This window comes from Oricola nitratireducens (genome assembly GCF_014904745.1).
GTDB lineage: Bacteria > Pseudomonadota > Alphaproteobacteria > Rhizobiales > Rhizobiaceae > Oricola > Oricola nitratireducens.
In genome coordinates, this window is record NZ_JACZCS010000024.1 from 56,866 (window position 1) to 99,790 (window position 42,925).

Sequence of the window (42,925 nt, forward strand, 5' to 3'; positions counted from 1 at the left end):
CGCAGCCGAACTACGCCTCGTCGTCCGCCGACATGATCACCAAGGACGGTAGACAGGTCGGCATGTCGATGTTCAACGGCTACTCCTTCAACGAGCGCCGCTTCCTGTCGCTCGGCGTGGTGGATGCATCCATCCAGGAAGAAGAAGTCCTGACGCTGGTCTGGGGCGAACCGGAAGAGACGCAGAAGACGTCGACCGAAAAGCACAAACAGACGGAAATCCGCGTTCGCGTGGCGCCGACGCCCTATGCGGCCGAAGCCCGCGAAAACTACGCCGAAAGCTGGCGCAACAAGAAGTCGGCCTGATCAAGGCGCATTACAGCGAAACTTCAAGCCGGGGACATCGTTCCCGGCTTCTCTTCATGTCCTGAAACCGTCAGGCGTCCCAGCCGCGGGCGCGGATCGCGTCCGAATGCTCGCCGAGCTTCGGGGAGGGGCGTTCGGAGACGGGCGCGGGTGTGCCGGCGAAACGGATCGGCGTGCGCAGGCCCGGAACGCCGTCCGGATCGATGCGCATGCCGCGGTGGACGATCTGTGGATCGGCGAGAACGTCGGCGACGGTGTTGATCGGCCCGGCCGGGACGACGGCCTCCTCGAGGGCGGCAAGAAGATCGTCGCGGCTCCAGCTTTTCGTCTTCTCCGCAATGCGCCGCGCAAGTTCCGCGCGGTTCTCGATGCGCACGGCATTGGTGGAGAATTTCGGATCGGCGGCGAGTCCGTCGAGGCCAAGAACGTCCCCCAGTCGCGCGAATTGCCGGTCATTGCCGACCGCGATGATGATGTAGCCGTCGGCGACCTCGAATGTCTGGTAGGGCGTGATGTTGGGATGGGCGTTGCCGAGGCGATGCGGAGCGACGCCCGAGGCGAGGTAGTTCATCGCCTGGTTGGCGAGCACGCCGGTCATGCAGTCGAGCAGGGCCATGTCGACATGCTTGCCGCTGCCGGTCCGCTCGCGTTCGGCCAGCGCCGCCTGGATGGCGATGACGCCGTAGACGCCGGTGAAAATGTCGGCGAAGGCGACGCCGATCTTCTGCGGCTCGCCCGCCGGATCGCCGGTCAGGTCCATGATGCCGCTCATGCCCTGGATCAGGAAATCGTAGCCGGCGCGCGGAGCGTAGGGGCCGTCCTGGCCGAAGCCGGTGACCGAGCAGTAGACGATGCGCGGATTGCCGGCCGACAGGGTCGTGTAATCGAGGCCGAATTTCTCGAGCCCGCCGACCTTGAAGTTTTCCACCACGACATCGGCGTCGGCCGCCAGCCGGCGGACCAGGGCGAGATCGTTCGCGTCGCGGAAATCGGCGGTGACGGAGCGCTTCCCCCGGTTGCAGGCGTGGAAGTAGGCGGCGGAGCGGTCGCCGTCGCGCTCGATGAAGGGCGGGCCCCACTGGCGGGTGTCGTCGCCTTCGGGGCTTTCCACCTTGATGACGTCGGCGCCGAGATCGGCGAGCGTCTGGCCGATCCACGGACCGGCGAGGATACGCGCCAGTTCCAGCACGCGCAGACCTTTCAGTGGCGCTTCCATCAGCTTGCCGTCCAGAGGTTTCGCGCGTGATGCATGATGCGATAGTCTCCCGTATGCGATTGCCGCCCTGCATGTCGCCCGCCGGACGATTTTTGTCCAGCGCGTGAAGCGGTCAAATCCACAAATCCGTTGATGCACATCAATCCACCGCCCACCGGCAGCGCTAGCGTGCATGCGAGAGGTCGCGAAAGATAAATTCCGCTTTTATTGTCGCAGAAGCTTGAAGCTTGGCTGTTATAGGTGTGAACTGCGGGTCGCACCGTAATCGATTTAATTGACGCGCAAACGGGGTCGACGAACATGCCGGCGAGCACAGGGTCAAGTTTCATCCTCGATGATCCTGCGCCTCTCGTGGAAGCTCTGCTTGCCGATGGCTGGCGGGTAATCGGGCCGAAGCTCGGCGACGGCGCCATAGTCTATGACGAGATCGAAAGCGCATCCGACATGCCGCGGGGCCTGACCGACGAGCAGGAGGGCGGCCGCTACCGGTTGCGCGAGGGCGATCCGAATCGCTGGTTCGATTATGTCGTCGGGCCGCAGAGCTGGAAGAAATATCTCTTTCCCGCCCGCCAGAAACTGTGGTCTGCCGAAAAGGGCGACAACGGTTTCGCAATCGAACCGCATGAGGACGACTTCCCGAAGACGGCGCTGTTCGGCGCACGGGCCTGCGAGATCGCGGCGATCGAGGTGCAGGACCGGGTGTTCGACAATGGCGACTTCACCGATAGCGGCTACAAGCGCCGGCGCGAGGCGACGCTGATTGTCGCGGTGCAGTGCGCGCGTTCCGCTGCGACCTGTTTCTGCGCCTCGATGAATACCGGCCCGAGCGCCGATTCCGGTTTCGATATCGCGCTGACCGAACTGGACGACGGCGGTTTCTTCGTCGAATGCGGCAGCGACAGGGGCGCGGCGATCCTCGACCGGATCGGTCCCGCGGAAGCGGGAACGGCCGAGCTGGAAGCGGCAAATGCGGTGACGCTGAAGGCGGCGGGGATGCAGACGCGGTCGATGCCGGACAACATCCCGGCGCTGCTGCGCGAAAATCTCGACCATCCACGCTGGGCCGAGGTGGCCGAACGGTGCCTTTCCTGCGCCAATTGCACGATGGCGTGCCCGACCTGCTTCTGCTCCGACGTCGAGGACGTCAACGATCTGTCCGGCGACCATGCCGAACGCTGGCGGGTGTGGGATTCCTGCTTCACGCTCGACTTCAGTTACATCCATGGCGGCTCGGTGCGGCGGTCGACGCTGTCGCGCTACCGCCAGTGGATGACGCACAAGCTGTCGAGTTGGCACGACCAGTTTGACACGTCCGGCTGCGTCGGCTGCGGGCGCTGCATCGCGTGGTGCCCGGTCGGCATCGACATCACCGAAGAAGCGGCCGCCTTCGCGGCGGAGCCGCTCGCACAGGAGGGCTGAGCGCATGGAAATTCACGGACTTGGAGAGACCTTGGCCGCGCATCCGGTCTTCAAGCATTTCGACAAGGAAACGCTCGATCTGCTCGCCGGCTGCGCGCGCAACGAGCATTTCCGCGCCGGCCAGGCGATCTATTCGGAAGGCGACGCGGCCGACAAGGTCTTCCTGATCCGCGAGGGTGATATCGCCGTCGAGATTTCGGCCCCGCAGCACGAGCCGATCATCGTCGAGACGCTGCGCGCCGGCGACATTCTCGGCTGGTCGTGGATGGTGCCGCCCTACAAGCACATGTCGGATGCCCGCGCGCTCAACGATGTGCGCGCCATCAGCCTCGACGCCACCTGCATGCGCAACAAGGCGGAACAGACCCCGGCGCTCGGCTACCAGATGTTCAAGCATTTCGTGCCGCACATGGCGGTGCGTTTCCGGGCGCTCAGGATGCAGTTGCTCGACGTCTACGGAACCAACAAGGGGTAGGACGTGCAGGCTCAGATGGCACAGGACCCGATGCTGCCCCGGCGCTACCGCGTGAAGCGTGCGTGGAGCGAGCTGTCCGACGTTTCCACGATGGAACTCGAGCCGATCGACGGCGAGGCCGTGCCGTTCGCGCCCGGCCAGTTCAACATGCTTTACGCATTCGGCGTCGGCGAGGTGGCGATCTCGATTTCCGGCGATGCCGCCGACACGGACAAGCTGGTGCACACGATCCGCAATGTCGGGGCGATCTCGGGCGCGCTGGCCGGCGTTTCCGACGGCGATGTGATCGGCGTACGCGGGCCGTTCGGTTCGGCCTGGCCGGTTGCCCAGGAGACAGGGCGGCACATCGTATTTGTCGCGGGCGGTCTCGGCCTCGCGCCGCTCAGGCCGGCGATCTACCACGTACTCAACAACCGCGAGCAATATTCGGGCATGACGCTGGTCTATGGCGCGCGTTCGCCCGACGACCTGCTTTACGCCGACGAGATCAAGGCGTGGAAATCGCGCTTCGACACCGAGGTCGAGATCACTGTGGACCATGCCGCGCCGGGCTGGACCGGGCAGGTCGGCGTCGTGACCGTACCGCTCGACCGCACGCTCTCCGGCAGCAACGGGGCGGAGGTTTCCGCCTTCGTTTGCGGGCCGGAGATCATGATGCGGTTCTCGGTGATGAGCCTGATGGCCGCCGGCGTGCCGGAAGACAAGGTCTGGATCTCGATGGAGCGCAACATGAAATGTGCCATCGGCTTTTGCGGCCATTGCCAGTTCGGCGGCGATTTCATCTGCCGCGACGGGCCGGTGTTCCGACACGACCAGGTGTCGCGGCTGATCGCGAAGAAGGAGATCTGAGCATGGCGAAACCCAAGCTTGCGGTCTGGAAGTTCTCCTCCTGCGACGGATGCCAGTTGAGCCTGCTCGATTGCGAGGACGAGCTGCTGGACATCGCCGGGCAGATCGACATTGCGCATTTCCTCGAGGCGACGAGCGAGATCAAGAACGGACCCTACGACATCTCGCTGGTGGAGGGCTCGATCACCACGCCGCACGATGTCGAGCGCATCAGGAAGGTTCGCGAGAACTCGAAGGTGCTGATCACCATCGGCGCTTGTGCTACGGCGGGCGGCATCCAGTCGCTGCGCAATTTCGCCGACGTCAAGGAATTCACCAACATCGTTTACGCGCACCCGGAATATATCTCGACGCTGGAGAAATCCGACGCGATCGCCGATCACGTCAAGGTCGATTTCGAACTGCGCGGCTGCCCCGTCTCCAAGCACCAGCTGCTGGAACTGATCACGGCGACGCTGGCCGGCCGCAAGCCCTATGTGCCGAACGCGTCGCAATGCATGGAATGCAAGCGGGCGGGCACTGTCTGCGTGATGGTCGCCAAGGGCACGCCGTGCCTTGGCCCGGTGACGCAGGCCGGCTGCGGCAATCTCTGCCCGTCGCACGGGCGCGGCTGCTACGGCTGTTTCGGTCCGAAGGAAAACCCGAACCCGCCGGCGCTTTCGGCGCATCTTTCCGAGTTGGGCATGGCGTCGCGCGAGGTGCGCGACTTCTATCGTTCGTTCAACGCCGGCGCGCCGGAATTCGCCAAGGAGAGCACGTCGCATGAGTGAACGCATTCTCCAGGTCGATGCGCTGGCCCGCGTGGAAGGCGAGGGCGCGCTTTACGTCCGGCTGAAGGGTGACGAGATCGAAAAGGTCGAGTTCCGCATCTTCGAGCCGCCGCGCTTCTTCGAGGCGTTCCTGCAGGGGCGCGACGCGCACGAGACGCCGGATATCACCTCGCGCATCTGCGGCATCTGCCCGATCGCCTATATCATGGGCGCGAGCCAGGCGGTGGAACAGGCGCTCGGCGTCTCGGTGACGCCGGAAATCCACGAACTCAGGCGGCTGATCTATTGCGGCGAATGGATCCAGAGCCACGTGCTGCACGCGGCGATGCTGCACGCGCCGGATTTCCTCAACCTGCATGACGCGATCAAGATCGCCGAGGTCAATCCGGAGCTGGTCAAGACGGCACTCAGGTTGAAGAAGATCGGCAACAGTCTGATGGAGGTCGTCGGCGGACGTGCGGTGCATCCGGTCAACACGCGGGTCGGCGGCTTCTATTCGGCGCCGGACAAGGCCAAGGTGAAGGCGCTGCTGCCGGAACTGGAATGGGGTATCGCCGCGGCGCGCGACGTGGCCGTCGCCTTCTCGAAGTTCGATTTCCCCGACGACGAATACGACTACACATTCGTGTCGCTGAAGCACCCGGAGACGTATGCCATCGCAGAAGGGCGGCTTGTCTCGAACCGTGGCCTCGACATCGGCGTGCCCGAATTCAACGACCATTTCTTCGAGGAGCATGTGGCGCGTTCCAACGCGCTGCACGGACACATGAAGGACGGCTCGGCCTATCTAGTCGGGCCGCTGGCGCGCTATGCAAACAATTACGCGCAGCTGACCGATGCCGTGAAGGAGACCGCGGCGCTGTGCGGCCTCGGCGAGGTGGTGCGCAATCCGTTCAAGTCGATCCTGGTGCGGATGATCGAGGTGCAATACGCGCTGGAAGAGGCGGCGCGGATCGTGCGCGTCTACGAACCGCCGAAGCAGCCGTTCATCGACACCCCGCCGAGGGCGGGCGAGGGGCATGGCTGCACCGAGGCACCGCGCGGGATCTGCTACCACACCTACAAGCTCGACGCCGAAGGTCTGGTCACCCATGCGCAGATCGTGCCGCCGACCTCGCAGAACCAGCCGCAGATCGAGGCCGACCTGACGCGTGTCGTCGCCGCCAACATGGACATGGCGGACGCCGACCTGCAGTGGCGCTGCGAACAGACGATCCGCAATTACGATCCCTGCATTTCGTGCGCGACGCATTTCCTGAAACTGACGGTCGAGCGTGTCTGAGCAAATGCTGATCGTCGGTATCGGCAACGCGTTCCGCTCCGACGATGGCGTTGGGCCTTTCGTCGCCGAGGGACTGGCCGCGAAGGGCTTTTCCGCGACCGTACATGCCGGCGACGGGACCGGGTTGATGGACCTGTTCGACAAGCATGACCGGATCGTGCTCGTCGACGCGACGCGCAGCAATGCGGAGCCGGGCACGCTGATCGCGCTCGACGCGGCAGCAGCGAAACTTCCCGCCGACCTGTTCCACTATTCGACGCATCGCTTCGGACTGGCCGAGGCCGTGGAGACGGCGCGGGCGCTCGGGACACTGCCACAAAGCGTCTTGGTCTACGGCATCGAGGGCGAGGACTTCGGCGCAGGAACGGCGCTGTCACCAGTCGTCGAAAGCGCGGCGGTGGCGCTGATTTCGCAATTGGTTGAATCGCTTGGGGACGTTTTCTGACGGATGCGATGCGGGGATACGGAGGAGAACCGATGAACCTGACAGTGGCGGACGATTTCCTGGCCGAGAGCGAAGTGCTTCATGCCTGCGTCAAGGATTTGCGGGACGCCGATTTCGAGCGCGCGACGCAGTTCAAGGGCTGGACGATCAATGACGTGCTGGTGCATCTGCATTTCTGGAACGGAGCTGCCGATCTGGCGGCGCGCGACGAGGCGGACTTCCGGCGCCTCGCCGCCGAGGTCTCAGACGTGGTGCGCGAGGGACGCCTTCGCCCGTTCGAGAATGCGGCGATCGCTGAACGGGGCCATGCGCTCCGGGACATCTGGATCGACCGTGCCCGCGACATGGCGGCGCGCTGGCGCGACTTCGATCCGAAAAGGCGGCTTCCGTGGATCGGACCGTCCATGTCGGCGCGCTCGTCGATGACGGCGCGGCAGATGGAAGGCTGGGCGCACGGTTTCGAGGTCTTCGACCTGCTCGGCAAAAAGCGCGAGGAAAGCGACCGCATCCGCAACATCGTCGTGCTGGGGATCAACACCTTCGGCTGGTCGCACACTGTGCAGGGGCTGCCCGTTCCGGACACGATACCGGCGCTTGTCCTGACGGCGCCGTCCGGCGCGGTGTGGGAATTCGGCGATCGGGCGGCGAACGAGATCAGGGGCGAGGCCGTCGATTTCGCGGCGGTCGTCACGCAAACGCGCGCGCTTGCCGATACCGGTCTGGCGGTCGACGGCGCGGTCGCGCGACGCTGGATGCAGCATGCGCAGTGCTTTGCCGGTCCGCCGGAAACGCCGCCGTCGAAAGGCAGCCGCCTCCGCTTCTCCTGATCCCGGGGACGGAAGAAAAGCAAGGCAATGCGGGTGGAAGCGCGCTTTCCATTTCGGCTGGAAAGCTTTCAGCCATGTCCCGTTTCCGGTTCGGCCCGATTGGTCGTAAAAATACCCAACACACTGAAAGACAAGGAAAAAGCCTGACTGGCATAGCGGTTGCTACAGCCTTGGCGGAAGCGTGCGAAACCCGTCGCGCGCTTTCGGGGACCCAAGAGGAGGAGAAGCCCGCATGACAGAAACCTTTTACGAGGTCATGCGCCGTCAGGGGATCACACGGCGCAGTTTCCTGAAATTCTGCAGTCTCACGGCGGCCTCGCTCGGGCTCGGCCCGACATTCGCGCCGCAGATCGCGCATGCGATGGAGACCAAGCCGCGCATTCCCGTGCTGTGGCTGCATGGGCTGGAATGCACCTGCTGCTCGGAGAGCTTCATCCGCTCGGCGCATCCGCTGGCGAAAGACGTCATCCTGTCGATGATCTCGCTCGACTATGACGACACGATCATGGCGGCGGCCGGCCATCAGGCCGAGGCGATCATCGACGAGACGATCGAGAAATATGACGGCAACTACATCCTCGCCTGCGAGGGCAATCCGCCGCTGAACCAGGAAGGCATGTCCTGCATCATCGCCGGCAAGCCCTATCTGGAACAGCTCAAGCACGCCGCCGACCATTGCAAGGCGATCATCTCGTGGGGGTCGTGCGCCTCGTGGGGATGCGTGCAGGCGGCGCGGCCGAATCCGACCCAGGCGACGCCGATCCACAAGGTGCCGGGTCTGGCGCCGAAGCCGATCATCAAGGTGCCCGGCTGCCCGCCGATCGCCGAGGTGATGACGGCGGTGATCACCTATATCCTGACCTTCGAGCGGTTCCCGGAACTCGACCGGCAGGGCCGGCCGAAAATGTTCTATTCGCAGCGTATCCACGACAAGTGCTACCGCCGGCCGCATTTCGACGCCGGCCAGTTCGTGGAAGCCTTCGACGACGAGGGCGCGCGCAAGGGCTACTGCCTCTACAAGATGGGCTGCAAGGGGCCGACCACCTACAACGCCTGCTCGACGGTGCGCTGGAACGGCGGCCTGTCCTTCCCGATCCAGTCAGGCCATCCATGCTTCGGCTGCTCCGAGGACGGCTTCTGGGACAAGGGCTCGTTCTATGACCGGCTGACCGACATCCACGGCTTCGGCATCGAGGCCGACGCAGACAAGATCGGCGGCACGGCCGCAGCCGTCGTCGGCGTTGCCGCCGCGGCGCATGCCGGGCTCAGCGCCGTCAAGCGCGCCCGCCAGAAGGGAGGGGAAAGCTGATGACCACGATGCAGACACCGAACGGTTTCAACCTCGACACATCCGGCCAGCGCGTCGTCGTCGATCCGGTCACCCGGATCGAGGGCCACATGCGTTGCGAGGTCAATGTCGACGAGAACAACATCATCCGCAACGCGGTCTCCACCGGCACGATGTGGCGGGGACTGGAGGTCATCCTGAAGGGGCGCGATCCGCGAGACGCCTGGGCGTTCACCCAGCGCATCTGCGGCGTCTGCACGGGCACGCATGCGCTGACCTCGGTGCGCGCGGTGGAAGACGCGCTCGGGATCGACATTCCCGAGAACGCCAACTCGATCCGCAACATCATGCAGTTGTCGCTGCAGGTGCACGACCATCTGGTGCATTTCTACCACCTGCACGCGCTCGACTGGGTGAATCCGGTCAATGCCCTGAAGGCCGATCCGAAAGCGACGTCGGAACTGCAGCAGTCGGTCTCGCCGCATCATCCGAAGTCGTCGCCGGGCTATTTCCGCGATGTGCAGAACCGGCTGAAGAAATTCGTGGAATCCGGCCAGCTTGGCCCGTTCAAGAACGGCTACTGGACCAACCCGGCCTATCTCCTGCCGCCGGAAGCCGACCTGATGGCGGTGACGCATTATCTCGAGGCGCTCGATTTCCAGAAGGAGATCATGACGACGCGCACCATCTTCGGCGGCAAGGACATCCATCCAAACTGGCTGGTCGGCGGCGTGCCCTGCGCAATCAATATCGACGGCCCGCTGGCCGCCGGCGCGCCGGTCAACATGGACCGGCTCAACTACGTCTCCGGCGTCATCGACCGGACGCTGGAATTCGTCAAGAACGTCTATATCCCGGATCTTTTCGCGATCGCGCAGTTCTACAAGGGCTGGCTCTATGGCGGCGGGCTGTCGGGGCAGAGCGTGCTTGCCTATGGCGACATCCCGGACCGGGCGAACGACTATTCGGCCGGTAACCTGCTGATGCCGCGCGGCGCGATCATCAACGGCAACCTAAAGGAGGTGCACGAGGTCGATCATCGCGATCCCGAGCAGATCCAGGAGTTCGTGCCGCACAGCTGGTACGCCTATCCAGACGAGGCCAAGGGCCTGCATCCATGGGACGGGATCACCGAGCCGAACTACGCGCTTGGGCCGAACCTCGTCGGAACCAGCACCAACATCCAGCAGATCGACGAATCCGCGAAATATTCCTGGATCAAGGCGCCGCGCTGGCGCGGTCACGCGATGGAGGTCGGGCCGCTGGCGCGTTACGTCGTCGGCTATGCGCAGGGGCACGAATATTTCACCGAGCAGATCAACCGGACCCTGAAGACGCTCGACGTGCCGGTGGACGCGCTGTTCTCGACGCTCGGCCGCACGGCGGCGCGCGCGCTGGAATGCGAGTGGGCGGCCGAGATGCAGCGGTATTTCATGGACAAGCTGATTGCCAACATCAAGGCGGGCGACACGGCGACGGCCAATGTCGAGAAGTTCGATCCGAAGACCTGGCCAAGCGAGGTCAAGGGCGTCGGCTTCACCGAGGCTCCGCGCGGCGCGCTGGCGCACTGGATCAGGATCAAGGACACCAAGATCGACAATTACCAGTGCGTCGTGCCGACCACGTGGAACGGTTCCCCGCGCGACAACGAAGGCAATATCGGGGCGTTCGAGGCATCGCTCATGAACACGAAGATGGAGCGGCCGGAGGAGCCGGTGGAAATCCTGCGCACGCTGCATTCGTTCGATCCGTGCCTTGCCTGTTCGACCCATGTGATGGGGCCGGACGGCGAGGAAATGGCCGAAATCAAGGTCCGCTAGAGGAGGATGGGATCATGACTTTCGCATTGAAAAGAACGCTCGCCGTAGCGGGCCTGACACTGGCGGCAACGCCGGCGTTCGCCCATACCGGCGGCACGGTGGCCGGTTTCGCGTCCGGCTTCGCCCACCCGATCCTGGGGCTCGATCATCTGATGGCGATGGTGGCGGTCGGCGTCTGGTCCGCCGCCCAGCCGGCGCGGCTCGCGTGGCGCGGGCCGGCGGTCTTCGTCGCCATGCTGGGCGTCGGCGCGCTGCTCGGCATGAACGGCATTTCTATGCCCTTCGTCGAGCCGGGCATTCTGGCGTCGGTCGTCATTCTCGGGCTGATGATCGCGGCGGCGCGCATGCTGCCGGCGGCGCTCGGCCTCGTGGCGATCGGCGGATTCGCGCTGTTGCACGGCCATGCGCACGGGACCGAGGCGGCCGGTGCGCTTGCCGGCTACATGACCGGCTTCCTGTTGGCGAGCGCGCTCCTGCACGGCGCGGGCTATGGCGCGGGGCGGATCGCCGCGATGATGCGTTTCGGCCTGATCGCCTCGGGCCTCGCGATCGCCGCTGGCGGTCTCGTGCTGGCCGGCGGGTGAGGAGGGGATCGTGAGCACAGACATCACAACGACACCGCATTCCGAAGAGGCCGTTTATGTCTATCAGGCGCCGGTTCGCCTGTGGCACTGGGTGAACGCGTCCTCGATCCTCGTGCTCGGCATTACCGGCTACCTGATCGGCTCGCCGCCGCCGTCCGTCGGCGGCGAGGCGAGCGCATCCTTCCTGTTCGGCTGGATCCGCTATCTGCATTTCGCCGCCGCCTATATCCTGATCGCCGGCTTTCTGTTCCGGGTCTACTGGGCCTTTGTCGGCAATTCGCATGCGCGGCAGATATTCCTGCCGCCGGTCTGGCGCGGCTCGTTCTGGAAGGAACTGTTCCACGAGGTGGCCTGGTACGCGATGATCGCCAAGCAGCCGCTGAAATATTCCGGCCACAACCCGCTGGCGACGCTTACCATGCATCTGATGTTCGTCTGGGGCATCGTCTTCATGATGGTGACCGGGCTCGCGCTTTACGGCGAGGGCGCGGGCATGGGGTCGTGGCAGTACGACTTCTTTTCGTCCTGGGTGATCCCGCTGTTCGGCCAGAGCCAGGACGTGCACACATGGCACCATCTCGGCCTGTGGCTGATCGTCAGCTTCGTCATCGTGCATGTCTATGCCGCGGTCCGCGAGGATATCATGTCGCGGCAATCGATCATGTCGTCGATGTTTTCCGGCTGGCGCACCTTCCGGGACGGGAAGCCTGGCGACGATATTCACTGATCCGCCTCCTCCATTTCAGCGGTTACTTTGCGGGGCTTTCGGGCCCCGCTTTTTTGTGCCGCCGGATGGATAGCGCGCGTTTTCACGTTGAGCGCCGTCTTTCCACTCCGAAACGCGCACCCCGGACGGCTATGGAAGTTATCTTTCCAATATCCGATAGAAGTGGAAATATACCTTTCAACCGAGATTTGCCGGCAGCGCGGATTTGACCGGGAAACCCATGGTTACCGGCGGTTTCGCGAACTGGCACACGGCTTGCGAAAGCATTGCCATCAGGGAGGGTCCCGCAAGGGACATAAAGACATCCTGGGGACGTCTTGGGAGGAGGTTCTCGTGACAGACACGGCACCGAACGTGCTGATCCTCGGCATCGGCAATCTGTTGTGGGCGGATGAAGGCTTCGGCGTGCGCGCTGTCGAGGAACTGCACCGCGCCTATGCCTTTGGCGACAATGTCCGGATCATGGACGGCGGCACGCAGGGCATCTATCTCGTCCAGCACATTCGCGAGGCCGATATCCTGATCGTGTTCGACGCGGTCGATTACGGCCTGCCACCCGGCACGCTGAAACGCGTCGAGGGCGACGAAGTGCCGAAATTTCTCGGCATCAAGAAGATTTCGCTGCACCAGACCGGTTTCCAGGAGGTGCTCGCGATGGCGGAGATGATGGGCGATTATCCCGATCAACTGATGCTGGTCGGCGTCCAGCCGGTCGAACTGGAGGATTACGGCGGCAGCCTGCGGCCGCAGGTCAAGGCGCAGATCGACCCGGCCATCGACGCGGCTCTAGCGTTCCTTGCCGAGCGCGGCGTCACGGCGGAACGCCGGAGCGTGCCGCTTGGCGAGGACGACACGATCGCCTCGCTCGAGATGACACTTCAGCGCTACGAGGCGGAACGGCCGGGAGAGGCCGATGCCCTCCGGCACGGCGACGCCCGCGTGCTCGCCGGCGAAGCCTGGCGCGGTCCGGACGATTTCGACGCCGAGATGGAACGCCTCGTCAAAGGGCAGGCCGGCTAATGTGCATCGGCATTCCCATGCAGGTGATCGAGGCGGGCGCGGGAGGCGCGCTTTGCCGGGCGCGCGATGGCGAGCATCGCATCGACACGAGCCTCGTCGGGGCCGTCGAGCCAGGAAACTGGGTGATGGTGTTCCTCGGCGCGGCGCGCGAGGTGATCTCGGAAGAGGCGGCTCGGCAATCCGCCGACGCCATCGCCGCGCTGGAAATGGTCATGCGCGGCGAGGGCGGCTTCGAGCATCTCTTCGCCGATCTGATCGATCGCGAACCCGAATTGCCGGACTTCCTGCGCCCGAAGACGCAGGACAACGCCTGATGAAAGGACGCCTCATGTTTTCACCATTGCTGCAATCGATCGTCGAACGCGAGGGTTATCGTGTCGTCACCGACGACGATCTCTCCGCGGCGGCCGAGCCCGTTCTCTTCACGATGCTGTTCGTGGCGGGCGACGCCGAGCGCATCGCCGAAAGCAACGACGTCGCCGTCGTCGTGCCGGAACTCGACAAGGCCTTCGAAGGCGCGGTGACGGTGCTGGTCGCGGATCGCGACAGCGAGCGCGACATCCAGCGGCGCTATCGCTTCAACGCCTTTCCGGCACTGATCTTCTTGCGTCATGGCGAATATCTCGGCTGCATCCAGCGGGTCCAGGATTGGACCGACTATCTGCGCGCGATCCCGGACATTCTCGCGCGCGAGCCGAGCAACCCGCCGCCCTTCAAGTTTCCCGACGGATGCGGCGCGCCGCAGCCGAACCTGCAGCACTGATCCAACCCGAGCGAGGACCTGAGCCATGAACGATCCGATTTCACCGCTTGTCGGCCCCGGCAGCCAGCCCGGCGAGGAAGACGGCGCGGCGCTTGACTATCTGCAGATGCCGTCGGGCATGATGACCTTCTCGACGCCAAACCTGCCGGAATCCGAGGAGGCGGAAGGCCTCGAAGCCGGAATGGCGGCGCTGGAAAACGTGCTGGCGATCACGCGGGACACCGGCATTGGCAGCGTCGATCTGACCGGCCTCGACGAAAGCAACCGCGCCTTCGTCAACCAGGTGCTCGGCGAGGGCGAGGTCTCGGTGATCGCCGGCAGCGCGGCGCAGGCGCAGGAAGCCGTTCTGGCCGGTGTCTGGCGCGTGCGCGAAACCGGGCATGACGGCGACGTGTCGCGCGACTATGTCGAGGTCGGGGCGTTTCCGGCCCGCATCCTCGCCGCGGCGTTTGACGGCGCGCAGCAACAGGTGCCGATCGCGACGTCTTTCGGCCCGAACATTTTCAACGCGCCGCCGCTGCTGCCGGAGATCAACGAATATATTCCGCGCGTCAACGGCGCCGCCGCGGCGCATGTCATCAACCTGTCGCTGCTGCCGCACACCGAGGAGGACCTGACATATCTCAATGACGTGCTGGGGCGCGGCGTGCTTACCATCCTGTCGCGCGGTTACGGCAACTGCCGCATCACCGCGACGGCAACGGGCAATGTGTGGTGGGTGCAGTTTTACAATTCTCAGGATACGATGATCCTGAACACGATCGAGATCACGGCGGTGCCGGAAGTCGCCTGTGCCTCGCCGGAGGACATCGCGGATTCCGCCGGGCGGCTCGACGAGATCCTGGAGATCTATCGATGAACGAGCATTTCTTCGGCGGATCCTATGGCGGCGACGCGTCGAAGATCGGGCCGCTGACGCGGCTCGAATGCAAGATCTGCTGGCATGTCTACGATCCGGCGCTGGGCGACGCCTATTGGCAAATTCCGCCCGGAACGCCGTTTTCGGACCTGCCGGATCACTGGACCTGCCCGGAATGCGACAGCGCCAGGGCCGGGTTCATGGTCATCGAGGAGACCTGAATGAGCGACCGCGCCGACATCGGCCAGCTGACGGAAGCCTGTTTCGAGGAGATCAGGACGACCCGCATGGCGGGCATCCCGATCCTCAACGAGGCGCTGTCGGTGAAGGTCGTCGGCGCGCGGGAATGGAACGGAGACTGGCTGGCGGTTCTGGTGACGCCCTGGTTCATGAACCTGATGCTGGTACGCGCGGACGAGGAAACCGAGACGCTCGCGCAGGGCGCCAAGCGCCATTTCGCTTTCCCCGCCGGGCAATTCGAATTCATTCACGGACGGGAGGATGCGATCGGGTCCTACTGGATGTGCTCGCTGTTTTCGCCGGTGTTCGAATTTTCCGACCCGGAATCCGCCGAGGCGGCGGCCGCCGCCGCGCTCGATGCGCTGTTCGAGGACGGTGGTGAGACGGACAAGTCCGAAGATGCCATGGCGCAGATGTGGCGCGGCGAAACGCCCGAGCGGGCCGAGCCGGAAGTGGTCGATCCGGAGGAGGAGAAAGCCGATGTTCCCGACGCGCGGCCGGCAAGACCCGAGGTTAGTCGGCGCGCGTTCCTGACCGGCGGACGGCGGGAGGAACGGCCATGAATTTCGAGGGCCGGGTGGAGATCGCATTGCCGATGGAAAAGGGCGCGGCGGCCTCGGTGCGCTATGCGCCCCCGGTCAATGTGTCGCCGCTGCTCAAGGGAAAACGGCCGCAGGAGGTGATGCCGGTCATCTCGACCATCTACGGCATCTGCGCCAATGCGCAGGCGCATGCGGCGGTGCTGTCGCTGGAAGCCGCGCTCGGCCGGAAAACCGATCGCGACATGGCGGCGGCGCGCGCGCTGGTGACGTCGATGGAAACGCTGCGCGAAAACGTGCTGCGCATCGCGCTCGACTGGCCGCGCATGATCGGCGGAGAACCCGACGGCGCATCTGTGCGCGCGGCGATGGATTACGTCCCGCGGATGCGCGCCGCGCTTTTCGGCGAAGCCGACCCGTTCGCGCTCGATGCGCAAACCAGGCCCGATGCCGCCGCAGTGCGCATGGTCATTGCCGATGCCGAGGCGCTTCTGGCGGGGACGATCTTCGGCGAACCGCTCGACATCTGGCTGAAGCGACGCGGTTATGTCGGGCTTCTTGCCTGGGCCGTCGGCTCGCAGACGCCGGCCGCCGACCTGATCGGGCATCTGGCCGAACAGGGATGGGTCGAGACGGCGGGCATGGATGGCGGGGATGTAGGCTTCCTCGACGTGGCGATGCTGGCCGCCCATGCAGGCGGCGATCGCCCGGCGGCGGCGAACGACGTGCCCGAGACGACGCTGTTCTCGCGCCGCGCGCAGGCCGGGCTTGTCGCGAGCCTGAACAGTTCCGGCCTCGGCGCGCGTTTCGTGGCGCGCCTCGCCGAACTTGCGTGCCTTCCCGGCGAAATGCGGCTATTGCTGGAGGGCAATGGCGATCCGAACACCCTTTCGAGAACCGCCGGCGGCGCCGGCATCGGGATCGTGGAGGCGGCGCGCGGCCTGCTCGTCCATACGGCGCGGCTCGCCGACGGTCGCGTGGACGACTACCGCATTGTTTCGCCGACCGACTGGAATTTCGACAAGAGAGGCGTCGCGGCGCGCTGCCTTGCGACGCTGGAAGGCCATGAGGACGCGGAGGAAAAGGTCAGGCTCGCGCATCTGGTCGTCAATGCCATCGACCCCTGCGTCGCCTACGAGGTGAGGGCCTGCTGATGCACGAGATGTCGATCTGCGAAAGCATCCTCAACGTGCTCAAGGATCAGGCTCGGGAGCAGAATTTCGACAGCGTGAAACGGGTCTGCCTCGAGATCGGCCCGCTGTCGGGAGTCGAGATCGAGGCGCTGCGATTCGGATTCGACGTCGTGATGCGGGATTCCATTGCCGACGGCGCCACACTCGATATCATCGAGACGGAAGCGGCGGCGTTTTGCTTTGCCTGCGGCAAGCCGGTCATCATTACGGCGCGCTACGAACCCTGCCCGAAATGCGGGTCGCACCAGCTGCAGGTGACGGGCGGCGAAGAATTGCGGATCAAGGAACTGGAGGTGAACTGATGTGCACGGTTTGCGGTTGCGGAGAAGGCGAAGTTCAGATCGAGGGCAAAGGCAAGGCGCATGGTCATCACCACCATGGCGACGGCCATCATCACCACGATCACGGGCACGACCATGATCATGGCCACCATCATCATCACGGCGATGACGGGGCGCTCGACTATGGCGCGGGCGAGGCCGGCGCGGCGGTGCCGGGAATGAGCCAGAGCCGGATGATCCAGCTCGAGCACGACATCCTGTCGAAGAACAACGCCTATGCGGCTGAAAACCGGGCGTTTTTCGCCGATCACGGCATTCTTGCGCTGAACCTCGTTTCCAGTCCCGGATCGGGCAAGACGTCGCTGCTGGTCAAGACGATCGAGATGCTGGGCGAGCGGTTGAAGAGTTATGTCGTCGAGGGCGACCAGCAGACCTCGGCCGACGCCGAGCGCATCCGCGCGACCGGCGCGCCGGCGATCCAGATCAACACCGGCAAGGGCTGTCATCTCGACGGCCACATGGTCGGCCATGCGGTCGAGCATCTGGCGCCTCAGGACGGCGCGGTGGTGTTCATCGAGAATGTCGGCAATCTCGTCTGCCCGGCGGCCTTCGATCTCGGCGAGGCGCACAAGGTGGCGATCCTGTCGGTGACCGAGGGCGAGGACAAGCCGATCAAGTATCCCGACATGTTCGCGGCTTCCGATCTGGTGCTGGTCAACAAGACCGACCTGCTGCCGTATCTCGACTTCGACGTCGACGAGGCGATCGCCAATGCCCGCAAGGTCAATCCTGCGATCAAGGTGCTGAAGGTGTCGGCGCGTACCGGCGAGGGGATGGATGCTTGGATCGTCTGGATCATGGCGGCACGGGGCATGGCGCTGGCGGGCCATCCGCTCGGTACGGCGGCGGAATAGGAGAACAGCGACATGTGCCTGGCAATCCCTGCGAAGGTGACGGCGCTCGAAGCGGGCGATATGGCGGTGGTGGCGCTGGAAGGCGTCAAGAAACGCATCTCGGTCGCGCTGCTCGATGACGTGTCGGTCGGCGACTACGTGCTGATCCATGTCGGTTATGCGCTGCACAAGGTCAGCGCCGAGGAGGCCGCGCGCACGCTGGCGCTGATGGCTGAAGCGGGAATCCTCAAGGAAGAGCTCGAGGAAATCACGGGAGGCGCGGCATGAAATATGTCGACGAATTCCGCGCCCGCGATCTCGCCGAAAAACTGGCGGTGCAAATCGCCGCGGAAGCAAAACCGGACCGCACCTACCACCTGATGGAATTCTGCGGCGGGCATACGCATGCCATCTTCCGCTACGGCGTGCAGGACCTGATGCCGGAGAACGTGAAATTCGTGCATGGGCCGGGTTGCCCGGTCTGCGTCCTGCCGGTGCGCCGGCTCGACGACGCGGTGGAACTGGCCGAGAAACACGGCGTGATCCTGTGTTCCTATGGCGACATGATGCGGGTGCCGGGCACCAAGCAGCGCTCGTTGATCAAGGCGAAGGCTGACGGCGCCGACATACGGATGATCTATTCGACGCAGGACGCGCTGAAGATCGCGCGCGAGAACCCGGACCGGCAGGTTGTCTTCTTCGCCATCGGTTTCGAGACGACGACGCCGCCGACGGCGGTGGCGATCAAGCAGGCCGAGGCCGAGGGGCTCGAAAACTTCTCCGTCTTCTGCAACCACGTGCTGACGCCGTCGGCGATCGGGCACATCCTGGACTCGCCAGAGGTGCGCGATCTCGGCACGGTGAAGATCGACGGTTTCCTCGGGCCGTCGCATGTCTCCTCGGTGATCGGATCGGAGCCCTACGAGTTCTTCGCCGAGGAATTCGCCAAGCCGGTGGTCATCGCCGGTTTCGAGCCGCTCGACGTGATGCAGTCGGTGCTGATGCTGATCCGCCAGGTCAATGAGGGCCGGGCCGAGGTCGAGAACGAATATACGCGGGTCGTAACGCGCGAGGGCAATCTGAAGGCGCAGGCGCTGGTCTCCGAGGTGTTCGAACTGCGCCAGAGCTTCGAATGGCGCGGCCTTGGCGAAGTGCCATACAGCGCGCTGCGCATCCGCGACGCCTATGCCGCTTTCGACGCCGAAAAGCGCTTCACGGTGACCGAGAAGCAATCGCGCGAGGTGAAGTCCTGCGAATGCCCGGCGATCCTGCGCGGGGTGAAGAAGCCGACCGACTGCAAACTGTTCGGCACGGTCTGCACGCCGGACAATCCGATGGGTTCCTGCATGGTGTCCTCGGAAGGCGCGTGCGCCGCCTACTGGACTTATGGGCGCTTCCGGGAGCCGGCGAAGCAAAAGGCGGAGGCGATCGCATGAACATGGTCGACAAGAACGTCTCTTACCGGAGCGGCAATGTGGACATGACGCATGGCGGCGGCGGGCGCGCGATGGCGGACCTGATCCGCGACCTGTTCCATCGCCACCTGCGCAATCCGATTCTCGACCAGGGCAACGACGCGGCGCTCATCGAGGTGCCGGAAGGTCGGCTGGTGATGTCGACCGACGGACACGTGATCTCGCCGCTGTTCTTTCCCGGCGGCGATATCGGCTCGCTTGCCGTTCACGGCACGCTGAACGATGTCGCGATGACCGGTGCGCGGCCGCTCTATCTCACCGCGGGCTTCATTCTCGAGGAAGGGTTTCCGCTCGCCGATCTGGAGCGCATCGTCATGTCGATGGCACAAGCCGCGAACGATGCCGGCGTTCCGGTCATCACCGGCGACACCAAGGTGGTCGAAAAGGGCAAGGGCGACGGGGTGTTCATCACCACGACCGGGCTCGGCGTGGTGCCCGACGGCGTCCGCGTCTCGGCGGACCGGGCGAAGCCGGGGCAGGCGATCCTGCTGTCGGGCACGATCGGCGATCATGGCGTGGCGATCCTGTCGAAGCGCGAGAACCTCGAATTCGAGACCGAGATTCTGTCGGATTCGGCGGCGCTGCACGGACTGGTGGCCGAGATGGTCGCCGCCGTGCCGGACATCGCCGTCCTGCGTGATCCGACGCGTGGCGGGCTGGCTGCGACGCTGAACGAGATCGCGCGGGCGGCTAATGTCGGCATGATGCTGGACGAGGCGGCGATCCCGCTGAAACCGGATGTCTCGGCGGCCTGTGAATTACTCGGCCTCGATCCGCTCTATGTCGCCAATGAGGGCAAGCTCGTCTGTCTCTGCGAGGAGGCGGATGCCGACAAGCTCCTCGCTGTCATGAAAGCCCATCCGCATGGCGGGAATGCCGCGATCATCGGCCATGTGACGGATGATGCGGCGAACCTGATCCAGATGAAGACCGGCTTCGGCGGCACCCGCGTCGTCGACTGGCTTGCCGGAGAGCAACTGCCGAGGATCTGCTGACCAATGAAGATCCTGTTCCTCTGCCACAGCTTCAATTCGCTCAGCCAAAGGCTGTTCACGGAATTGGCCGCGCAGGGGCACGAGGTCTCGGTCGAATTCGATATCAACGACGCGGTGGCGCTGGAGGCGGTCGACCTGTTCGAGCCGGACATCGTGGTGGCGCCGTTCCTGAAACGGGCGATCCCGCGGGCTATCTGGGAAAGCCGGATTTGTCTTGTCGTCCATCCGGGACCCGTCGGCGACGGCGGACCGTCGGCGCTCGATTGGGCGCTCCTGAACGGCGAGGCGGAATGGGGCGTGACGGTGCTCCAGGCGGACAGCGCTCTCGACGCCGGACCGGTCTGGGCGGAGCGGCGCTTCGCGATGCGGGACGCGACAAAGTCGAGCCTCTATCGCCACGAGGTGAGCGAAGCGGCGGCCGAGGCGGTGCTGGAAGCGATCGCGAAGATCGGGGCGGGCCGGACGCCGCAGACGCTGGATACGCTGCGCGTGACACCGGTCTGGCGCAACGGCGCGAAGCAGACCGACCGCGCGATCGACTGGCACAATGACGATACCGATACCGTGTTGCGCAAGATTGCGTCCGCCGACGGCATGCCGGGCGTGAAGGACGTGCTGTTCGGCGAAAACGTCTACCTGTTCGACACGCATCGCGCCGACGGGTTTGCCGGGGACCCGGGCGACGTGATCGCCCGTAGCGGTTCCGCGTTCGCGCGGGCGACGCGCGATGGGGCGGTGTGGATCGGCCATGTGCGCAAGGGGCGGGACAAGGCGCTCAAGTTGCCGGCGACGACGGTGTTTCGCGCCGAGGCGGAGAGCTTGCCGGAGTTTCCCGGCTACGCGGATATCCGTTACGAGGAAGAGGGTTACGCCGGTTTCCTGCATTTCGGATTCTACAATGGCGCGATGGGAACCGAGGCCTGCCAGCGTCTGCTCGGCGCGTGGCAGGAGGCGCTGAAACGACCGACGAAAGCGATTGTTCTGATGGGCGGGCCGGACCACTGGTCGAACGGCCTGAACCTCAACCTGATCGAGGCGGCGGAAAGCCCGGCGGACGAATCCTGGGCCAATATCAACGCGATGGACGATCTTGCCGAAGCCATCATCCGCACGACTGACCGGTTCGTCGTCTCGGCCGTCGGCGGCAATGCCGGCGCCGGCGGGGTGTTCCTGGCGCGGGCCGCGGACGCGGTCTGGCTGCGCCGGGGCGCGGTGCTCAATCCGTATTACAAGGACATGGGCAATCTCTACGGTTCGGAATTCTGGACCTATCTACTGCCGCGCCATGCCGGGGCGGAAAACGCCGAGCGCATCGCCGCCGCGCGGCTGCCGATGGGCGCGGAGGAGGCGCTGTCGCTCGGGCTCGCCGACGAGATCATACATGCCGGCCGCGAAGGTTTCGGGGAGACCGTGCGCGACATGGCGTTGCGGCTCGCGGAAAGCACGGATCTTGACGAACGCCTGCGCGAGAAGGCCAGGCGCCGCGCGCAGGACGAGGCGGAAAAGCCGCTGGCGCGATACCGCGACGAGGAGTTGCAACGCATGCGGCGCAATTTCTACGGCTTCGATCCGAGCTATCATGTCGCGCGCTACAATTTCGTCCACAAGGTGCCGAAGTCGCGCACGCCGATCACCATCGCGCGGCACCGGGAAAACACTGCGCGGACGCGGTCTCGGAGGAGGGCTGCATCATGACGGAGGCTACAACACCCCTGCCGACGATCCTGGTGATAGACGACGAGATCCGGTCGCTGGAGTCGCTGGCGCGAATCCTCAACGAGGATTTCGACGTCAGGACCGCCGCGACCATCGGCGAAGCGAGTTCGGTGCTCGAAAACGAATGGGTGCAGGTCGTGTTGTGCGACCAGCGCATGCCGGAACAGACCGGTGTCGAGTTTCTGAAATCGGTGCGCACACGCTGGCCGGACGTCATTCGCATGATCGTCTCGGGCTACACCGACGCGCATGACATCATCGACGGGATCAACGAGGCGGGGATATTCCAGTACATTACCAAGCCGTGGCATCCCGAAAACCTGATCCTGACGCTGAAGACCGCCTGCCGGCTTTACGCGTTGCAGCGCGAAAACGAGCTCCTGGCGATCGAACTGAAGATGTCGCCGTCGGGCGCGCGCCAGAAGGTTTCCGACCGGCGCGACAAGCTGCGCAAGGACTACGATTTCGACGACGGCATCGTGCGCGGCAAGGACAGCCCGATGAACGCGGTCTGCGACACGCTGAAACAGGTCGCGCCCTATGACGTGCCCGTGCTGCTTTCGGGCGCGTCGGGCACCGGCAAGGAGCTTGCCGCGCGGGCGCTTCATTACGGGTCGCTGCGCTGGAACAAGCCCTTCGTCGTGGAAAACTGCGGCGCGTTACCGGACGAATTGCTGGAAAGCGAGTTGTTCGGCCACAAGCGCGGCGCGTTCACCGGCGCGGTCGAGGACCATATGGGCCTGTTCGAGCGGGCCAATGGCGGCTCGGTGTTTCTCGACGAGATCGGCGAGGTGTCGCCGGCCTTCCAGGTGAAGCTGCTGCGGGTGCTGCAGGAGGGCGAGATCCGCCCGATTGGCAGCACCAGGACGCGCAAGGTCGATGTCCGTGTGATCGCGGCAACCAATCGCGATCTCGAAGAGGAAGTCCGGGCGGGGCGTTTCCGCGCCGATCTCTACTACCGGCTCGCCGGCATGGTGATCCGCATTCCGGATCTGAAGGACCGGCGCTCCGACATTCCGGTGCTGGCGCGCGCGCTGCTGACGCGGGCTGTCGGCCAACTCGGCAAGCAGGTGACCGGTTTCTCGCAGGAAGCGCTCGACTGCATGAAGAGCTATGGCTGGCCGGGCAATGTGCGCGAGATGCAGAACGAGATCCAGCAGATGCTGGTGCTGGGGCCGGAGGGACGCGAACTCGGCGCGGATCTGTTGTCGCGGCATATCCTGAGGGCCGATCCGGCCGATCTCGACGGGCAGGACGACGAGGCGATCGCCGGGGTCGAGGGAACGCTGAAGGATCGCATCGAGATGCTGGAATCGCGGATCATCCGCGAAACGCTGATCCGCAACCGCTGGAACAAGTCGCGCGCGGCCCGCGAACTCGGCCTGTCGCGCGTCGGCCTGCGCTCGAAGCTCGAGCGCTACGGGCTCGAAAACGTCAAGCCGCTGCCGGCCACGCGCCGGACTGCGGGCGTGCCGGGATAGGCCGCATCATGCTGACCACCGAAAATCACAAGCAACTGACGATCAAGACACCAACGAACAGGGCGCTGCCGCTCGGGGAGGGCGGGGAGGACGTCTGGATCGACGTCATCCAGAAGATGGACGAGGTTTATTCCGAACTCGTCGATTCCCAGACCGAACTGGAGGAAAAGAACGCCCGGCTCGAGGAGGCGCATGCCTTTATCGGCTCGGTTGTCGCGGCGATGACCGACGTGCTGATCGTCTGCGACACGAACGGGCTGATCCAGCAGGTCAATCCGGCGCTGGAAACGGCCGTCGGACGGCGCGAGCGCGACCTTCTCGCCATGCCGCTGACCGATCTTTTCGATGACGCCAGCCGGAAGACGGTAGCCGGGTTCCTGCCGGAACTGAAGAATGGCGGCGTCGTGGCGCAGCGCGACGTGTCGCTTTCCGCGCCCGACAGCCGCAACGCGCTGATCTCGGTCAACTGCACGCCGCGCTGCGACCATCGCGGCCGTCTCGTCGGCATGGTTCTGGTCGGCCGGCCGATCGGCGAATTGCAGCGCGCCTACCGCGAACTCGATACTGCGCACCAGAAACTGACGCAGACGCAGCAACGCATGCTGGTGTCGGAAAAGATGGCGGCGCTCGGCCGGCTCGTCGCCGGCGTCGCGCATGAGCTGAACAATCCGATCAGCTTCGTCTTCGGCAACATGTACGCGCTGAAGCGCTATGGCGAGGCGATCACGAAATATCTCTCCGCCTGCAATGGCAAGAGCGGGCCCGCCGAGATGGAGACGTTGCGCAAGGACCTGAAGATCGACCAGGTGCTGCGCGACATCGGCCCGCTGGTCGACGGCACGCTGGAGGGCGCGGAGCGGGTGCGCGACATTGTTCAGGACCTGCGCCGCTTTTCCTCCAACCAGGAGGAAACGCTGGAAGCCTTCAACGTGACAAGGCTGGTGCGCACCGCCGCTGACTGGGTGATCAAGACGCAGCGCGTCAAACCGTCGGTGCGGCTCGACGTGCCGGACACGCTTGAAATCCGCGGCCGCAAGGGGCAGCTGCACCAGATCATCGTCAATCTGGTGCAGAACGCCGCCGATGTGCTGGAGGGCGATCCCAACGGCGAGATCGTCATTTCCGGCGAGAAGACCGACGGCGAGGTGATCATCCGTGTCGCCGACAACGGGCCGGGCATCCCGCCCGAACGGATCGACAAGATCTTCGAGCCGTTTTTCACGACCAAGCCGATCGGGGCTGGAACCGGCCTCGGTCTCTATGTCTCCTACAACATGGCGGTGAAGCAGGGCGGCGACCTGACGGCGGCCAACCGGCCGGAAGGCGGCGCCGAATTCACGGTGAGGGTCCCCGCGGATGAACATGCATCAGCCTGAAAAACGGCGTCCGCTTCGGCTGTTCTGGATGCAGTCGGGCGGATGTGGCGGCTGTACCCTGTCGCTGATCGGCGCGGAAGGCCCAGACCTGCTGGCGACCTTCGAGGCGGCGAATATCGAAGTGCTGTGGCATCCGTCGCTGAGCGAGGAAAGCGGCAGCGCCGTCATCGAGATCATGCGGCGGATCATCGATGGCGAGGAGACGCTCGATATCCTGTGCCTCGAAGGCTCCGTCATGCGCGGGCCGAACGGGACGGGGAAGTTCCACATGATGGCGGGCACGGGCCGACCGGTGATGGACTGGATCGCCGATCTGGCGGCGAAGGCCGGCCATGTGGTGGCGGTCGGAAGCTGCGCCGCCTATGGCGGGGTCACGGCGGCGGGCGCGAACGAGGTCGAGGCCTGCGGCCTTTCCTATGATGGGCAGAAGGAAGGCGGGCTGCTCGGCGCGGAATTCCGATCCAGGTCGGGCTTGCCGGTGATCAATGTCGCCGGTTGTCCGATCCATCCGGGCTGGCTGACGGAGACGCTGCACACGATCGCGGCGGGGCGCTTCGGCGCGAACGATATCGACGAGTGGGAACGGCCGCTCTCCTACACGATGCATCTCGTCCATCACGGCTGTGCGCGCAACGAATTCTACGAGTTCAAGGCGAGCGCCGAGAAGCTGTGCGACCTGGGCTGCATGATGGAAAATCTCGGATGCAAGGGCACGCAGGCGCGCGCCGACTGCAACATGCGGGCCTGGAACGGCGCGGGCTCCTGCCTCGATGGCGGCTATCCCTGCATCAACTGCACGGCGCCGGGCTTCGAGGAGCCGGGCCATGCCTTCACGCTGACGCCGAAAATCTCCGGCATCCCCGTCGGCCTGCCGACGGACATGCCGAAGGCGTGGTTCGTGGCGCTGGCTTCTCTCTCGAAGGCGGCGACGCCGGCGCGACTGAAGGAAAACGCCGTCGCCGACCACCTGACGCGTCCGCCCGTCGACCGGCAGAAGAAGACGCGATGACGAAGCTCGTCGTCGGCCCTTTCAACCGCGTAGAAGGCGATCTCGAGGTGAAGCTCGACATCGCCGATGGCCGCGTGAAGCAGGCGCATGTGAATTCGCCGCTCTATCGCGGCTTCGAGCGCATTCTCGCAGGCAAGCCGCCGGCCGACGCGCTGGTCTATGCGCCCCGCATCTGCGGCATCTGCTCGGTGTCGCAATCGGTCGCCGCGGCACAAGCGTTGGCCGAGGTGCAAGGCTTGGTCATGCCGCCGAATGGCGAATTGGCGGTCAATCTCGTGCATGCGACCGAGAACGTTGCCGATCATCTGACGCATTTCTACCTGTTCTTCATGCCGGACTTCGCGCGCGAAGTGTATGCGGGCGAAGCGTGGCACGCGGCGGCGCGGGAGCGCTTCGCTGCGATCAAGGGGATAGCGGCGCAGGACGTGCTGCCGGCGCGGGCGCAGTTCATGCACCTGATGGGACTGCTCGCCGGCAAGTGGCCGCACACGCTGTCGATCCAGCCGGGCGGCTCGACGCGGGCGGTGACATCGGGCGAGATCGCGCGGCTGGCGGCGATCCTGTCGTCTTTCCGGCGGTTCCTCGAGCGGACGCTTTTCGGCGACAGGCTGGAGCGGATCGCGGCGCTTTCGAGTGCTTCGGAACTGGAATCGTGGGCGGCGGAAAAAGCGCCTGAAAGCAGTGATTTCCGCCATTTCCTTTCGCTTTCGATTCCGCTTGGCCTGAACCGGCTCGGTCCGTCGGCCGGGCGCTTCATGAGCTTCGGCGCTTATGGGTCCGGCGGGACGCCCTTGTTCGCGCGCGGTGTGTTCGAGAACGGCGTGCGCGCTCTTGATGCGCTCGCGATCGCGGAGGATGTCAGCCACGCCTGGTACAAGGCGCATGCCGGCGCGATGCCGCCGCTAACCGGCGAGACATTGCCCGATGCGGATCGGACGGACGCCTATAGCTGGTGCAAGGCGCCGCGCCTCGATGGCGGTATCGCGGAGACCGGCGCGCTGGCGCGCCAGCTCGTCGACGGGCATCCGCTGATCCGGGATCTGGTCGCGAGGGATGGCGGCAATGTGCATGCGCGTGTCGTGGCGCGGCTGGTCGAAATCGCGCTGGTGGTGATCGCGATGGAAGGCTGGGTCAACGCGCTGCAACCGGGCGAGCGGTTCATCGCGCACGCGAAGATGCCGGAGAGCGGCGAGGGGACCGGGCTGACCGAGGCGGCGCGCGGCTCGCTCGGCCACTGGCTGAAAATCGAGAAGGGGCGGATCGCCAATTACCAGATCATCGCGCCGACAACCTGGAATTTTTCGCCGCGCGACGCGGAAGGCACGCCGGGGCCGCTCGAACAGGCGCTTGTAGGCGCGCCGGTGCGGCCGGGCGAAACGGAGCCCGTCGCCGTGCAGCACATCGTGCGTTCCTTCGATCCCTGCCTCGTCTGCACGGTGCATTGATGACCGCCGCCGATGTCATGTCCGGGCGCAGGATCCGGGTTCGCGGGCTGGTGCAGGGCGTCGGTTTCCGGCCGCATGTCTGGCGGCTGGCGCGCGAAACGGGATTGACCGGCCATGTTCTCAATGACGGTTCCGGCGTCGAGATCGAAGCCTGGGGCGGGGACAATACGCTGGACACGTTTCTCGAACGGCTGGAAACGGAGGCGCCGCCGCTGGCGCGCATCGATTCCGTCCGCTGGGAAGCGATAGACGGCGCGCTGGCTGCTGCCGAATTCATGATCGCCGAAAGTGCCGGCGGCGCGATCTCGACCGGTGTCGTGCCGGACGCTGCGACCTGCCCGGAATGCCTTGCCGAGGTGATGGACCCGTTCGATCGCAGGCACGGCTATGCCTTTACCAACTGCACCCATTGCGGACCGCGCCTCTCCATCGTGCGCTCGATACCCTACGACCGGGCGCGCACCTCGATGAGCGCATTTCCCATGTGCGAGGACTGCGCGCGCGAATATGAGGATCCGGCCAACCGGCGCTTCCATGCGCAGCCGAATGCCTGCCCGGTTTGCGGGCCGCAGCTGTGGCTGGAGGACGGGGAAGGGCGTGTTGACTGTGAAGACCCGATCGCGGAGGTCGCGCGGCTGTTGAAGGACGAGGCGATTGTCGCGATCAAGGGGATCGGCGGGTTTCATCTCGCCTGCGACGCGACGAGCGAGACGGCGGTCGCGGAACTTCGGCGGCGCAAGCGCCGGGCCGCCAAGCCGCTTGCTGTGATGGCGAAAAACGCGAGTCAAATCCGCCGCTTCTGCGCCGTCTCTGCGGCGGAGGAAGAACTGCTTGAAGCGCGGTCCGCGCCGATCGTCCTACTGCGCAATGCGGACGAGAGCCTCGCCCCGGGCATTGCGCCCGGCCATGCGCAAACCGGCTTCATGCTGCCCTATACGCCGATGCACCACCTGCTGATGGACGCGCTCGATGGACCGATCGTGCTGACCTCGGGCAATCTCTCCGACGAGCCGCAGGCGACCGGCAATGACGACGCGCGGGACCGTCTCGCGGGGATCGCCGACTGCTGGCTGATGCATGACCGCGACATCGTCAACCGGCTCGACGATTCCGTCATGCGTGTCGATGCGCCGGGACCGCAGATCCTGCGCCGGGCGCGTGGACTGGCACCGGAGCCGCTGCCGCTTGCGGAAGGTTTCGCGGATGCGCCGACAGTGCTCGCCATGGGCGGCGAACTGAAATCGACCTTCTGCCTCGCGAAGGACGGGCAGGCGATCCCGTCGCAGCACTTGGGCGATCTCGAGGAGGCGGTGACACATGCCGACTATCGCAAGGCCATAGCGCTCTATCGCGACATCTTCCGGTTCGACCCGGAGGTGATCGCCGTCGATCTGCATCCCGATTACCTGTCGACGCAATGGGGTGAAGACCTTGCCGCGCAGACCGGCGCGAAGCTGGTGCGAGTCCAGCACCATCACGCGCATCTGGCGAGCTGTCTTGCCGAGCACGGCGTCGAACCCGGTGACGATCTCTCGGTCGGCATCGTCATGGACGGGCTCGGCCTCGGCACCGACGGAACGATCTGGGGCGGGGAATTCCTTGTCGGCGGTTATGGCGGCTTCGAACGGGCAGCGCATTTTTCGCCGGTCGCGCTGCCGGGCGGGGCGCAGGCGATGCGTGAGCCGTGGCGCAACACGGTGGCGCATCTGAAGGCCGCGTTCGGCGATGGCTGGCGCGACCGCATATTGGGAACCGCGCTTGGCGCGATGCTGGAAGCAAAACAGTCGGGCATGATCGAACGGATGATCGAAAAAGGACTGAACGCGCCGCTGTCGTCCTCGGCGGGACGGCTGTTCGACGCGGTCGCGGCAGCGCTCGGCATTGCCGCCGACCGGCAGCATTACGAAGGGCAGGCGGCGATGGAGATGGAGGCGCTGGCCGCGCCGCATCGCGAAGGGGCGGGCGCCTATCCGGTTGCGGTGTCGGATGAGCGGGGCACGAGAATCCTTTCGTGGGCCCCTCTGTGGGGCGCTTTGACGGACGACCTGAGGAAGGGTGTCGAACCGCCGGTCATTGCGGCGCGGTTTCACCTCGGCCTCGCTGCGGCGCTCGCCGGGACCGCCGCGGCGGTCGCGGAGCGGGCGGGCACGCGGCGGATCGCGCTGTCGGGCGGCGTGATGCAGAACCGCATCCTGCTCGAAACGCTGCATAGTTGCCTTATGCGTGACGGGTTCACGGTGCTGGTGCAGTCGCGCGTCCCGGCCAATGACGGGGGACTTTCGCTTGGCCAGGCGGCAATTGCCTCTTTCCCGGGCAGGCAATAGCGTTTTCCGCTTGGCGAGCTCGCGCCGGTCCACTAAGCACATCCGGCCATGCAATCGACTCCGCCAACCTCGCTCGTGAAAGCCGCCCTGTGGATGAGCGGGTCTGTCGTTTCGATGGCGGCCATGGCGATTGCCGGCCGCTCGGTGCAGGCGGAACTCAACACGTTCGAGCTGATGGCCTATCGCTCGGTGATCGGCTTCGTGATTGTCAGTGCGGTGATCTTCTTTTCGCGCGACGGTTTCGGGCAGGTGAAGACGCGGAAAGCCGGACTGCATGCGGCGCGCAATATCTTCCATTTCACTGGCCAGAACCTTTGGTTTTTCGCCATAACGGTCATCCCGCTCGCGCAAGTGGTCGCGCTGGAATTCACCAATCCGATCTGGGTTGCGCTTCTGGCGCCGCTGATGCTTGGCGAGAGCATGACGCGGACGCGGCTGATCGGCGCGATCATCGGGTTTATTGGCGTGCTGGTTGTCGCGCGGCCGGGAATCGCACCCCTTGATGTCGGCCATTTCGCCGCGCTTGGCGCGGCGATCGGTTTCGCGATGAACACGATCTTCACCAAGAAACTGATGCGTACCGATACGACACTATGCGTGTTGTTCTGGATGACGCTGAGCCAGGGTCTTATGGGTTTCGCGCTGGCCGCGCCTGGCGGCGTCACGATGTTCTCGCTGCATCTGACGCCCTGGGTGGTCATGGTCGGTATTTCCGGCCTGTCGATGCATTACTGCCTGACCTCGGCGCTGCGCCATGCGCCGGCCTCGATCGTCGCGCCGATGGAATTCGTCCGGCTGCCGGTTATCGCGGTTCTCGGCATGCTGATCTATGGCGAGCCGCTGGAGATATTCGTCTTTGTCGGCGGTGCGATCATTCTCGCCGGCAATCTCGTCAACATTACCGGCGAACGCCGGGCGCGCCGGCTGGCTTCAGCCACCGTCTGAGGCCGGCGCGCCGACCAGAATGACCGGGCAGCGTGCGGCGTCGAGAAGGTCGTTGATCTCGCCGGGCGTCCGGAACGGGCCGGAGGCGGTGTCGATGACGATCGCCGACGCGCTGGTGCGGCCGACAAGGGCAAGCGTCTCGGCGAGCGAGCCGGCGGTCATCGGGGCAGCGATCGCAATATCGACGATCGGTGCGCCGAGATCGGCGGCAAGTCCCGCAGCAATATCCGGGCGGCCGGTGGCGCCGAGACGGATCACCGGGCCGCGCATTCTGAGCAAAGGACGGTGGCCGAGCAGCAGGATGTCGTGTGCCTGCAGCAATTCGCCGATGCTGGCAAGCAGGCGACCGCGCAGCGTGCGGAACGACCAGTGGCGCGCGTGTTCGAGCGCGATGCGGGCGATCTCTCGCTCGAAGGCGAGCGCATCCCTTTTCAGTGCGGCCCGCAATTCCTCCGGTGACGGAGCGGCCACTTGCTCACCGCCTGGTGTGACGAGGCGGGCCGCCGGGTTGTGAAACAGGCCGGCCTGTTCTTCTTCCTCAACGAATACGCCCTCGACATCGGCTTCGATACGCGATGACAGCAGCGCGGCCAGGCGGACGCCGGAGGACGCATCGGCAAAGCAGGACGCGGCAACGACGATCCTGGTTTTCGGATGCGTACCGGACGTGCGGGCGGGGATCATTTCTTCTTGTCCTTGCCGGCCATCTCGGGCGGGATGGCGAATTTCCGGCGCAGCGCCGCGAATTCGTGCAGCCGCGCCTCGACGCGGGCATTGACGGTGCCGTCCGGAAAGGCTCCGTCGGCGCCGCGCGCACCGGCGGATTTGCCAGTGAGGATTTCCAGTCCCTGATCGATGGTCTCGACCGGAATGACACGGAACTTGCCGGCCTTCACGGCCTCGACCACTTCGGAGCGCAGCATCAGGTTCTTGACGTTCGATTGCGGGATGAGGACGCCCTGGCTGCCGGTCAGACCGCGCCCGGCGCAGAGCTCGAAAAAGCCCTCGATCTTCTCGTTTACGCCGCCGATCGCCTGCACGCGCCCGGCCTGGTTGACCGAACCGGTCACGGCGAGATCCTGGCGCAACGGCACGTCCGAGAGGGCCGACAGCAGCGCATAGAGTTCAGCGGAAGAGGCGCTGTCGCCATCGACACCGCCATAGCTCTGTTCGAAAACGAGGCTCGCCTTGAGCGACATCGGCACGTCGAGCGCATAGTGCGAGGAGAGGTAGCCGGACAGGATCAGGACGCCCTTGGAATGGAGCGGTCCGCCAAGTTCCACCTCGCGTTCGATGTCGACGACCTCGCCGGAACCGACACGCACTCGCGCTGTGATGCGCGAGGGATGGCCGAAGCGGTAATTACCGAGATCGATCACCGACAGGCCGTTGATCTGGCCTGTGGCGGCGCCGTCGGTATCGATCAGGATGGTGCCGCGCTCGACCATCGACTGCAGGCGTTCGCGCAGGCGCGATGCGCGGCGTTCGGCTTCGGCGACAGCGCGTTCGATATCGGCCGCCGCGACGGTTTCGCGACCGGCCTCTCCGGCGCGAAAATCGGCCTCGCGCAGGATGTCGTCAAGCGCGCCGATCTTCAGCGAAATACGTTCGGCGTCGTCGGCGTGCCGGATCGCCTCGTCGAGGAGGCGGGCGACGGCGGGAGCATCGAGCGGTTTGAGCTTTTCGCGCCGGACCGATGCCGCGATCAGTTGCGCGAACAGTGCCATCGCCTCCGGCGTGCGCTCGACTTCCTCGGAGAAATCGGCTTGCACCTTGAACAACTCGCCGAAATCGGGGTCGAACATCACAAGCAGCGCGTGGATCAGCCGGTCGCCGATCAGAACGACACGGATATCGAGATCGATCGGATCTGGTTCGAGCGATGTCGTCGAGACGAGGCTGAGGCGCTCGGCAATGGAAATGATGGAGATCGCGCGCTGTTCGAGGCAGCGCTTCAGCGCGTCCCATGCGTAGGGTTCGCTGAGGAGCCGGCGGGCATCCAGCACGAGATAGCCGCCATTGGCGCGATGCAATGCGCCCGGCTTGATCAGGGTGAAATTGGTGACGAGCGCGCCCATCTGCGATTCGTGCTCGATGCGGCCGGTCAGGTTTCCGAGTGTCGGCAGCGCCTCCATTTCCAGCGGCGCGCCGGCCTCGGGGCCGCCATCGTGCGAGACCATGACATTGACCGCGTAGCGCGCGAAGGGCGGCAGCTTGTGGACCTTGGCGACAACTTCGGGAAACGGGCCGGCTTCGGCGTTCTGGCGTGCGGCGAGGAAGAGTTCGGCATTGGCGATCATGTCCTCGCGGACATCGGCGACGAAACCCGCGATGGCGTCGATACCGGGGAAGGCATCGAGGACTTCCTGGATCTGCACCGATACGGCGCGCTCGGCCATTTCGGCGTGCAACTGTTCGACGCGGCGGCGGTGCTCGCGCTCGAGCGCCGGGATGGAGCGCAGCACGTCGGCAAGCTCCTCCTGCAATTTGGCGATCTTGGCGTCGATCTCTTCGCGTTCCTCCTTGCCAAGTCTGTCGTAAACCTCCGGCTTGATGACCTCGCCGTTGCGCAAGGCCGCCAGTCCGAAGCCCATCGGCGTTCGCATGATGGCGACATTCTGCGCCTTGGCGCGCTCGGCGAATTCGGAAAACGCGGTCTCGTGCTTGCCGCCGAACTCCTGCTCGATGGTGCGGCGCTGTGCCTGGTAGTCCTCGGATTCGAACATCGCCGGGATGTCGGTGGCGAGATCGTCGACGAGCGTCTCCATTGCCAGTTTGAGGCGCTGGGCAGTGCCGGAAGGAAGGCGAAGCGCGCGCGGACGGTGCGGCGTCTCGAAATTGTTCACATAGACCCAATCGGGCGGAACCGGACGCAGTGCCGCCTGTTCGGCGAGCAGGTTTTCGACCGCCGCGCGCCGGCCGGTGCCGGGCGGGCCGAGGACGAAGAGATTGAAATCGCGATGCGCGATGCGGGCCGACAGGCGGATTGCGTCGATGGCCCGCTCCTGGCCGATCAATTGGCCGCCGTCGGGCAGATCGCGCGTGGTCTGGAAGGCGAAGGCGGCCGGATCGCAGGTCCGTCGCAGATCCTCCGCCTTGAGGCCGACTGTTGCCGGCGGATTGTCAGCCATGGGTTATCAGCCGTTGCTTTCGAGTTCTTTCGCTAGTCCAGTTCGCCGGATTCGCGCATCTTTTCCCAGCCTTCCTCGATCTGGTCGGGCACGAGCGGATGGGAGAGGAGATATTCGGCGGTGGAGCCTTCGTGGCGCTGGCGTGCCAAGGCAATGGTGTTTTCCCATTCCTGTGGCTCGGCATCACCGCGTCCGATCCAGTATAGAGCGACAAGCGCGTCCTGCTGATCGTCGTTGAGCCCCTCGATTTCCTGCACGAGTTCGGCACGCGTCAGGTCGCCCGATAGTTCCTGCAGGGCAGCGGGGACTTCGTCGTCGCTCGGATTACCGCCGGGATCGGACACGTCGGTCTCCTCGCGCGCCATCAGCGCCCGCATCCGCAGGATCACACCTTCCAGTTCATCGCTGTCGATCGCGATATCCGCCATGGCAACCTCCACTTCATCGCTTGTGCCGAAACGACCTTAGACCTTGCCGGGCCGTTTCCCTTGATTTCCGTCAACAGCTCTAGCCGAAAGCCACGTCGAGGAACATCATTAGGATAAAGCCCGTGCTGAGCCCGATGGTTGCCGCCTTGTGGTGGCCGTGCCGATGGGTTTCCGGAATGATCTCGTGACTGATGACGCATATCATGGCGCCGGCGGCGAAGGTCATGCCCCAGGGCAGCAGGGCTTCGGACAGGCTGACGGCGATTGCGCCCGCTAGGCCCGCCGCCGGTTCGACCATGCCGGTCAGGCTGGCGACGGCGAAGGCGTAGAGCCGCGAATAGCCGAGCGACATCAGCGCGACGGCGACGGCAAGTCCCTCGGGGGCGTTCTGCAGGCCGATACCGACCGCGAGCTTCGATCCCGCGATCACGTCGCCGCCGCCGAAACCGACGCCGACGGCAAGCCCCTCGGGAATGTTGTGGATCGTGATTGCCAGTACGAACAGCCAGATCTTCTGCATGGCGACCGCGTCCGGGCCTTCACGGCCCTTGACGAAGTGCTCGTGCGGGATGCGCTCGTCCAGAACAAAGAGAAGCACCACGCCGAGAAAGACACCGGTTGCCGCGATCAGCGCGGGTACAAGTCCCGCGCCGTAACGTTCCGTCGAAATCTCGATGGCGGGAAGGATCAGCGAAAAGAACGAAGCGGCCAGCATGACGCCTGCCGCGAAGCCGAGCATGATGTCCGTCGCCCGGCGGGACACCGTGCGCCCGGCGAGCACCGGAAGCGCGCCGACAGCCGTCATCATGCCCGCCGCGAGACTGCCCAGAAAACCGATTGCGACAATGTTCATGAGCGGGCGTGTCCGGCGGGGCTACCCTAAGCGGGCTCCAGTCCGGCGGTTTCCGGCAACGGCTCGATGTGGAAATGGAAGTTTTCGTCGATGGAATAGACGACGCCCTCGGCAAAGGGCTGCCAGTTCTCGCCGCTGATCGGCTCGGAAGCGATCTCGATGGCGCGGTAATTGTCGCCGACATCGTGCCGGACATGCTTGCGCCCGCAGATGCCGCAGGTGACGATCTCGTTTCTGACCAGATGCCAGAGGGTGCGGCCGCGGCGCGAGCCGACAAGCCGCTCGCCGTCCGTCAGGACGATGTTGAGGGCGGCCGGCTCGGACGGGTCGACCTGATCCGACCACTGCATGACCCGGCGCAGGCCGCGTCCGACCGTCTCGTTCAGCGGGCGGTCGGGATGGCGCAAATGCAAGGTCAGCAGGTAATAGAAAATGTGCTCACTGTCGGTCTCGCCCTTGATGTCGTTGCGAAGCACCGGGTCGATATGCTCGATCATCAGGTCGCGGACCTGCGGGAAATTCTGGATCGATCCGTTATGGGCAAAGATCCAGCGGCCGTGATTGAAGGGATGCGTGTTCTCGATCGCCTGCGCGCCGACGGTCGCGTGGCGGACATGGGCGACCACGGTGTGCGCGTAGACCCGCGCGGCCGTCTTGCGGAAATGTTCGCCGTGATAGGCCGCCCAGGTCTGTTTTTCGACCAGCGGTACGGTATCGCGGTAATCGGCGACACCCCAGCCATGACCATGCACGATACCTTCGGCATCCATCTGGCTTTGTTGCATCAGCGCATTCTGGGCAAGAACCAGACTGCACTCGACGCGGGTCGGTTCATTGGCGCGCATGGCGTAAAGGCGGCACACCGTTTTTCTCCGTTCCAGTTTCGGCCCTTGATGCGATACTGATCTCATACGCGCCTTGAGCGATGTCAACCACCATGGAGGGCCGGTGCCGGCGGCGCGCGGGCATATGGATTGACCCCGGTCAATGACGCCGGCGCATGCCGGCGGGACAAATGACATCATCGGGAAAAAGGAGGAACATGCACATGCAACGTCCAGCCAGCATTACATTCCGCAACATGGACAAGTCCGCCGTGCTCGAAACGCATGTTCACAAGCGTATCGGGGAACTGGAAAAGGCGCATCCGCATATCGTCGGCTGCGATGTCGTCATCGAAGCGCCGCAGAAGAAAAAAGTAACCGGCACGGAATTCGCGGTTCGCCTGACGATCTCGGTTCCGGGACCGGACATTCACGTCGAACGCCATGTGGGCCGAAGCGGCGCTGCCGAAGACGCCAACCTTGCCATCCACGAGGCATTCGACGCGGCGCGGCGGATCCTGAAGGAACAGAAACGCAAGATGGGCAGCGTCGAGGTCAAGCACCATGACCCCGTGATGCACGGCACGATCGACCGGCTGTTCGAGGGCGAGGGCTACGGCTTCATCACCTCCGATGACGGAAACGAGGTCTATTTCGAGCGCGACAGCATGACCAACGGCGACTGGGACAGCCTGCGCGTCGGGACGAAACTGCGGTTTCGCGAGATGGCGGGCGAAAAAGGCCCCTTCGCAGCCAATGTCGCGGTCGCCGACTGAAGTGCAGGCGGCGCGGCGCGGAGAAAAAACGCAGTGCAAGGGTGGCGTTCGCGACGCAGTTAGACCTTGCCTTTGAGGCCCTGATCGGCATGGTAACGGTGTTACAGGGGACACCGTCTTGCTTGATTTCGCCATTGCCTGGGACTGGCTGACTTTCGCCGCGCGCTGGCTTCACGTCGTGACCGCGATCGCGTGGATCGGCTCGTCATTCTATTTCATCGCGCTCGATCTCGGGCTGACGCAAAGGCCGGGCCTGCCGGAAGGCGTGCATGGCGAGGAATGGCAGGTGCATGGCGGCGGCTTCTACCATATCCAGAAATATCTGGTCGCGCCGGCGGCGATGCCGGAGCACCTGACCTGGTTCAAATGGGAATCCTACGTCACATGGATGTCGGGCGCGCTCCTGATGGCGATGCTCTATTACGCCGGGGCGGATCTCTACCTGATCGACCGCAACGTGCTCGACGTGCCTGTCTGGGGCGGAATCCTGATCTCGCTTGCCTCGCTGACAGTCGGCTGGCTATTCTACGACTTCCTGTGCAAGTCGCCGCTCGGCAAGCATGACACCGGGCTGATGCTGCTGCTCTATGTGCTGCTCGTCCTGATGGCCTGGGGCTACACGCATCTGTTCACGGGCCGCGCGACCTTCGTGCATCTTGGCGCGTTCACGGCGACGATCATGAGCGCCAACGTATTCTTCATCATCATCCCCAACCAGACCAAGGTCGTCGCTGCCCTGAAGGCGGGGGAGAAGCCGGATCCGGCGCTCGGCAAGGCGGCGAAGCAGCGCTCGCTGCACAACAACTACCTGACGCTGCCGGTCATCTTCCTGATGCTGTCGAACCACTACCCGCTGGCGTTCGCCACACCCTACAACTGGGTGATCGCCTCGCTGGTGTTCATCATGGGCGTGCTGATCCGGCACTATTTCAACACCAAGCATGCGCGCAAGGGCACGCCAAACTGGACCTGGCTGCTGACGGCGGTCATCTTCGTCATCATCATCTGGCTGTCGACCAACCCGATCCACCGTGTCGACGAAGAGGCGGAACTGCCGTCTCGCGCCGCCGAGAAGATGATGGCGTCCGCCAATTTCGAGGAAGCGCGCGACATCGTCTTTTCGCGCTGCTCGATGTGCCACGCGGCCGAACCGGTGTGGGAGGGCGTCCACTGGGCGCCGAAGAACGTTTTGCTCGACACCGACGCGCGGATCGCCGCGCATGCGCGCGAGATCTTCCTGCAGGCGGGCGTCACCCATGCCATGCCGCCCGGTAACGTGACCGAGATTCCGCAGGAAGAGCGTGACGTGCTCGCCCGCTGGTACCGGACGCGCGGCAACTCGTGAGCGCGGCGCAACTCCATCGCGGGCGGCTGCTGTGGTTCGAGCGCGAGCCTGAAGGCGCGGACGACACGGAGGCGTTTCACTATATCGAGGATGGCGCGATCGCCGTTGCCGGCGGACGGATCGCCTGGTCGGGCGACTGGTCGGACCTGCCGGCGGCGTATCGGGGCCGCGACGTCGTCGATCACCGGCCGCACCTGATCGTGCCGGGCTTCATCGACTGCCACATCCATTTCCCGCAGGGCCAGGTCGTTGCCTCCTATGCCGGCAGCCTGCTCGAATGGCTCAACACATACACGTTCGTCGAAGAGCAGAAATACGGCGATCCGGAACATTCGGAACGCATGGCCGGCCGCTTCCTCGACATGCTTCTAGCGCATGGTACGACGACAGCGGTCGCCTATGGCTCGGTGCACAAGGGGTCGGTCGACGCGCTGCTCGGCGCTGCGCTGAAGCGCGACATGCGCATGGTCGCCGGCAAGGTGATGATGGACCGCAACGCGCCGGAGCCGCTGACCGATACGCCGCAATCGGGCTACGACGACGCCAAGGCGCTGATCGGGCAATGGCACGGCAAGGGCCGCGTCGAGGTGGCGGTGACGCCGCGTTTCGCGCTGACCTCGACGGAAGCGCAGATGGAGATGGCCGGCGCGCTGGCGCAGGAACATCCCGACTGCCTGATGCAGACGCATCTGTCGGAGAACCATCGCGAGATCGAGACGGTTGCGCAGCTGTTCCCGTGGTCGAAGGATTATACCGATATCTACGACCATTACGGGTTGCTCGGGCCGAAAAGCCTGTTCGGCCATTGCATCCACCAGAACGAGCGCGAAATCGCGCGGATGTCGGAATCCGGCTCGGTCGCCGTGTTCTGCCCGACCTCGAACCTGTTTCTCGGGTCCGGCCTGTTCAGTCTCGACAAGATGCGCTCGGTAACGCCGAATGTGCGCCATGCGATTGCGACCGATATCGGTGGCGGCACGTCGTGGTCGATGCTGCGCACGCTCGACGAGGGCTACAAGGTCCTGAACCTGCAGGGCCAGCGCTATCATCCGCTGCGCTCCTTCTTCCAGGCAACGCTCGGCAATGCCGGGGCGATCGGCATGAGCGACCGGATCGGCAAGCTGGCGACGGGCTACGAAGCCGATTTCATCGTCCTCGACAGCAAGGCCTCGCCCGCCATGGCGCTCAGGGCCGAAACGGTGTCGACCCTGTCGGAGGAACTCTTCCTGATGCAGACCATGGGCGACGACCGGACGGTCGCCGCGTCGATCGTGTCGGGCGTCACGGTGCATTCGCTCTCATAGTCAGTCCGGCGCTTCAGCCGCGCACTGAAAGAGGAGAGTGAAGGCCCGTCCTGGCAGTCGACACCCGCGAAGACGGTGATGCGGCCGCTCCCGAAAAGCTCTAATCGACGCGGTAGCCAACTTCCTCGGCCGACCGGCACAACAGATGCCAGAAGGAGAGGGCGAAGGACCGGAAGACATAGACGTCGAACGCGTCGTCGCCGACACGCTGGATCTGGGCGAAGATGTCGTGGTGGACGGTCGCGAAGCCGTCGCCCTTGGCCATTGCCGCATCGGCGAAATCGATCGCGAAGAGTTTCGACAGCACCCGGCGGCTTTTCGGCCCGTCGATGCGAATGACGGTCCGGCCATGGCTGAGATCGGTCACCGTGCCATTCTCTCCGGCGGCCGCATCGAGCGCGGCGACGAGATCGTCCGTGCCGCCGGAAACGAGCCAGCGGCCGGGCGCGATGTTGAAGGCGGAGGCACCCTTCTTCATTGTACCGGTTCCGGGCGCGGTCTTCAGCGCCAATCCGGTGGCCGTCTTGATCGCCGCCCGAAGCTTCGCCTCGACGCCGTTCCATGCGGCGGCTTCGGCGATGGCGAGGCCGAAACGTTCCGACAGGACGACGCCGGGGCCGTCATCCGAAACGGCGCCGAATTCGCCTAGCACCAGATGACCGGCGAGCGGCGAGGCCGCATGGTCGCGCAGAACCGGATCGGCGATGAAACTCGGGACCTCAGCCATGCATCCGCTCTCCCTTCGGGTCGTAGAAATGGTGGCTGACGATCTCGATCGGGATATGCGTGCCCGAGCGCGCCGGATCGGTCGCATAGGCGCGTGTGCCGATATGCGCCGTGCCGTTCTCGACAAGCGCAAGGCCGATATATTTGCCGAACAGCGGCGAGTAGCACATGGCGGTGAGGTGGCCGATGCCGCGGCCGGGATTGTCGCGCGTGCCCTCGACGACGTGGCTGCCGCCGCGCAGCTTTTCGCCCGACAGCGAGATCACGCCGACCAGCGACCAGCGTTTCGGATCGGTCAGGCCCTCGCGGTTCATCATCGCCGAACCGATGAACGGCTTCTTCTTCGAGATCAGCCAGTCGAGATGCAGGTCATGGGCGGTTGTGCGGCCGTCGATCTCGGCGCCAGTGACATGGCCCTTCTCGATGCGCAGCGTTCCGAGCGCCTCGAGGCCATAGGGCTGAATGCCGAAGGGCTCTCCGGCCGCCATCAGCGCCTCCCAGACATGCTGGCCGTGATGGGCGCCGCAATAGACCTCGTAGGCGCGCTCTCCCGAAAAGGAGAGGCGGCAGATTATCACCGGCACGCCGGCGATGTCGCCATGGACGATGCCCATGAAGGGCAGCGTCTCGTTGTCGACCTCGGTGCCGGTGACGCAGGCGGCCAGCAGGTCGCGGCTTTTCGGTCCGGAGACCGCCGCGCCCGCCCACTGGTCGGTGACCGAGGCGAGGTGGACCTTCAGGTTCGGCCAGACGCAGTCGAGATAGAACTCCATGTGCTGCATGACGCGCCCGGCATTGGCCGTGGTGGTTGTCATCAGGAAGCGGTTCTCGGCGAGACGCCAGGTCGTGCCGTCGTCGAAGGCGAAGCCGTCCTCGCGCAGCATCAGGCCGTAGCGCGCCTTGCCGACGGGCAGTTTTGCGAAGCCGTTGGTGTAGACGCGGTTGAGAAACTCCGCCGCGTCGGGACCCTGCACATCGATCTTGCCCAAGGTGGACACGTCGACGATGCCGACATTGCGGCGGACATTCTTCGCCTCGCGGATATAGGCCTGTTCGACAGTCTCGCCCGGCTGATTGTAGCTCTCGGGGCGATACCAGAGGCCCGCCGCATACATGCCGGCGCCGTTTTCGACGTGCCAGTCATGCATCGGCGTCAGCCGCTCGGGGCGCAGGTCGCCATAACGTTCGGCGGCAAGCGCGCCAAGCGAGGCGCCGGTGAAGGGCGGGCGGAATCGCGTCGTGCCGACCTCCGGGATCGGCTTGCCAAGCGCGTCGGCCATGATCGCCATGCCCGGAACATTGGCTGTCTTGCCCTGGTCTGTCGCCATGCCGAGCGTGGTGTAGCGTTTCAGGTGTTCGACGGACCGGAAACCCTCGCGATGCGCCAAACGCACATCGTCGGCGGTGACGTCGTGCTGGAGATCCACGAAGGCCTTGGCGCCCTTGGCGCGGATTTCGAAGACCGGCGCCGGTGCGTCGATCCCTTCGCCGGCGGCCGAGCCGACAGCCTCCCAGCCGCTTGTGCTCTCGGGCGGCAGAAAGGCCTGCAGATCATCGCTCCAGACCGGTTTCGCGCCGGCCTGCGAGGCGAGATGCAGGACCGGCGACCAGCCGCCCGACATCAGCAGCGTGTCGCAGGCGATCGCAGTCTTCGCGCCGGACAGCGTCCCCGCGGCGGGGGCATAGGGCGCGATGGTGACGGAAGTCACGGAATGGCGTCCGGCGGTGGCGACGACCGCATGCCCGGCCACGATCTCCGCGCCGGCCTGGCCGGCAAGCGCGCGGGCCCGGTCGCCGACGATCCTGCGAACGTCGACGATCGCGGCGATCTGCGCACCGAGCACGTAGAGGCGCGCGGCGGTCTCGTAGGCACTGTCATTGTTGGTGAAGATCGCCATGCGCTTGCCGGGCATGGCGCCATATTCCGCCGCATAACGCAGTGCCGCGCCGGCCAGCATGACGCCGGGCCGGTCGTTGCCCGGAAAGACGAGGGTGCGTTCGAGCGCGCCGGTCGCCAGCACGACATGGCCGGCGCGGATGACCCAGTGACGCTGGCGCGGTTCGCCCTTGCCGGGCGCCGGCTTGTGGTCGGCAACGCGTTCGAGCGCGGCGAGCGTGTTGCCGTCGTAATAGCCCCAGACGGTGGTGCGCGGCAGCAGGCGGACGTTCGGCCTGTCCTTGAGTTCGGCGAGGATCGCTTCGGAGGCAACCCTCCCGTCGATGGTCGACCAGTTGGACGAGCCGCCGAAAACGGCATCGGTTTCGCACAGGATGACGCGTTTTCCCGCCGCCGCGGCCTTTTGCGCTGCTTCGAGGCCGGACGGGCCGGACCCGACCACCAGTACGTCGCAAAAGGCGTTCATGCGCTCGTAGCGGTTCGAGTCAGCGACGGTTCCGGCGGAGCCGAGGCCTGCGGCGCGGCGGATGAATTGTTCGCAGAACATCCAGACCCTTGTGCCTTTCAAGGGGCCGAAGACCGGACCCATGAAGGTCTTGTAATAGAAGCCGGCGCTGAAGGCCTTGCCGGCGAACTGGTTGACCGACATCACGTCGAAGGAAAGCGACGGAAAGCGGTTCTGGCTCTCGGCGACAAGGCCGTCGTAGATTTCCAGTTCGGTCGCGCGGACATTCGGCTCACGCGCACCGTCGGTTGTCACCGTGACGAGCGCATTCGGTTCCTCGTATCCGGCAGCGAGCAGGCCGCGCGGGCGATGATATTTGAACGATCGGCCGAACAGGCGGACGCCGTCCGCCAGCAGGGCGGAGGCGAGCGTGTCGCCAGCGTATCCTCGATAACTCTTGCCGTCGAAGGTGAAGCGGACCGTCTTCTCGCGGTCGATCCGGCCGCCGGCGGAAAGGCGGTGCGAGGTCATGCCTTACCCCTTTTCGTACCGGCGTCCGCCGCGAAGGCGACATCGGAAATGACATGGGTCAGCGTGTTGCGGGTGACAACGAGATGCCGGCGGGAGGCGCCCGC

General features: G+C 64.9%; 43 protein-coding genes (1 of these 43 cut by a window edge). 34 read left to right on the forward strand and 9 right to left on the reverse strand.

The window, feature by feature from the left end:
- Nucleotides 1-305: the end of a vanillate/3-O-methylgallate O-demethylase gene (gene ligM / locus IG169_RS13065; RefSeq protein WP_193176658.1), read on the forward strand. 1,105 nt of this gene lie to the left of the window's left edge; the window shows 305 of its 1,410 coding nt (coding positions 1,106-1,410); its start codon lies beyond the left edge, outside the window; the stop codon is at nucleotides 303-305.
- 70 nt (nucleotides 306-375) lie between these two features.
- On the opposite strand, the gene IG169_RS13070 is transcribed toward ligM, so the two are convergent.
- Both IG169_RS13070 and IG169_RS13075 read right to left on the reverse strand, forming a co-directional pair.
- The gene (locus tag IG169_RS13070; RefSeq protein ID WP_193176700.1) at nucleotides 376-1,524 is read right to left on the reverse strand and encodes a CaiB/BaiF CoA transferase family protein; all 1,149 of its coding nucleotides are present in this window, start codon (nucleotides 1,522-1,524) and stop codon (nucleotides 376-378) included.
- Nucleotides 1,521-1,850 (reverse strand): hypothetical protein, encoded by a 330-nt coding sequence (locus IG169_RS13075; protein ID WP_193176704.1) that lies wholly within the window; start codon nucleotides 1,848-1,850, stop codon nucleotides 1,521-1,523. The genes IG169_RS13070 and IG169_RS13075 overlap by 4 nt, the downstream gene beginning before the upstream one ends.
- Nucleotides 1,851-1,872: 22 nt before the next feature.
- Between IG169_RS13075 and IG169_RS13080 the strand changes: the two genes are divergently transcribed.
- The 30 genes from IG169_RS13080 (at nucleotide 1,873) to IG169_RS13225 (ending at nucleotide 30,561) form a co-directional block, all read left to right on the forward strand.
- Nucleotides 1,873-2,940, forward strand: coding sequence for a 4Fe-4S dicluster domain-containing protein (locus IG169_RS13080; RefSeq protein ID WP_343225649.1), 1,068 nt, complete (start codon nucleotides 1,873-1,875; stop codon nucleotides 2,938-2,940).
- A gap of 4 nt (nucleotides 2,941-2,944) precedes the next feature.
- On the forward strand, nucleotides 2,945-3,415 hold the full coding sequence (locus IG169_RS13085; protein WP_193176660.1) for a cyclic nucleotide-binding domain-containing protein: 471 nt from the start codon (nucleotides 2,945-2,947) through the stop codon (nucleotides 3,413-3,415).
- A gap of 15 nt (nucleotides 3,416-3,430) precedes the next feature.
- Entirely contained in the window at nucleotides 3,431-4,264 is an 834-nt protein-coding gene (locus IG169_RS13090; protein WP_193176661.1) for an FAD/NAD(P)-binding protein, read from the forward strand.
- Nucleotides 4,265-4,266: 2 nt separating this feature from the next.
- Nucleotides 4,267-5,034 (forward strand): NADH-quinone oxidoreductase subunit B family protein, encoded by a 768-nt coding sequence (locus IG169_RS13095; RefSeq protein ID WP_343225650.1) that lies wholly within the window; start codon nucleotides 4,267-4,269, stop codon nucleotides 5,032-5,034.
- The gene (locus IG169_RS13100) at nucleotides 5,027-6,316 is read left to right on the forward strand and encodes a Ni/Fe hydrogenase subunit alpha (protein WP_193176662.1); all 1,290 of its coding nucleotides are present in this window, start codon (nucleotides 5,027-5,029) and stop codon (nucleotides 6,314-6,316) included. Before IG169_RS13095 ends, IG169_RS13100 begins: the two co-directional genes overlap by 8 nt.
- Nucleotides 6,309-6,761, forward strand: a complete 453-nt coding sequence (locus IG169_RS13105; RefSeq protein ID WP_193176663.1) for a hydrogenase maturation protease — start codon at nucleotides 6,309-6,311, stop codon at nucleotides 6,759-6,761. The genes IG169_RS13100 and IG169_RS13105 overlap by 8 nt, the downstream gene beginning before the upstream one ends.
- Before the next feature lie 32 nt (nucleotides 6,762-6,793).
- A complete protein-coding gene (locus IG169_RS13110) occupies nucleotides 6,794-7,588 on the forward strand; it encodes a TIGR03084 family metal-binding protein (RefSeq protein ID WP_210325997.1) in 795 nt (264 codons plus the stop codon).
- Between the two features lie 232 nt (nucleotides 7,589-7,820).
- Nucleotides 7,821-8,897 carry a hydrogenase small subunit gene (locus tag IG169_RS13115; protein ID WP_193176664.1) on the forward strand — a complete coding sequence of 359 codons (1,077 nt, stop codon included), beginning with the start codon at nucleotides 7,821-7,823 and terminating at the stop codon, nucleotides 8,895-8,897.
- Nucleotides 8,897-10,696: a nickel-dependent hydrogenase large subunit gene (locus tag IG169_RS13120; RefSeq protein WP_193176665.1), complete on the forward strand. Its 1,800-nt coding sequence runs from the start codon at nucleotides 8,897-8,899 to the stop codon at nucleotides 10,694-10,696. Before IG169_RS13115 ends, IG169_RS13120 begins: the two co-directional genes overlap by 1 nt.
- Before the next feature lie 14 nt (nucleotides 10,697-10,710).
- A complete protein-coding gene (locus IG169_RS13125) occupies nucleotides 10,711-11,280 on the forward strand; it encodes a HupE/UreJ family protein (protein ID WP_193176666.1) in 570 nt (189 codons plus the stop codon).
- Between the two features lie 10 nt (nucleotides 11,281-11,290).
- Nucleotides 11,291-12,007: a Ni/Fe-hydrogenase, b-type cytochrome subunit gene (gene cybH / locus IG169_RS13130; protein WP_193176667.1), complete on the forward strand. Its 717-nt coding sequence runs from the start codon at nucleotides 11,291-11,293 to the stop codon at nucleotides 12,005-12,007.
- Between the two features lie 333 nt (nucleotides 12,008-12,340).
- Complete coding sequence (locus IG169_RS13135) at nucleotides 12,341-13,027, forward strand: HyaD/HybD family hydrogenase maturation endopeptidase (protein ID WP_193176668.1); 687 nt, start codon at nucleotides 12,341-12,343, stop codon at nucleotides 13,025-13,027.
- Nucleotides 13,027-13,341, forward strand: a complete 315-nt coding sequence (locus IG169_RS13140; RefSeq protein WP_193176669.1) for a HypC/HybG/HupF family hydrogenase formation chaperone — start codon at nucleotides 13,027-13,029, stop codon at nucleotides 13,339-13,341. Before IG169_RS13135 ends, IG169_RS13140 begins: the two co-directional genes overlap by 1 nt.
- Nucleotides 13,341-13,790 carry a thioredoxin domain-containing protein gene (locus IG169_RS13145; protein WP_246717366.1) on the forward strand — a complete coding sequence of 150 codons (450 nt, stop codon included), beginning with the start codon at nucleotides 13,341-13,343 and terminating at the stop codon, nucleotides 13,788-13,790. The genes IG169_RS13140 and IG169_RS13145 overlap by 1 nt, the downstream gene beginning before the upstream one ends.
- Nucleotides 13,791-13,815: 25 nt before the next feature.
- A complete protein-coding gene (locus IG169_RS13150; RefSeq protein ID WP_193176670.1) occupies nucleotides 13,816-14,649 on the forward strand; it encodes a hydrogenase expression/formation protein in 834 nt (277 codons plus the stop codon).
- Complete coding sequence (locus IG169_RS13155) at nucleotides 14,646-14,870, forward strand: rubredoxin (RefSeq protein WP_193176671.1); 225 nt, start codon at nucleotides 14,646-14,648, stop codon at nucleotides 14,868-14,870. The genes IG169_RS13150 and IG169_RS13155 overlap by 4 nt, the downstream gene beginning before the upstream one ends.
- A complete protein-coding gene (gene hybE, locus IG169_RS13160) occupies nucleotides 14,871-15,452 on the forward strand; it encodes a [NiFe]-hydrogenase assembly chaperone HybE (protein WP_193176672.1) in 582 nt (193 codons plus the stop codon).
- Nucleotides 15,449-16,582 (forward strand): nickel-dependent hydrogenase large subunit, encoded by a 1,134-nt coding sequence (locus tag IG169_RS13165; RefSeq protein WP_193176673.1) that lies wholly within the window; start codon nucleotides 15,449-15,451, stop codon nucleotides 16,580-16,582. The genes hybE and IG169_RS13165 overlap by 4 nt, the downstream gene beginning before the upstream one ends.
- On the forward strand, nucleotides 16,582-16,923 hold the full coding sequence (gene hypA / locus IG169_RS13170; protein WP_193176674.1) for a hydrogenase maturation nickel metallochaperone HypA: 342 nt from the start codon (nucleotides 16,582-16,584) through the stop codon (nucleotides 16,921-16,923). Before IG169_RS13165 ends, hypA begins: the two co-directional genes overlap by 1 nt.
- Nucleotides 16,923-17,816 carry a hydrogenase nickel incorporation protein HypB gene (gene hypB, locus IG169_RS13175; protein WP_193176675.1) on the forward strand — a complete coding sequence of 298 codons (894 nt, stop codon included), beginning with the start codon at nucleotides 16,923-16,925 and terminating at the stop codon, nucleotides 17,814-17,816. Before hypA ends, hypB begins: the two co-directional genes overlap by 1 nt.
- Nucleotides 17,817-17,828: 12 nt before the next feature.
- Nucleotides 17,829-18,083 (forward strand): HypC/HybG/HupF family hydrogenase formation chaperone, encoded by a 255-nt coding sequence (locus tag IG169_RS13180; protein WP_193176676.1) that lies wholly within the window; start codon nucleotides 17,829-17,831, stop codon nucleotides 18,081-18,083.
- The gene (gene hypD / locus IG169_RS13185) at nucleotides 18,080-19,231 is read left to right on the forward strand and encodes a hydrogenase formation protein HypD (protein WP_193176677.1); all 1,152 of its coding nucleotides are present in this window, start codon (nucleotides 18,080-18,082) and stop codon (nucleotides 19,229-19,231) included. The genes IG169_RS13180 and hypD overlap by 4 nt, the downstream gene beginning before the upstream one ends.
- Nucleotides 19,228-20,265: a hydrogenase expression/formation protein HypE gene (gene hypE / locus IG169_RS13190; protein WP_193176678.1), complete on the forward strand. Its 1,038-nt coding sequence runs from the start codon at nucleotides 19,228-19,230 to the stop codon at nucleotides 20,263-20,265. The genes hypD and hypE overlap by 4 nt, the downstream gene beginning before the upstream one ends.
- Before the next feature lie 3 nt (nucleotides 20,266-20,268).
- Complete coding sequence (locus IG169_RS13195; RefSeq protein WP_193176679.1) at nucleotides 20,269-21,960, forward strand: hydrogenase maturation protein; 1,692 nt, start codon at nucleotides 20,269-20,271, stop codon at nucleotides 21,958-21,960.
- On the forward strand, nucleotides 21,957-23,462 hold the full coding sequence (locus IG169_RS13200; RefSeq protein WP_193176680.1) for a sigma-54-dependent transcriptional regulator: 1,506 nt from the start codon (nucleotides 21,957-21,959) through the stop codon (nucleotides 23,460-23,462). Before IG169_RS13195 ends, IG169_RS13200 begins: the two co-directional genes overlap by 4 nt.
- Before the next feature lie 8 nt (nucleotides 23,463-23,470).
- Nucleotides 23,471-24,838: a sensor histidine kinase gene (locus tag IG169_RS13205; protein WP_193176681.1), complete on the forward strand. Its 1,368-nt coding sequence runs from the start codon at nucleotides 23,471-23,473 to the stop codon at nucleotides 24,836-24,838.
- On the forward strand, nucleotides 24,825-25,847 hold the full coding sequence (locus tag IG169_RS13210; protein ID WP_210325998.1) for an NADH-quinone oxidoreductase subunit B family protein: 1,023 nt from the start codon (nucleotides 24,825-24,827) through the stop codon (nucleotides 25,845-25,847). Before IG169_RS13205 ends, IG169_RS13210 begins: the two co-directional genes overlap by 14 nt.
- Nucleotides 25,844-27,292: a nickel-dependent hydrogenase large subunit gene (locus tag IG169_RS13215; protein ID WP_193176683.1), complete on the forward strand. Its 1,449-nt coding sequence runs from the start codon at nucleotides 25,844-25,846 to the stop codon at nucleotides 27,290-27,292. The genes IG169_RS13210 and IG169_RS13215 overlap by 4 nt, the downstream gene beginning before the upstream one ends.
- Nucleotides 27,292-29,616 (forward strand): carbamoyltransferase HypF, encoded by a 2,325-nt coding sequence (hypF, locus tag IG169_RS13220; protein ID WP_193176684.1) that lies wholly within the window; start codon nucleotides 27,292-27,294, stop codon nucleotides 29,614-29,616. The genes IG169_RS13215 and hypF overlap by 1 nt, the downstream gene beginning before the upstream one ends.
- Nucleotides 29,617-29,664: 48 nt before the next feature.
- The gene (locus IG169_RS13225) at nucleotides 29,665-30,561 is read left to right on the forward strand and encodes a DMT family transporter (RefSeq protein WP_193176685.1); all 897 of its coding nucleotides are present in this window, start codon (nucleotides 29,665-29,667) and stop codon (nucleotides 30,559-30,561) included.
- Here the strand turns inward: IG169_RS13225 and IG169_RS13230 are convergent.
- From IG169_RS13230 to IG169_RS13250, 5 genes are all read right to left on the reverse strand, one after another.
- Nucleotides 30,547-31,245, reverse strand: a complete 699-nt coding sequence (locus IG169_RS13230) for a hypothetical protein (RefSeq protein WP_193176686.1) — start codon at nucleotides 31,243-31,245, stop codon at nucleotides 30,547-30,549. The genes IG169_RS13225 and IG169_RS13230 overlap by 15 nt on opposite strands.
- Nucleotides 31,242-33,692: a Lon protease family protein gene (locus tag IG169_RS13235; RefSeq protein ID WP_193176687.1), complete on the reverse strand. Its 2,451-nt coding sequence runs from the start codon at nucleotides 33,690-33,692 to the stop codon at nucleotides 31,242-31,244. Before IG169_RS13235 ends, IG169_RS13230 begins: the two co-directional genes overlap by 4 nt.
- 32 nt (nucleotides 33,693-33,724) lie before the next feature.
- Nucleotides 33,725-34,120, reverse strand: a complete 396-nt coding sequence (locus tag IG169_RS13240; protein WP_193176688.1) for a DUF3775 domain-containing protein — start codon at nucleotides 34,118-34,120, stop codon at nucleotides 33,725-33,727.
- 79 nt (nucleotides 34,121-34,199) lie between these two features.
- A complete protein-coding gene (locus IG169_RS13245) occupies nucleotides 34,200-34,973 on the reverse strand; it encodes a ZIP family metal transporter (protein WP_193176689.1) in 774 nt (257 codons plus the stop codon).
- A 26-nt stretch (nucleotides 34,974-34,999) separates the two neighbouring features.
- Entirely contained in the window at nucleotides 35,000-35,836 is an 837-nt protein-coding gene (locus IG169_RS13250) for a class II glutamine amidotransferase (RefSeq protein ID WP_193176690.1), read from the reverse strand.
- 185 nt (nucleotides 35,837-36,021) lie between these two features.
- Between IG169_RS13250 and IG169_RS13255 the strand changes: the two genes are divergently transcribed.
- The 3 genes from IG169_RS13255 (at nucleotide 36,022) to guaD (ending at nucleotide 39,222) form a co-directional block, all read left to right on the forward strand.
- On the forward strand, nucleotides 36,022-36,573 hold the full coding sequence (locus IG169_RS13255; protein WP_193176691.1) for an HPF/RaiA family ribosome-associated protein: 552 nt from the start codon (nucleotides 36,022-36,024) through the stop codon (nucleotides 36,571-36,573).
- A 118-nt stretch (nucleotides 36,574-36,691) separates the two neighbouring features.
- The gene (locus IG169_RS13260; RefSeq protein WP_193176692.1) at nucleotides 36,692-37,918 is read left to right on the forward strand and encodes a urate hydroxylase PuuD; all 1,227 of its coding nucleotides are present in this window, start codon (nucleotides 36,692-36,694) and stop codon (nucleotides 37,916-37,918) included.
- Entirely contained in the window at nucleotides 37,915-39,222 is a 1,308-nt protein-coding gene (guaD, locus tag IG169_RS13265; RefSeq protein WP_193176693.1) for a guanine deaminase, read from the forward strand. The genes IG169_RS13260 and guaD overlap by 4 nt, the downstream gene beginning before the upstream one ends.
- Nucleotides 39,223-39,322: 100 nt before the next feature.
- Here guaD and IG169_RS13270 read toward each other — a convergent pair whose 3' ends face one another.
- Nucleotides 39,323-39,949: a sarcosine oxidase subunit gamma gene (locus IG169_RS13270; protein ID WP_193176694.1), complete on the reverse strand. Its 627-nt coding sequence runs from the start codon at nucleotides 39,947-39,949 to the stop codon at nucleotides 39,323-39,325.
- Complete coding sequence (locus tag IG169_RS13275; RefSeq protein ID WP_193176695.1) at nucleotides 39,942-42,821, reverse strand: 2Fe-2S iron-sulfur cluster-binding protein; 2,880 nt, start codon at nucleotides 42,819-42,821, stop codon at nucleotides 39,942-39,944. Before IG169_RS13275 ends, IG169_RS13270 begins: the two co-directional genes overlap by 8 nt.
- Nucleotides 42,822-42,925: the final 104 nt, after the last annotated feature.

Bases quoted from the DNA above. Each gene is read 5' to 3' on its own strand.
- IG169_RS13150 (WP_193176670.1), top strand. From the start codon at position 13,816: ATGAACGATCCGATTTCACCGCTTGTCGGCCCCGGCAGCCAGCCCGGC.
- IG169_RS13100 (WP_193176662.1), top strand. From the start codon at position 5,027: ATGAGTGAACGCATTCTCCAGGTCGATGCGCTGGCCCGCGTGGAAGGC.
- IG169_RS13075 (WP_193176704.1), bottom strand. From the start codon at position 1,850: ATGAAACTTGACCCTGTGCTCGCCGGCATGTTCGTCGACCCCGTTTGC.
- IG169_RS13145 (WP_246717366.1), top strand. From the start codon at position 13,341: ATGAAAGGACGCCTCATGTTTTCACCATTGCTGCAATCGATCGTCGAA.
- hypD (WP_193176677.1), top strand. From the start codon at position 18,080: ATGAAATATGTCGACGAATTCCGCGCCCGCGATCTCGCCGAAAAACTG.
- IG169_RS13200 (WP_193176680.1), top strand. From the start codon at position 21,957: ATGACGGAGGCTACAACACCCCTGCCGACGATCCTGGTGATAGACGAC.
- IG169_RS13085 (WP_193176660.1), top strand. From the start codon at position 2,945: ATGGAAATTCACGGACTTGGAGAGACCTTGGCCGCGCATCCGGTCTTC.
- IG169_RS13210 (WP_210325998.1), top strand. From the start codon at position 24,825: ATGCATCAGCCTGAAAAACGGCGTCCGCTTCGGCTGTTCTGGATGCAG.
- hypA (WP_193176674.1), top strand. From the start codon at position 16,582: ATGCACGAGATGTCGATCTGCGAAAGCATCCTCAACGTGCTCAAGGAT.
- IG169_RS13165 (WP_193176673.1), top strand. From the start codon at position 15,449: ATGAATTTCGAGGGCCGGGTGGAGATCGCATTGCCGATGGAAAAGGGC.
- hypB (WP_193176675.1), top strand. From the start codon at position 16,923: ATGTGCACGGTTTGCGGTTGCGGAGAAGGCGAAGTTCAGATCGAGGGC.
- IG169_RS13225 (WP_193176685.1), top strand. From the start codon at position 29,665: ATGCAATCGACTCCGCCAACCTCGCTCGTGAAAGCCGCCCTGTGGATG.
- IG169_RS13230 (WP_193176686.1), bottom strand. From the start codon at position 31,245: ATGATCCCCGCCCGCACGTCCGGTACGCATCCGAAAACCAGGATCGTC.
- IG169_RS13155 (WP_193176671.1), top strand. From the start codon at position 14,646: ATGAACGAGCATTTCTTCGGCGGATCCTATGGCGGCGACGCGTCGAAG.
- hypE (WP_193176678.1), top strand. From the start codon at position 19,228: ATGAACATGGTCGACAAGAACGTCTCTTACCGGAGCGGCAATGTGGAC.
- IG169_RS13235 (WP_193176687.1), bottom strand. From the start codon at position 33,692: ATGGCTGACAATCCGCCGGCAACAGTCGGCCTCAAGGCGGAGGATCTG.
- IG169_RS13270 (WP_193176694.1), bottom strand. From the start codon at position 39,949: ATGGCTGAGGTCCCGAGTTTCATCGCCGATCCGGTTCTGCGCGACCAT.
- IG169_RS13215 (WP_193176683.1), top strand. From the start codon at position 25,844: ATGACGAAGCTCGTCGTCGGCCCTTTCAACCGCGTAGAAGGCGATCTC.
- IG169_RS13240 (WP_193176688.1), bottom strand. From the start codon at position 34,120: ATGGCGGATATCGCGATCGACAGCGATGAACTGGAAGGTGTGATCCTG.
- hypF (WP_193176684.1), top strand. From the start codon at position 27,292: ATGACCGCCGCCGATGTCATGTCCGGGCGCAGGATCCGGGTTCGCGGG.
- IG169_RS13180 (WP_193176676.1), top strand. From the start codon at position 17,829: ATGTGCCTGGCAATCCCTGCGAAGGTGACGGCGCTCGAAGCGGGCGAT.
- IG169_RS13275 (WP_193176695.1), bottom strand. From the start codon at position 42,821: ATGACCTCGCACCGCCTTTCCGCCGGCGGCCGGATCGACCGCGAGAAG.
- IG169_RS13115 (WP_193176664.1), top strand. From the start codon at position 7,821: ATGACAGAAACCTTTTACGAGGTCATGCGCCGTCAGGGGATCACACGG.
- IG169_RS13110 (WP_210325997.1), top strand. From the start codon at position 6,794: ATGAACCTGACAGTGGCGGACGATTTCCTGGCCGAGAGCGAAGTGCTT.
- IG169_RS13245 (WP_193176689.1), bottom strand. From the start codon at position 34,973: ATGAACATTGTCGCAATCGGTTTTCTGGGCAGTCTCGCGGCGGGCATG.
- IG169_RS13090 (WP_193176661.1), top strand. From the start codon at position 3,431: ATGGCACAGGACCCGATGCTGCCCCGGCGCTACCGCGTGAAGCGTGCG.
- IG169_RS13095 (WP_343225650.1), top strand. From the start codon at position 4,267: ATGGCGAAACCCAAGCTTGCGGTCTGGAAGTTCTCCTCCTGCGACGGA.
- IG169_RS13120 (WP_193176665.1), top strand. From the start codon at position 8,897: ATGACCACGATGCAGACACCGAACGGTTTCAACCTCGACACATCCGGC.
- IG169_RS13140 (WP_193176669.1), top strand. From the start codon at position 13,027: ATGTGCATCGGCATTCCCATGCAGGTGATCGAGGCGGGCGCGGGAGGC.
- IG169_RS13195 (WP_193176679.1), top strand. From the start codon at position 20,269: ATGAAGATCCTGTTCCTCTGCCACAGCTTCAATTCGCTCAGCCAAAGG.
- hybE (WP_193176672.1), top strand. From the start codon at position 14,871: ATGAGCGACCGCGCCGACATCGGCCAGCTGACGGAAGCCTGTTTCGAG.
- IG169_RS13125 (WP_193176666.1), top strand. From the start codon at position 10,711: ATGACTTTCGCATTGAAAAGAACGCTCGCCGTAGCGGGCCTGACACTG.
- IG169_RS13255 (WP_193176691.1), top strand. From the start codon at position 36,022: ATGCAACGTCCAGCCAGCATTACATTCCGCAACATGGACAAGTCCGCC.
- IG169_RS13205 (WP_193176681.1), top strand. From the start codon at position 23,471: ATGCTGACCACCGAAAATCACAAGCAACTGACGATCAAGACACCAACG.